The 57,671-nt window shown below is 67.6% G+C and carries 49 protein-coding genes and 4 tRNA genes (2 of these 53 only partly in view); 30 read left to right on the top strand and 23 right to left on the bottom strand.

The genetic code is table 11. The annotated features are described in order from the left end of the window. Positions 1-374: the 5' portion of a phosphoglyceromutase gene (locus ACFVVK_RS10380; RefSeq protein ID WP_390266333.1), read on the bottom strand. 373 nt of this gene lie to the left of the window's left edge; only the first 374 of its 747 coding nucleotides appear in the window; the start codon lies at positions 372-374; its stop codon lies off the left edge, out of view. A gap of 91 nt (positions 375-465) precedes the next feature. Here ACFVVK_RS10380 and ACFVVK_RS10375 point away from each other — a divergent pair, with 91 nt between their 5' ends. Beyond that, the gene (locus tag ACFVVK_RS10375; protein WP_390266332.1) at positions 466-1,302 is read left to right on the top strand and encodes a class I SAM-dependent methyltransferase; all 837 of its coding nucleotides are present in this window, start codon (positions 466-468) and stop codon (positions 1,300-1,302) included. 35 nt (positions 1,303-1,337) lie between these two features. Here the strand turns inward: ACFVVK_RS10375 and ACFVVK_RS10370 are convergent, their stop codons facing one another. After that, complete coding sequence (locus ACFVVK_RS10370) at positions 1,338-1,691, bottom strand: DUF2516 family protein (RefSeq protein WP_390266331.1); 354 nt, start codon at positions 1,689-1,691, stop codon at positions 1,338-1,340. 9 nt (positions 1,692-1,700) lie between these two features. Beyond that, positions 1,701-2,897, bottom strand: a complete 1,197-nt coding sequence (locus ACFVVK_RS10365; RefSeq protein WP_390266330.1) for a trans-sulfuration enzyme family protein — start codon at positions 2,895-2,897, stop codon at positions 1,701-1,703. A 98-nt stretch (positions 2,898-2,995) separates the two neighbouring features. On the opposite strand from ACFVVK_RS10365, the gene tmk reads away from it, so the two are divergent. The 5 genes from tmk (at position 2,996) to ACFVVK_RS10340 (ending at position 8,045) form a co-directional block, all read left to right on the top strand. Further along, the gene (tmk, locus tag ACFVVK_RS10360) at positions 2,996-3,706 is read left to right on the top strand and encodes a dTMP kinase (protein ID WP_390266329.1); all 711 of its coding nucleotides are present in this window, start codon (positions 2,996-2,998) and stop codon (positions 3,704-3,706) included. Further along, entirely contained in the window at positions 3,703-4,845 is a 1,143-nt protein-coding gene (locus tag ACFVVK_RS10355; RefSeq protein ID WP_390266328.1) for a DNA polymerase III subunit delta', read from the top strand. Before tmk ends, ACFVVK_RS10355 begins: the two co-directional genes overlap by 4 nt. Positions 4,846-4,903: 58 nt before the next feature. Next, positions 4,904-6,475 carry an alpha/beta hydrolase gene (locus ACFVVK_RS10350; protein ID WP_390266327.1) on the top strand — a complete coding sequence of 524 codons (1,572 nt, stop codon included), beginning with the start codon at positions 4,904-4,906 and terminating at the stop codon, positions 6,473-6,475. Between the two features lie 114 nt (positions 6,476-6,589). After that, positions 6,590-6,662 (top strand) — tRNA-Thr (locus ACFVVK_RS10345). 186 nt (positions 6,663-6,848) lie between these two features. Then, positions 6,849-8,045: a serine hydrolase domain-containing protein gene (locus tag ACFVVK_RS10340; RefSeq protein ID WP_390266354.1), complete on the top strand. Its 1,197-nt coding sequence runs from the start codon at positions 6,849-6,851 to the stop codon at positions 8,043-8,045. 54 nt (positions 8,046-8,099) lie between these two features. Here ACFVVK_RS10340 and ACFVVK_RS10335 read toward each other — a convergent pair whose 3' ends face one another. Next, positions 8,100-9,572 carry a hypothetical protein gene (locus ACFVVK_RS10335; RefSeq protein WP_390266326.1) on the bottom strand — a complete coding sequence of 491 codons (1,473 nt, stop codon included), beginning with the start codon at positions 9,570-9,572 and terminating at the stop codon, positions 8,100-8,102. Positions 9,573-10,036: 464 nt separating this feature from the next. Between ACFVVK_RS10335 and ACFVVK_RS10330 the strand changes: the two genes are divergently transcribed. Then, positions 10,037-10,462 carry a hypothetical protein gene (locus ACFVVK_RS10330; RefSeq protein WP_390266325.1) on the top strand — a complete coding sequence of 142 codons (426 nt, stop codon included), beginning with the start codon at positions 10,037-10,039 and terminating at the stop codon, positions 10,460-10,462. A gap of 25 nt (positions 10,463-10,487) precedes the next feature. On the opposite strand, the gene ACFVVK_RS10325 is transcribed toward ACFVVK_RS10330, so the two are convergent. Then, positions 10,488-10,790: a DUF4193 domain-containing protein gene (locus tag ACFVVK_RS10325; RefSeq protein WP_390266324.1), complete on the bottom strand. Its 303-nt coding sequence runs from the start codon at positions 10,788-10,790 to the stop codon at positions 10,488-10,490. 579 nt (positions 10,791-11,369) lie between these two features. Here ACFVVK_RS10325 and ACFVVK_RS10320 point away from each other — a divergent pair. Continuing rightward, entirely contained in the window at positions 11,370-12,125 is a 756-nt protein-coding gene (locus ACFVVK_RS10320) for a biosynthetic peptidoglycan transglycosylase (protein WP_390266323.1), read from the top strand. A gap of 76 nt (positions 12,126-12,201) precedes the next feature. On the opposite strand, the gene ACFVVK_RS10315 is transcribed toward ACFVVK_RS10320, so the two are convergent. Beyond that, positions 12,202-12,675, bottom strand: a complete 474-nt coding sequence (locus ACFVVK_RS10315) for a DUF2231 domain-containing protein (protein ID WP_390266322.1) — start codon at positions 12,673-12,675, stop codon at positions 12,202-12,204. A gap of 49 nt (positions 12,676-12,724) precedes the next feature. On the opposite strand from ACFVVK_RS10315, the gene ACFVVK_RS10310 reads away from it, so the two are divergent. Continuing rightward, the gene (locus tag ACFVVK_RS10310; RefSeq protein ID WP_390266321.1) at positions 12,725-13,747 is read left to right on the top strand and encodes a hypothetical protein; all 1,023 of its coding nucleotides are present in this window, start codon (positions 12,725-12,727) and stop codon (positions 13,745-13,747) included. A 36-nt stretch (positions 13,748-13,783) separates the two neighbouring features. Next, positions 13,784-14,008, top strand: a complete 225-nt coding sequence (locus ACFVVK_RS10305) for a hypothetical protein (RefSeq protein WP_390266320.1) — start codon at positions 13,784-13,786, stop codon at positions 14,006-14,008. A 137-nt stretch (positions 14,009-14,145) separates the two neighbouring features. Here the strand turns inward: ACFVVK_RS10305 and ACFVVK_RS10300 are convergent, their stop codons facing one another. From ACFVVK_RS10300 to ACFVVK_RS10270, 7 genes are all read right to left on the bottom strand, one after another. Continuing rightward, positions 14,146-14,991, bottom strand: a complete 846-nt coding sequence (locus ACFVVK_RS10300) for an aldo/keto reductase (protein ID WP_390266319.1) — start codon at positions 14,989-14,991, stop codon at positions 14,146-14,148. A gap of 138 nt (positions 14,992-15,129) precedes the next feature. Continuing rightward, positions 15,130-15,597, bottom strand: coding sequence for a hypothetical protein (locus tag ACFVVK_RS10295; protein ID WP_390266318.1), 468 nt, complete (start codon positions 15,595-15,597; stop codon positions 15,130-15,132). Positions 15,598-15,604: 7 nt separating this feature from the next. Beyond that, a complete protein-coding gene (locus ACFVVK_RS10290; protein ID WP_390266317.1) occupies positions 15,605-16,276 on the bottom strand; it encodes a bacterial proteasome activator family protein in 672 nt (223 codons plus the stop codon). Between the two features lie 128 nt (positions 16,277-16,404). After that, a complete protein-coding gene (locus ACFVVK_RS10285; RefSeq protein WP_390266316.1) occupies positions 16,405-16,596 on the bottom strand; it encodes a YbdD/YjiX family protein in 192 nt (63 codons plus the stop codon). Between the two features lie 13 nt (positions 16,597-16,609). Continuing rightward, positions 16,610-18,949, bottom strand: coding sequence for a carbon starvation CstA family protein (locus ACFVVK_RS10280; RefSeq protein ID WP_390266315.1), 2,340 nt, complete (start codon positions 18,947-18,949; stop codon positions 16,610-16,612). Between the two features lie 99 nt (positions 18,950-19,048). After that, positions 19,049-19,585, bottom strand: a complete 537-nt coding sequence (locus ACFVVK_RS10275; RefSeq protein WP_390266314.1) for a PadR family transcriptional regulator — start codon at positions 19,583-19,585, stop codon at positions 19,049-19,051. Between the two features lie 174 nt (positions 19,586-19,759). Next, positions 19,760-20,743, bottom strand: a complete 984-nt coding sequence (locus ACFVVK_RS10270; protein ID WP_390266313.1) for an NAD(P)H-quinone oxidoreductase — start codon at positions 20,741-20,743, stop codon at positions 19,760-19,762. Positions 20,744-20,900: 157 nt separating this feature from the next. Between ACFVVK_RS10270 and ACFVVK_RS10265 the strand changes: the two genes are divergently transcribed. Continuing rightward, positions 20,901-20,988: transfer RNA gene (locus ACFVVK_RS10265), tRNA-Ser, on the top strand. Between the two features lie 109 nt (positions 20,989-21,097). On the opposite strand, the gene ACFVVK_RS10260 is transcribed toward ACFVVK_RS10265, so the two are convergent. After that, complete coding sequence (locus ACFVVK_RS10260) at positions 21,098-22,561, bottom strand: YdiU family protein (protein ID WP_390266312.1); 1,464 nt, start codon at positions 22,559-22,561, stop codon at positions 21,098-21,100. A gap of 84 nt (positions 22,562-22,645) precedes the next feature. Between ACFVVK_RS10260 and ACFVVK_RS10255 the strand changes: the two genes are divergently transcribed. From ACFVVK_RS10255 to ACFVVK_RS10235, 5 genes are all read left to right on the top strand, one after another. Next, complete coding sequence (locus ACFVVK_RS10255; protein WP_390266311.1) at positions 22,646-22,960, top strand: ArsR/SmtB family transcription factor; 315 nt, start codon at positions 22,646-22,648, stop codon at positions 22,958-22,960. Further along, positions 22,957-23,373, top strand: a complete 417-nt coding sequence (locus ACFVVK_RS10250; protein ID WP_390266310.1) for an SRPBCC domain-containing protein — start codon at positions 22,957-22,959, stop codon at positions 23,371-23,373. The genes ACFVVK_RS10255 and ACFVVK_RS10250 overlap by 4 nt, the downstream gene beginning before the upstream one ends. Before the next feature lie 136 nt (positions 23,374-23,509). Next, positions 23,510-24,310 carry a hypothetical protein gene (locus tag ACFVVK_RS10245; RefSeq protein WP_390266309.1) on the top strand — a complete coding sequence of 267 codons (801 nt, stop codon included), beginning with the start codon at positions 23,510-23,512 and terminating at the stop codon, positions 24,308-24,310. Between the two features lie 166 nt (positions 24,311-24,476). After that, entirely contained in the window at positions 24,477-25,277 is an 801-nt protein-coding gene (locus ACFVVK_RS10240; protein ID WP_390266308.1) for a VOC family protein, read from the top strand. 399 nt (positions 25,278-25,676) lie between these two features. After that, entirely contained in the window at positions 25,677-30,236 is a 4,560-nt protein-coding gene (locus ACFVVK_RS10235) for an ExeM/NucH family extracellular endonuclease (protein WP_390266307.1), read from the top strand. 547 nt (positions 30,237-30,783) lie between these two features. Here the strand turns inward: ACFVVK_RS10235 and ACFVVK_RS10230 are convergent. Next, positions 30,784-32,823 (bottom strand): FAD/NAD(P)-binding protein, encoded by a 2,040-nt coding sequence (locus tag ACFVVK_RS10230; RefSeq protein WP_390266306.1) that lies wholly within the window; start codon positions 32,821-32,823, stop codon positions 30,784-30,786. Between the two features lie 83 nt (positions 32,824-32,906). On the opposite strand from ACFVVK_RS10230, the gene ACFVVK_RS10225 reads away from it, so the two are divergent. From ACFVVK_RS10225 to ACFVVK_RS10210, 4 genes are all read left to right on the top strand, one after another. Then, a complete protein-coding gene (locus tag ACFVVK_RS10225) occupies positions 32,907-35,216 on the top strand; it encodes a prolyl oligopeptidase family protein (RefSeq protein WP_390266305.1) in 2,310 nt (769 codons plus the stop codon). 62 nt (positions 35,217-35,278) lie between these two features. Then, a tRNA-Ser gene (locus ACFVVK_RS10220) sits at positions 35,279-35,366 on the top strand. Positions 35,367-35,513: 147 nt separating this feature from the next. Beyond that, positions 35,514-37,124 (top strand): phytoene desaturase family protein, encoded by a 1,611-nt coding sequence (locus tag ACFVVK_RS10215; RefSeq protein ID WP_390266304.1) that lies wholly within the window; start codon positions 35,514-35,516, stop codon positions 37,122-37,124. Positions 37,125-37,146: 22 nt separating this feature from the next. Continuing rightward, positions 37,147-38,610, top strand: coding sequence for an MFS transporter (locus ACFVVK_RS10210; RefSeq protein ID WP_390266353.1), 1,464 nt, complete (start codon positions 37,147-37,149; stop codon positions 38,608-38,610). On the opposite strand, the gene ACFVVK_RS10205 is transcribed toward ACFVVK_RS10210, so the two are convergent. Beyond that, a complete protein-coding gene (locus ACFVVK_RS10205; protein WP_390266303.1) occupies positions 38,555-40,750 on the bottom strand; it encodes a RecQ family ATP-dependent DNA helicase in 2,196 nt (731 codons plus the stop codon). The genes ACFVVK_RS10210 and ACFVVK_RS10205 overlap by 56 nt on opposite strands. Positions 40,751-40,942: 192 nt before the next feature. Here ACFVVK_RS10205 and ACFVVK_RS10200 point away from each other — a divergent pair, with 192 nt between their 5' ends. From ACFVVK_RS10200 to ACFVVK_RS10185, 4 genes are all read left to right on the top strand, one after another. Then, on the top strand, positions 40,943-42,361 hold the full coding sequence (locus ACFVVK_RS10200) for a phosphomannomutase/phosphoglucomutase (RefSeq protein WP_390266302.1): 1,419 nt from the start codon (positions 40,943-40,945) through the stop codon (positions 42,359-42,361). A 2-nt stretch (positions 42,362-42,363) separates the two neighbouring features. Then, positions 42,364-42,849, top strand: a complete 486-nt coding sequence (locus ACFVVK_RS10195) for a hypothetical protein (protein ID WP_390266301.1) — start codon at positions 42,364-42,366, stop codon at positions 42,847-42,849. A gap of 20 nt (positions 42,850-42,869) precedes the next feature. Further along, the gene (locus ACFVVK_RS10190; protein WP_390266300.1) at positions 42,870-43,400 is read left to right on the top strand and encodes an RrF2 family transcriptional regulator; all 531 of its coding nucleotides are present in this window, start codon (positions 42,870-42,872) and stop codon (positions 43,398-43,400) included. Between the two features lie 88 nt (positions 43,401-43,488). Then, positions 43,489-44,649: a globin domain-containing protein gene (locus tag ACFVVK_RS10185; RefSeq protein ID WP_390266299.1), complete on the top strand. Its 1,161-nt coding sequence runs from the start codon at positions 43,489-43,491 to the stop codon at positions 44,647-44,649. An 81-nt stretch (positions 44,650-44,730) separates the two neighbouring features. On the opposite strand, the gene ACFVVK_RS10180 is transcribed toward ACFVVK_RS10185, so the two are convergent. The 4 genes from ACFVVK_RS10180 to ACFVVK_RS10165 form a co-directional block, all read right to left on the bottom strand. Beyond that, a complete protein-coding gene (locus ACFVVK_RS10180; protein ID WP_390266298.1) occupies positions 44,731-45,579 on the bottom strand; it encodes an alpha/beta fold hydrolase in 849 nt (282 codons plus the stop codon). Then, positions 45,576-46,100 (bottom strand): PadR family transcriptional regulator, encoded by a 525-nt coding sequence (locus tag ACFVVK_RS10175; protein WP_390266297.1) that lies wholly within the window; start codon positions 46,098-46,100, stop codon positions 45,576-45,578. The genes ACFVVK_RS10180 and ACFVVK_RS10175 overlap by 4 nt, the downstream gene beginning before the upstream one ends. A 65-nt stretch (positions 46,101-46,165) precedes the next feature. Continuing rightward, positions 46,166-47,551 carry an FAD-binding oxidoreductase gene (locus ACFVVK_RS10170; protein WP_390266296.1) on the bottom strand — a complete coding sequence of 462 codons (1,386 nt, stop codon included), beginning with the start codon at positions 47,549-47,551 and terminating at the stop codon, positions 46,166-46,168. A 248-nt stretch (positions 47,552-47,799) separates the two neighbouring features. After that, complete coding sequence (locus tag ACFVVK_RS10165; RefSeq protein WP_390266295.1) at positions 47,800-49,626, bottom strand: phosphoenolpyruvate carboxykinase (GTP); 1,827 nt, start codon at positions 49,624-49,626, stop codon at positions 47,800-47,802. Between the two features lie 276 nt (positions 49,627-49,902). Here ACFVVK_RS10165 and ACFVVK_RS10160 point away from each other — a divergent pair. Beyond that, positions 49,903-49,976 (top strand) — tRNA-Arg (locus ACFVVK_RS10160). 70 nt (positions 49,977-50,046) lie between these two features. Here ACFVVK_RS10160 and ACFVVK_RS10155 read toward each other — a convergent pair. Further along, positions 50,047-50,775, bottom strand: a complete 729-nt coding sequence (locus ACFVVK_RS10155; RefSeq protein ID WP_390266352.1) for a FadR/GntR family transcriptional regulator — start codon at positions 50,773-50,775, stop codon at positions 50,047-50,049. Positions 50,776-50,945: 170 nt separating this feature from the next. On the opposite strand from ACFVVK_RS10155, the gene ACFVVK_RS10150 reads away from it, so the two are divergent. From ACFVVK_RS10150 to ACFVVK_RS10130, 5 genes are all read left to right on the top strand, one after another. After that, positions 50,946-52,454: a dihydrolipoyl dehydrogenase family protein gene (locus ACFVVK_RS10150; protein WP_390266294.1), complete on the top strand. Its 1,509-nt coding sequence runs from the start codon at positions 50,946-50,948 to the stop codon at positions 52,452-52,454. A 129-nt stretch (positions 52,455-52,583) separates the two neighbouring features. Then, the gene (locus ACFVVK_RS10145; protein ID WP_390266293.1) at positions 52,584-53,282 is read left to right on the top strand and encodes an ABC transporter ATP-binding protein; all 699 of its coding nucleotides are present in this window, start codon (positions 52,584-52,586) and stop codon (positions 53,280-53,282) included. After that, complete coding sequence (locus ACFVVK_RS10140) at positions 53,279-55,345, top strand: YhgE/Pip family protein (RefSeq protein ID WP_390266292.1); 2,067 nt, start codon at positions 53,279-53,281, stop codon at positions 55,343-55,345. Before ACFVVK_RS10145 ends, ACFVVK_RS10140 begins: the two co-directional genes overlap by 4 nt. Continuing rightward, on the top strand, positions 55,342-56,007 hold the full coding sequence (locus ACFVVK_RS10135; RefSeq protein ID WP_390266291.1) for a TetR/AcrR family transcriptional regulator: 666 nt from the start codon (positions 55,342-55,344) through the stop codon (positions 56,005-56,007). Before ACFVVK_RS10140 ends, ACFVVK_RS10135 begins: the two co-directional genes overlap by 4 nt. 8 nt (positions 56,008-56,015) lie before the next feature. Beyond that, entirely contained in the window at positions 56,016-56,729 is a 714-nt protein-coding gene (locus ACFVVK_RS10130; protein WP_390266290.1) for a hypothetical protein, read from the top strand. Between the two features lie 56 nt (positions 56,730-56,785). On the opposite strand, the gene ACFVVK_RS10125 is transcribed toward ACFVVK_RS10130, so the two are convergent. Next, a complete protein-coding gene (locus ACFVVK_RS10125; protein ID WP_390266289.1) occupies positions 56,786-57,343 on the bottom strand; it encodes a hypothetical protein in 558 nt (185 codons plus the stop codon). A gap of 133 nt (positions 57,344-57,476) precedes the next feature. Then, positions 57,477-57,671: the 3' end of a SixA phosphatase family protein gene (locus tag ACFVVK_RS10120; RefSeq protein WP_390266288.1), read on the bottom strand. 333 nt of this gene lie beyond the right edge of the window; the window shows 195 of its 528 coding nt (coding positions 334-528); its start codon lies beyond the right edge, outside the window — the gene reads right to left on this strand; it ends in the stop codon at positions 57,477-57,479.

Here is a 57,671-nt window from a genome sequence, read left to right as displayed (position 1 = left end):
AGCGTCGGCGGCGGGGTGTCGTAGGACCGGCGCCACAGCATGAACTGTTCCTCGCCGAACTCGGCGAGGGTCTGGGCCTTGTCCTTGCCCTGCAGCGCACCGTAGTGGCGCTCGTTGAGGCGCCAGTCACGCTTGACGTCGATCCAGCCACGGTCGGCCGTTTCGAGGGCCAGGTTTGCCGTGTTGATGGCCCGCTTCAGCCGCGATGTGTAAAGGATGTCGGGGAGGATATCGTGCTCCACGAGCAGCTCACCGCCGCGAACCGCCTCCTTGCGGCCCTGATCGTTCAGGTCAACGTCCACCCAGCCGGTGAACAGGTTCTTGGCGTTCCATTCGCTGTGGCCGTGGCGCAGCAGAATCAGCTTGTAGGTCATGGTTTTTATCCTAGCCGAGCCCCCCTGCGCGGCGCTGAGCGTTACATCACATGCCCGCGCCGCACGCCGCAGCCGCAGGTAGGCTTGTCCGGTGGTGCAGAAGGCTGAACGGGTACTGGCCCCCCGGAAACAGGGGGGAGCCAGAGGCGGCCGACCCGTCGGCAACGTGACCCGCGGAACCACCAACCCCAACCGGATGCGCCGCGTGGACCGCTGGCTGACCGGAGCGCAGGTTCGGCGGTGGCGCGCCGCGGCCCATCCGCTCGCCGTCGACCTTGGCTACGGCGCCTCGCCGGCCACCGCCGTCGAACTCTTCGAACGCCTCGCCACCGTCCGCGCGGACACGCGAGTGGTGGGGATCGAAATCGAACCGGAGCGGGTCCGGCAGGCGAAGCCGCTGGAACAGCCCGGCCTGAGTTTCCAACTGGGCGGCTTCGAACTGCCGGTGGCCGGGGATCCCATGCTGGTCCGCGCCTTCAACGTGCTGCGGCAGTATGAGGAAGCCGATGTGCCGGGTATCTGGCGGCTCGTGCAGGACCGCCTCGCCCCGGGCGGCCTGTTCGTTGACGGCACCTGCGATGAAATCGGGCGTCGCGCCGCCTGGGTGGCGCTGGACGCCAAGCGGCCGCTGAGCTTGAGCATCTCCATGCGGTTCGGTTCTTTCACCCTGCCCTCGGACGTCGCCGAACGGCTGCCGAAGGCCTTGATCCACCGCAACGTCCCCGGGGAGAAGGTCCACGCCTTCCTCCAGGCGATGGACCAGGCCTGGCTGGAGGCGGCGCCGCTGGCGTCGTTCGGAAACCGGCAGCGCTGGTCAGCGATGTGCCGGACCCTGCTCGACGCCGGCTGGCCGGTCCAGGACGGCCCGTCGCGCTGGCGGCTGGGCGAAGTGACGGTCGGCTGGGAAGCCGTGGCGCCGGGAAGTTAGGACTCTGCCGGGCCGGGACCCGGTTCGGGGGCCGGTTACCAGGGGCCGTACGGCCCCATGTTGCGGCCACGGCCGGCGTCCTTGATCGCGGGGCGCACGTCGGCGAGGTACACAGACGCCGCCGTCACTGCCGCCAGCCCGAAAATGCCGAGCGAGCTCGCGCCGCCGCCGCTGCCCAGCTGCGAGAGCAGCGAGAACAGGCCCACCGCAAAAGCACCGCCGGTCAGGGCAAGCCAGAAGGTCTTGGTCCGCTTCGACACGGCCTCGAACGCGTTGGCCTTGTGCCGGAGGCAGTCGAAAAACGCCCATGCCTCCAGGGCAAAGGCCACGACCGCCAGGACCAGGTAGATCCCCGATTCGACAAAGAAAATAAGCATGCGTCCGTCCACTCCCCCAGCCTAGCCGTCCAGAGTGTCCAATGCCTGCTCCAAATCGGACCAAAGGTCTTCCACGTTCTCAATGCCGACACTCAGCCGGACCAGATTCTCCGGCACGCTCTCCGGTTCAGCCGCATGCCGGCGTCGGCGTTCGATCAGGGATTCCACCCCGCCCAGGGACGTGGCGGGAAGCCAGAGGTGAAGGGCGCGGACCAAACGGTCCGCCGCCTCTGCTCCGCTGAGGCGGCCCGTGCCGCCCTCGACGGGCGCCACCTCAATGCACAAGACGGAGCCGAAACCCTTCATCTGGGCCTTGGCGCGCTCATGGCCGGGATCCGACGCCAGCCCGGGGAAGCGGATGCCGGCAATCCGCGGGTGGCCGCTCAGCCGCTCGGCAAGGGTCTGCGCCGACGCCTGCGAACGCTCGATACGCAGCGCCAGGGTGCGGAGCCCGCGCAGCGCCAGCCACGCCTCGAACGGCCCGGCGATTCCGCCGTGGATGGTGCGGTGGTGCAGCAGCGCGGCGCGAAGATCAGCGTCCGAGGTCACCAGGGCCCCGAGGACGACGTCGGAGTGCCCGGACAGGTATTTGGTCACCGAATGCAGGACGACGTCGGAACCGAGGCTGAGGGGCTGCTGCACCAGCGGCGTGGAGAAGGTGTTGTCCGTGACGACGACCGCGCCCGCCGCATGCGCGGCGTCGGCCAATGCCCGCATGTCCGCAATGCCCAGCATGGGGTTGGTGGGGCTCTCCAACCACAACATGCTGGCCGCCCGGCCACCGACCGGGGCAATGGCGGCCAGGACGGCGTCGGTATCCGCGATGTCCACGGTCCTCAATTCGAGGAACCCCTTGGCCGCCAGTTCGGTGGCCATGGTGACCGAACCCGCGTAGCTGTGCGACGGCATCACCAGAACTCCGTTGGCCGGCACGAGTGACAGCGCGGAACTCACGGCGGCGAGTCCTGAGGCGTACAGCAGGCCCGGCAGGTCTGCGCCTTCCAGCTGACCCAGCGCCTCCTCGAAGGGGTCCCACGTAGGGTTGGAGTACCGGCCGTAGCCGCGGTCGCCGTCGCCCAGCGGTCCTGTGCCGAAGTAGGTGGAGGACAGCACCAGCGGCGGGTTGACCGGTTCGTCGCGGACGCGCGGCGGGCGCCCTGCCGCCACAACCAGGGATTCCGGTGACAGTGTTGCGGCGTGTTCTGCAGAAAGACTCATGGGGACAGGGTACGTGGGCACCCCGCACGGCACCCAAGCCGTTACGCCGCAGACTATAAGCAGACCGCGCTGTCGGTGATTGTCGGTAGTCTAGAACAGTGACTACCCAGAGCCCCGGAGCGTCCCCCGGACAGTTGCCCAGACTGTTGCCCGGACTTTTTATTGCCTTCGAGGGCGGAGACGGTGCCGGCAAGTCCACCCAGGCGGCCGAACTCGCGAAAGCCCTGAAATCACGCGGCCTCACGGTGCTGCGGACCCGGGAACCGGGCGGCACTCCGATTGGCGAGAAGCTGCGTTCGCTCGTGCTGGACCACGGCCACGGCCACATCGACGCTCACACGGAAGCCCTGATTTTCGCGGCGTCCCGGGCCGCACACGCCGCCCAGGTGATCCGGCCCGCGCTGGAGCGCGGCGAGATCGTCCTGACTGACCGGTACATTGACTCCTCCGTCGCGTACCAAGGCGCCGGCCGCGGCCTCGGAACGGCGGCAGTCCGGGACATCAACGCCTGGGCGACGTCGGGCCTGCAGCCGGACCTCACGGTGCTGCTCGACGTCGAGCCCGCAGTAGGCCGCAAACGCCGCACCGCAGGCGAGGCCGCCGAAGACCGCCTCGAATCCGAGGCGGACGAATTCCACGCCACCATCCGGGCAGCCTTCCTGGATATGGCAGAGGGCCGGCCCGACGCCTATCTGGTGCTGCCCGCCCGCCTGCCGGTCGCCGAACTCGCCGCACGGATCTTCGAACGCGTCGAATCCCTGCTGGCCGTCACCCAAAGCAGCACCGCCACCCAAAGCAGCACCGCATGAGCGTCTGGGACGACCTCCAGGGCCAGGACGCCGTCGTGGCCCAGTTGCGCCAGGCCGCCCAGGGCGAAGGTCTCACGCATGCGTGGCTTTTCACCGGCCCGCCCGGTTCCGGCCGCTCCAACGCCGCGAAAGCCTTCGCCGCCGCCCTGAACTGCGACCAGGAAGACGTCAGCCTGCGCGGCTGCGGGGAATGCCCGGCCTGCCTGACGATCCTCGGCGAAACCCATTCCGACGTCGCGTTTGTTCGCACGGAAAAGGTCACCATCACCATCGACGAGGCGCGCGAGCTCGTGTCCACCGCCGGCAACCGGCCGTCATCGGGCCGCTGGCGGATCATCGTGGTGGAGGATGCGGACCGGATGGCCGAGCGGACCACGAACGTCCTGCTCAAGGCCATCGAGGAGCCCACGCCCCGCACCGTCTGGATGCTCTGTGCGCCCTCCCCCGCCGACGTCCTCGTGACAATCCGCTCCCGCTGCCGACCCGTTGCGCTGCGGCTACCGCCGGCGGCCGACGTCGCGGCCCTGCTGGTCAAGCGCGACGGCGTTGACCCGGCGGTGGCCGAGCGCGCCGCCCGCGCGGCACAGAGCCATGTGGGGATCGCCCGCCGGCTGGCACGCGACCCCGAGGCCCGGGAGCGCCGCTTGGAGACAGTCCGTGTTCCGCTGTCCCTCCGCGGCATTACGGCGGCGGTCATGATGGCCGAGAAGCTGGTCAAGATCGCCACCGAGGAGGCCACCAGTTCCAATGACGAGCGCGACGCCGCCGAGAAGGCCGCGCTGCTGGCCACCCTCGGCGCGCCAGAAAGCGGCACGCTGCCGCCCGCCATGCGGGCCCAGGTCAAGCAACTCGAAGACGACCAGAAACGCCGCGCCAAGCGCTCCGTCACCGACTCCCTTGACCGCACACTGACGGACCTGTTGTCCTTTTACCGGGATGTCCTGATCATCCAGATGGGTAACGCGGTGGAACTGGTCAATCTCGAACTCAGAAGCGAACTCGAAGACTTCGCTTCCCGGTCCGCCGCCGAAGTGACGCTTGCCCGCATGGACGCCATCAACAAGGCCCGTCAGCGGATCACAACGACCAACGTGGCTCCGCTGCTGGCGATCGAGTCCATGGCCTCCAGCCTGATTTGACCGGCCCCGCAATGCCAGCGACATCTTCCCTCCGTTCCTATCCTCCAAGGAGAACCGCATGAAGTCTGCTCGACCCCAGCCCCGACCATTCCGATCGCTGACGATCGGCATGCGTGCTGTCGGCGCTGTGGCCATGGCCCTGACACTTGCCTCCTGCAGTCTTTTCGGGGGCGGTGGGGCGACATCGAGCGCAGCAAACGGGCAGGCTGATCCCGCGATCGTGTCTGCCGCGCCTGCGGAACTGCGCAGCTACTACTCCCAGCAAGTTGACTGGAAACCGTGCGAAGAGGGCGCCTTCCAGTGCGCCAAGGTCAAGGTCCCGCTCGACTACAGCAAGCCCGACGGCGACCGCATTGAACTTGCCGCCATCAAACTCGCCACCAAAGGCGATAAGAAGGGCTCCCTGCTGGTGAACCCCGGCGGTCCGGGCGGCTCAGGCTACGACTTCGTTCGGGATGCCGCCAACACCAACATCTCGGACAAGGTCCGGTCCGCCTATGACATTGTGGGCTTCGACCCTCGCGGCGTGAAGCGCTCGGCCCCGGTCACGTGCCTCACGGACAAGGAACGGGACGCCTCCCGTGCCAAGTCCTATGCCCTGGACACCGACGCCGGCCTGAACGAGGCCCTGGCCGACAACAAGGCCATCGCCGCCAAATGCGTTGAGAAGACAGGTCCGGTCCTGGCGCACATCGACACCGCCAGTGCCGCCAAGGACCTGGACATTTTGCGCGGGGTAGTTAATGACCCGAAGCTGAACTACCTCGGCTACTCCTACGGGACCCTCCTAGGCTCCACCTACGCCTCGCTCTTTCCGGACAACGTCGGCCGGCTGGTCCTCGACGGCGCCATTGACCCCTCTCTGAGCAACGAGGAACTGACCAGCGGGCAGGCCAAGGCCTTCGACAAGGCCCTGCACTCTTACGTCGCCAAATGCCAGCAGACCAGCGGTTGCCCGCTGACGGGAAGCACCGAGCACGGCGTCCAGCAGATCCGCAACGCCATCAGCGCCGCGGAGACAAACCCGCTGCCGGCGAAGGACGGCCGGACGGTTTCGGGGTCCACGTTCGTCAGCGGCCTCATCATCCCGCTCTACAACAATGACAACTGGCCGATCCTCACCCGCGCGCTCGGTCAGGCGCTGTCCGGCGACGGCACCGGAATGCTGCAACTCGCCGATTTCGGTGCAGACCGGGACCCCAGCGGCACCTACACGTCGAACAGCACCTTCGCCTTCAACGCCATCAACTGCCTGGATTATCCGATGGTGTCCGACACCGCCTCCATGCGCGCCGAGGACCAGAAGCTGCGCCGGGAGTCGCCCACCCTGGGCTACTTCTTCGCCTATGGCGGGACCAACTGCGAAGACTGGCCGTACAAGCACGTCCGGACCCCTGCCCCGGCAGCGTACAAGGGCTCCGCCCCGATTGTTGTCATCGGGACCACGGGCGACCCGGCTACGCCCGTGGAGTGGTCCGGCTCGCTGCGCAAGCAGCTCGGCAATGCCTCGCTGCTGACGTGGAAGGGCGAGGGCCACACAGCCTACGGCCGCTCGAACAGCTGCATCGGCAACGCCGTCGATGACTATCTGGTGGACGGCAAGGCCCCGGCCGACAACACCGTCTGCTAGATCGGCGCCCGCACCGCAAGGCGGCTCCTGCCACTCATTTTGACCCGGACGGCGGGACTCTATTACAGTAGTCTCTTGCGTGATGCGCCCGGTCCGCCGGGGCCTCGTGCGGTTGCTTCCTTAGCTCAGTTGGTAGAGCGTCTCACTCGTAATGAGAAGGTCGCCAGTTCGATTCTGGCAGGAAGCTCGGGAAGAACCCCCGGAAATCAACGATTTCCGGGGGTTCTGTCGTTGGCCTTGAAAGTAGGCGTGGCCTACCTGTTTCTGCGTTTTTTCGGGTCTTTCCCAGCCGCTGCGTCACTTTTTCATCACCTCGCAGGGCCCCGGGGTATTCACTGGACAGGTTTGAGCGTACAACGATGTCATGGGTGCCGTGGCTGCTTGGTGGCGGACACGTTCTGGTCCGCTTGGTGCTGCAGCTTTCTCTGCGGCTTTGGTTGCCGCTGTGAGCGGTTGTGCGGGGGCCCCTCCTGGCCCGGCGCCGTCGAGCGTCGGCGCGACCCAGGCAACGACCCAGGCGGCGACGGACTCTCTGGAACGCAGGGTCCAGCATTTCATGGATGGGGGTGCGACGGCCTTTGTTGGGCAGGTGAGATGGCCGGGCGGCGAATGGTCCAAGGCCTACGGGGTGCGAAACCTGGACAGCAAGGACCCGGCTCAGCCCCAGGACCGGGTAACTATTGCCAGCATTACGAAGTCGATGGTCGCCGTCTCCGTCCTGAAACTCGTCGACCAGGGGCTTATCGGGCTCGATGAGCCCGTGAACGGTGTCCTTGAGAGCTTCCGGACCACGCTCCGGCCGCCCGGACCGATCACCGTCCGCCAGTTGTTGAGCCATAACTCCGGCATGCCCGATTTCTTTGACTCGGAATATGCGGCGGGACCACTGAAGCAGGTTGCGAACACGCCGCTCAGCATGCAGCGAGGACTCGAGCTGGCCGCCACGCTGCCCTGGGAGTCCAAGAATCTGGACCGCTTTTCTTACTCGAACTCCAATTACCTGGCGCTCGGCCAGCTCATCGAAAAGCTGCGCGGACGGTCCGTCGCCGATGTGCTCAATGCAGACATCTTCAGACCTCTGGGCCTTCAGCACACGTCACTGGCCGAACCGGACCGCGAGGCTCCGGATAACATCCATGCCTACATCATTGATGGCGGCGAACGGGTCGATGTCACCCAGCCCGAAGTGCTCGTCGGCTCCCCCGCAGCTGGCGTCATCTCCACCACGCAGGACGTAAACAACTTCTACCGGGCCCTCCTCCGCGGCCAACTGCTTTCCCCCGCCATGCTTGAGGAAATGAAGAAGAAGGCCGGGTTCGCGGACTACGGACTCGGTCTCAGGCGGTTTCGTGACGCATGTTCCGGAGGCTTCCGCTACGGCCATCCAGGGAGTGCATTCGGCTACATCAGTATTTCCATCACGAGCGCCGACGGCGGCAGCCAGATCACGATGGCCATGACAATTCCGCCGCGGCCTTGGCAGGACCCGGCGACTGCACGCCGCGTCGACTTGCTCAGGACGCAGATGGAATCGGCAGCACAGGAAACCCTTGATCGCCTCTGCCAGTGAACAGACCTGGAAGCCGGGCCTGGGTGGAGCTCCACCCGTTGCCAAGGACGGCTCCTAGCCGCGTTTCGAATAGGGGGCATCGTTCTTGGCTCCCCATCCATTAGTCACGTTGACCATGTAGAACTTGCCTGTCCCCAAGGTGGTGGGGCCAACCTTGACGGTGATCATCTCCAGCCTGGGATTCAGGCCTGCCTGCCGGCCGTACGCTGTGTTGGTGACTGCCACCGAAACGGACTTCTTCAAGACCCGATTAGCAGCGGTGGTCCATGTCACCTGGACGCTGCCGCCGGTGAGGTTGAATCCTGTGATTTGCACTTTTCCCGAGGCCGGACGGAACGTGGTGTCCGTGATGACGGGGGTGGTTTTGCCAGCGGCAACCTGGGTCTTCAGTGGCGTGCCCGTGCCCCTGCAGGTGTAGTAGGAGTCCCACATGAACGAGATGATCTTGCTGGGGGCGTTGGCCAGTTGCTGAAGCTGCCGGTCTATGCGCGCCTTGGTGGTCTGCCCGCGGAGATTGCCTGCGCACGGATTCGTGCCCGCGGCCGGCGCCATACCTTCAAGGTTCGCCCAGAGCACCGCACCGGTTCCGGAGACGCCTGCAGCGGCAGCGAGGAAGTAGTCGCGGTTTGAGGCTGCGTACTTGCGACCCCAGGAACCGCTGCCCACAACGACCGCTGCAAAGCGGTCCACTGCAGCGCCGGCCTCGTGACCGAAATAGGCGCCCCCCTTGCCTGTGCCCATACCGTCTTGCACTGCGATGTTGAGGACAATGCCGCCGGCGGTCTGAGCGATTTTCCTGACCCCATTACGGGTCATTTCGAGGCTGATGTTGCCGCCCTGTACCCGCGAATCGAGGTATGGGCTCACCACTGCCGCGCGAGTGGGCATGATCCGGCGGATGGCATCGTTTTGAACGCGGTATGTGGTCAGGACGGAATCAAACGTGGCTCCGTCGCTGGTCGGCATCTCGGTGGTGTGGTAAAACCCGGCCAGGCCAGGCACGTTGTTTACTGCCGCCTGGTACTGCAAGTACCGTTCCGTGAATTGCGTGAATGTCCGCAGGTACGACAGATCAGGAAGGTATGGCAGATCCGTTCGATGGACGGGAAGTGGCAAGCCGGCAAAATACTTAACTCCGAGACTTGTTGCTGCCGCGGCCAGCGACACCGAGGGATCACCCGCCGTTGCGCTGCCCCCACCCACGACCACGACATCGTATGCGCCGTCCGAGGAAGTGCAGCCAGCGCCCCGGGCAGGGAACACCAGTACGGTGTAGGCCTTGCCGTTACTCGTGAGGCTCCGGTCGAGCGGACACTTCACTGCTGGCGCGCCCCATCGGCCTCTGTCTCTGTACGTGAAGTATCGGTTGACTTTGACCGTGCCGGCGGCCGCCTGGGCGCAGTTGACTCCGTTCACGAGGCAGTCGGGAGGCAGGGACGCCAAGGTGGCTGGCTTGAGCTGCGAGCCGAAGGTAATGACGGTGTCCCCGCCGATCGCCTTGATGTCGGCCAGCTTCTGTTTATTCACTGCATCCGACGGGCTCCCAGTAATGAAGAAGCCGCTAATGGGATAAACAGGCGAAGCGGCCGCGTGCGCCGGGGGACTATGCAAGACACCGATGAAAACGATCAGCGCCGTTAGTAGGACTGCCGCAGAATGCCGGTCATCCCGCGTGTTGGAGGACGTTTTCTCAGGTGCTCCCTTTGCCACGGCACATCCTTGTCGCTAAGGGCGAGACCAGGGACCTAACGAATTGAAACGTCCCCCCACGACGACCGTATGGAAAAGAATGCTCCGCCGGTCGGAGAAAGGCAATGATTTCACAAGGCTTATCACGTATTTTTGGCGGGCCTTCTGCAGGGGCCCTACTAGCGACGTGGCCGCAGGCCGGCCTCGTCGTGCTGCCGGGCACTCTGAAAGGCGTAGCCTGTTGCGGCGGAGCGGCCATCGATAGACTTTAAGTGCGCCTTGGCTGGCGCAGCGATTCGTCAGTGAAAGGCAAGATCATGACGGACAGCAGCGAATTTGAAGATCCCGAAGACGAGACAGCTCGTGAGCAACAACCCGAAGAGCCCGAACTCCGTGGCAGGTACGTCAAGGGCGACTACGGTGCCGCCGGCGCGGAACGCGGCCGTCACGCGGATGATGAGGAAGGCCAGTACACCCAGGGGGACTTTGGTGAGGCCGGCAAAGAGGGAGGCCTGCCCGAACCGCTCGGCAGCAAAGCGCAGGAAGCCGGAAGGTTTGTGAAGGGCGACTACGACAGGGCAGGAACCGCCGGCGGGCGGACGGCGGAATCGGAAGTAGGCCGCTATACCGAGGGCGACTACGGGCGTGACGGAAAAGTCGCCCCAACACGTCAGGCCGCTGCTGGGCCGAAACAAACTCCCGGCCCAGACGACCAGCCCACCACGTAGCCACGGAACGGCTATAGGGTGCTGCCTAGCCCTCGCACTCGATGCAGTAAGCGTGGCCGTTCTTCTCCACGGCGAGCTGTGAGCGGTGCCGTACCAGGAAGCAGGAATAGCAGGTGAACTCGTCCGCTCCCTGCGGGATCACCTGGATGATCAGCTCCTCACCGGAGAGGTCTGCGCCGGGCAGTTCCACCCCGTCCACGGTGTCGGCTTCGTCGAGCTCGAGTACGACGCTGCGCGCGTCGGGACTGTTCGCGGACTTCACGGCTTCGAGGGAGGCGTTGCGGGATTCCGCGACGTCGGGCCGTACTTCGTCATAATCGGTTGCCACGGTGTTGCTGCTCTTTCTCTGGGGGTCGCATTCAGGGGTATCGCATCAGGCCCACAGTACAACGCACGGCGGCCGTGTTTTGTGCCCGCTCGCGACTTCCAGTAGACGGCCCGCAACCGGGGCCCGCCAGACCGGCCGGCGGAAAGGCCCATTAATGCTTGCCGGCGCAGCTGGCTCACGGGGCACTTTCAGCCAGACCCGGTAAAATCGCGTGCATCCTCCACCCCTTTCCGGAGCCGCCAGGCGAGAAGCGAAGGCAGACCGATGGATGTTCCAGCACCACCGCCCCCGCCCCGATCGTCGCCGCCGCCGCGCAGGTTTCCAACAGAGGACCCGGTGGCAGCGCCGCCCAAAGTTACCAGATACCCGATCCCGGACCCCGTAACACCCTGGGAGCCTAGGCTCTCGGAGGAGCCTAGGCCCTCGGAGGAGCCTAGGCCCTCGGAGGAGTCTGGGACCGCCTCAGATCAGGCCCAAGGGCCGGTCCCTCCGGACGGCCAGCCAGGCAGGCGTCCCAGGCGCAAGTGGCGCCGCAAGCTCCTGCTGGCTCTGCTCGCCCCGCTGATTCTGGCCCAGCTCATGGCCTTCATGTTTAGCATGGGCATCACCGTGCCGCGCACCGCCTACATGCTTGAGGCCGGCGAGCCCGTCATCTACCAGTTCGTCTCGATCAACCACATCAACCGGCGCCTGCTGGCCGCGACAATCGCCCACGAAGACGAGCAGCTCGGTACCCGCTCTGGGGCCTTTGATCTCGGAGAATTCCAAGCCAGGGCGCAGGCGTATTTCCGCGGACAGCCGGACCCGAGCGGCTCCACCATTCCCCAGCAGCTGGTCAAGAACATCTTCCTCTGGGACGACCAGAGCGCCGTTCGAAAAGGGATCGAGGCTGTCCTCGCGACTCAGTTCAGCTACACAGTGAGCCCCCAGCGGACCTTGGAGCTTTACCTGAACTACGCCCAGTTCGGACCCCGGCTATACGGTGTTTGCGCCGCCAGCTGGTACTACTTCGGAACGCCGCCGTGGAACATGTCGGACTACCAGTCCGCCCAGCTGATGGGCGTCCTACCGCTGCCGGACCTGGTCAGGCGAGACCCCCACGGCGGCATCTACCTGGGCGAGGGCGTTCACCCGGCCGTGTGGGATCTGGTGAACGGGGCCGCCAACGTCTGGGTTCCCCGGCAGATCGCCGGCTTGGGCGGATGGCAGGCGGCAGTCGCGACAGTAGGCATCACTGACACGGCCGAATCCCACGCTGACGGGCGCGGCGACAGCGACGCGTGCTCGACCATGCCTCAAAGCGTGAAGGACCGCATCCAGAGCAGAGCCGGCTAGGCCGGTCCGCGCGCGTCGGTGGCCCGCCCGCTCTCAGGCCCGGGCAGGGGGTTCTCATGGGGCGGGCTGCCTTGTCCTAACGCGCCCAGACCGACGCCGCGCCGGAATGCCCGGTGATAATGCTCTGGTAGATAAAGAAGACGCCCGCCAAGGCGCCCGCGATCAGGAGAGCTACGCGGATGAACCGTTTGTCCCGAAGTCCGCCGAGAAAGGCCAGCCGCCGGCTGAAGGGCTCGTACGTGACTGCCAGCATGGCCGCCACGAGGACGAAAAAGACCACCGAAACCACCTTGAGCACGTCCCCCTGCTCGGCATGCTCGTGAACTAGGGCCGACGCCGGACGTACCTGCTCCAACTGCTCGCCCGCCTGCGCCGTCACGAGTGTCACTGGCACTAGCACCAGCGACAACACGCCCAGGGGCCACGCCAGGTAACTGCGCCACCGGGGTGCCACCGCATAGGCAATGGCGCCGAGGCCCGCGATCGGAGCCAGCACCACGACGGCGTGGACGAGCAGCACGTGGGCCGGGAGCCCGCCAATTTCGATCAAAAGAACGCTCCTCCGCAGGCCGCGTCGTCGGGACTCCTATGATTCTTGCATGGGTAAGCAAGAGCTCGCGGGAATTGCCGGGCCGCTCTATGCCCTGCCGTACGCCGAGTTCGTGGGGGCCAGAACGGCGGCCGCCAAAGACGTAGGTGCCGGTGGATCAGCCGGCGGAGACGCCCGGGCCCTCGCCGCGGAAGTTCGCTCCCTGCCGAAGCCCTCAGTGGCGGCGTGGGCGGTGAACATGCTCGCGGTTCACAGTCCCGGGACACTCCAGGAGATCGCCGAGCTGGGAACCACCATGCGCGCCGCGCAGTCGGCATTGGACGCGGCGACTCTCCGCAGCCTGGCCCAGGACCGGCGTCAGCTGTTGTCCGGTGCGGTGAAAACGGCAAAGGCGCTGGCTGCCCAGCAGGGCCGCGCGATCAGCGAGGCGGTGGCAACGGAAGTCGAGCAGACCCTTCGCGCCGCCACTGCCGACCCCGGGGCGGCGGCCGCCGTGCAAAGCGGTTGCCTGCTCCGGACGCTTTCCGCGGACGGTGTCGACGTCGTCGACCTCGCCGGCGCCGTGGCCGTCCCCGGCACTCTTCCGGCCAGTGGAACACACGCTGGAACGATAAGAGGAACTGCCGACGGCGGCCCGGCGGACGTCCGCCGGGCGGAACCGGCGGACCGGGCCGCACCTCATAAGGGCGCGGGCCGAAAACCGCCAGCGGAACAGCCCCGGCTGCGAGCTGTTGGGCACGCACGGACGACGCCGACCCGGCCCGCGGTGGAACGGGCACGGGCGGTCCTTAAGGAGGCAGACGAATCCGCCGCGGCCGCCGACGAGGAGGCAAGCCGGGCTGCGTCGGACCTGGAGGAGGCTAAGACGGATACCACCCGGCTCGCCGACGAGACGCGCGAACTGCGGCGGCGTCTGGAGCAGGCAGAAGCCGAGCTCAAGGGAGCGCGGAAGCGGCATGAGCTGGCCGCGGCCCTGGCGCAACAGATGGCACGAGCCGCGGACCGGCAGCGCCGCAAGGCAGTCCTGGCCCGGGAACGCGTGCTGCGGCTCGGCAACACGCCGGAGGAGTGAAGTCTTACTGTCGGAGGTCAGTTGCACACTGGAAGCATGAACAAGAACCAGGAGTTCCAGCAGAAGTTCAGTGAAGCACTGGATGCCGATGACCTGTACTTCGAAGTCACCTATCTGGACAGCGACTGCGGCCGGATTCGCACCGAGAGCTTCGACGACGCTGCCGCGGCGGACCGTTTCGCCAGCCGGTGCGTCGCAGGCGAAGATGGCTGGGCCGTTGTCGATGCAATCCCGGCCAAGATACGCCGCGCCGCCGCCTGACTCCCTCCGGAATGCTTCCCCGGCGGTCCGGAATGGCGTGCTCGGAACACGGTGGCAGCAGAAAAGGTGGGCAGCAGAAAGGGCCTCCACCCACGCGGGTGAAGGCCCCCTGCTAACGCCCTGCTAAAGCCAGCTGTTTAGGCGAAGTCGGAAACCGCGGGGTCCGGGCCGATCCGGCCGGCGCCTTCGGCGGAACGGTCCAGTCCGTTGATGGCCTGGATATCGGTCTCGTCAAGGGTGACGTCCAGTGCCGCGTAGTTCTCGCGGATCCGGGACTCGGTCACCGACTTCGGGATGACCACGTTGCCGATGGCCAGGTGCCAGGCGATGACAACCTGGGCCGGGGTGGCGCCGTGCTTTGCGGCAATCTGGGAAATGACCGGGCTCTCCAGGAGCTCACCGCCCTGCCCCAGCGGCGACCAGGCCTGGGTGAGGATGCCCTTGGACGCGTTGAATTCGCGCAGGTCGGCCTGGTTGAAGAACGGGTGGAGTTCGACCTGGTTGATCGCCGGAACCACGCCGGTCTCGTCGATCAGGCGCTGCAGACCCTCCTTGGTGAAGTTGGAGACGCCAATGGTCTGAACCCGGCCCCGCTTCTGGAGCTCGATAAGGGCCTTCCACGTGTCAACGTACTTGTCCTGCTTCGGCTGCATCCAGTGGATCAGATACAGGTCGAGGGTCTCGAGGCCAAGCCGCTCCATCGATTCCTCGAAAGCCTTCAGGGTTGACTCGTAGCCCTGGTCCGCATTCCACAGCTTGGTGGTGATGAAGATTTCCTCCGGCTTCAGGCCCGAACGCTCGATGGCCCGCCCCACCCCTGCCTCGTTACCGTAGATCTTTGCGGTGTCGATGTGGCGGAACCCGGCCTCGAACGCCTGGACCACTACCTTTTCGGCCACGTCGTCTTCAACCTGCCACACCCCGTAGCCGAGCTGGGGGATGGTGTTGCCGTCATTGAAAGTCAGTTCAGGAGAAAAAGTCATTCTTTTATCCTGCCAACGTCGGCCCGCTCCGGCCAGCGGTTCCGCGGGGCTAAGCTAGGCGCTTAAACCGGAATATTGCGGAATAAACCGGAAGCCGGCCGAAGTCCAGCCCCGGCCCGCTGCCGCCCCGAACGGCGCTCAGCCCGGCGCCGCAGCGCCGCCGGTTTCCTCCGCAAGCCGCCGTTCGGCGTCGGAGACCTGATCCAGCACGGATTCGGCACGCCGCCGCACGGAGGCGGCGCCCACCGGCACGGGGCCCACCGCGAGGCGAAGCATTGCGGCCGCCTCAGCCGTCATAGCCAGTGAATTGCCTGCCGTGGACAGGGCCCGATGGACCCCGGCCAGTGGCCCGGGGATATTCAGTCCGTTGCTGGGAAACCGCCGCTGGGCCTCCATGCAGATCTCACGGACCCGGGGACCGAGCGCCGAGAGCTGATCCGCGATGTCGACGAGCTCGGCATACAGTGCCTCGTCCTCGACGCCTTCGAGGACCTGGTGGTAGCGGTCAAGTCCGCGGTTGAAGCGGTCATGGGCGCGCCGCCAGAGGCCATTGCCGAGTTCGGCGTCGTCCCTGCGCCCCTGCCGTGCCGTGCTGAAGAAGCCCAAGGACGCGCTAAAGGTACTGGCCGGGACCGTGGTCCGGGTCGGCCGGCTCAAGGGGCTGGGACGGGTCGGCGCCGGGACGGGGCGCGGCGGCACGGACCGGTTCTCCGTTTTCCCCGATGATGACCCCGGGAGCGATCACGGTTCCCGGCGGCAGCTGGCGCAACTGCATTTGCGCGTGCTCTCTGGCGGCGTGCTGGGCGGCGATGGCCGTCTGGATGCCGTGGAAGAGTCCCTCAAGCCAGCCGACCAGCTGGGCCTGGGCAATCCGGAGTTCCGCGTCGGACGGGGTGGCGTTCTCGGGGAAGGGAAGGCTGATTCGTTCAAGCTCCTCCACGAGCTCCGGCGCCAGCCCGTCCTCGAGCTCCTTGATGGATCGGTCGTGGATTTCTGCCAGCCGGACGCGGGCGGCATCGTCCAGGGGCGCAGACTTCACCTCGTCCAGCAGTTGCTTGACCATCGTGCCGATCCGCATCACCTTCGCGGGCTGGTCCACCAGGTCATGAACTTCGCTTCCCCGGGGGAGCTTGGGCCCGGAGCCGGGTCCACCGGCCCGGCCGGCCGGCACTGAAGTCGGCGCCGCCAAGGGGGTACCGGGCAGGTCGTCGTCTACAGGGGTGCCTTCGACCGGTATGTCATCCGCGGTTTGGGCGCCGGACTGAGAGTCGTGCTGATCGCTCATGGGTTCATACTCTCACGGCCCCGGAGTCGGGAGCCGGGGGTCCGCCGAAAGCGGACGGGCGCCGTCGGGAACCCTTGTTCCCAACGGCGCCCGTCCCTCCCGGTGGTGCGGCGGCCCGTTCTCAGCGGTCAGCAGCACCGGCCCTGGGGGTTGGTGTCCTGCCGGTCGGTCCGGTCGCGCCAGAACTCCCGCTCGGTCAGCAGCGGCCCGGGGTGGCCCGCTGCCGAATGATGCTCGAGGTACTTCTTGTAGGCATCGGCGCCCAGAACCCCGCCGAGATACCCGGCAATCCCCCGGATCCCGGCGACGACGCGGTTCATGTCCGGCTCCGCATCAGTGGTGCCCGGACTTTTCGAGCCGTTCCCCGGCCGGGAGCTGGTTCCACGTGGTCACGAGCTCGCGCTCGGCCGCGGTGGGGATGAACCCGGCCGGGGCGAAGACCCGGGACGCCTGGGCAGGGTCCTCGTGCTCGACGTTGGGGCGTCCCGCTGCCGTGTTCCGCAGGGCCTTGATGGTGGCGATCACGGCCGTGATGATGACGATGATGCTCAGCACCACGAAGATGACCGACAGCCAGCCCTGGATCATCGTGTTGCGGACCACGGCCTCCATGGCGGCCTGGGTCTTGGCCGTGCCGAAGGAGGTCTTGCCGTCCGCCAGCGCCTTGGCGAAGGCTGCGTTGTTGGCGAAGTAGCCCACGGCCGGTACGGGCGAGAAAATCTTGAGGAAGCTCGCCGTGATGGTCACGACGGCGGCGAAGGCCAGCGGCACGGCCACAATCCACAGGTACTTCAGCGCGGTGCGCTTGGCGGCGATGGCCAGGCAGACCGAGAGGGCGATGGCCGCCAGCAGCTGGTTGGCGATCCCGAACAGCGGGAACAACGTGTTGATGCCGCCCAGCGGATCGGTGACACCCATCAGCAGGACGGCGCCCCAGGCCGCCACCATGACGGCGGTGCACAGCCAGGCGCCGGGCCGCCAGGAGTTGTCCTTGAACCTGGGGAGGAAGTTGCCGATCGAGTCCTGGAGCATGAAGCGCGCAACCCGGGTACCGGCGTCCACTGCCGTGAGGATGAACAGGGCTTCAAACATGATGGCGAAGTGGTACCAGAACGCCATCATCGCGGTGCCGCCGATGAACTGCTGCATGATGTGGGCCAGGCCGACGGCGAGGGTGGGCGCGCCGCCCGAGCGGGACACAATGCTCTGCTCCCCCACGTCCGAGGCCGTCTGCGCCAGATCGGCGGCGGAGATGTTGACACCGGAGAGGCCCAGGCTGTTGACCCATTGCGCCGCGGTCTCAACCGTGCCGCCGGTCAGCGCCACGGGGGCGTTCATGGCGAAGTAGATGCCGCGGTCAATGGAGATCGCGGCGACGAGCGCCATGATAGCCACGAAGGATTCCATGAGCATGCCGCCGTAGCCGATGAGGCGCGTCTGGCGTTCCTTCTCGATCAGCTTCGGCGTCGTGCCGGAGGCGATCAGGGCGTGGAAGCCGGAGAGGGCACCGCAGGCGATCGTGACGAACAGGAACGGGAACACGGCGCCGGAGAAGACCGGACCGTTGTCGCGGCCGGCGAACTCGCTGAAGGCCGGGACCGTGATCTCGGGCCGGACCACGATGATGGCCAGCGCCAGCATCACGATCACGCCGATCTTCATGAAGGTGGAGAGGTAGTCGCGGGGGGCCAGGAGCAGCCAGACGGGGAGGATCGCGGCGATGAAGCCGTAGACAATGAGGCCCCAGGCGATGGTGACCTTGTCCAGGTGGAAGAACGCGGCCCCCCATTCGGTGCCGGCCACGGCTCCGCCGCCGATGATGGCGGCCATGAGCAGCACGAAGCCGATGATGGAGACCTCCATGACCTTGCCCGGCCGGATGTAGCGAAGGTACACGCCCATGAAGAGGGCAATCGGGATGGTCATGCCCACCGAGAAGACACCCCAGGGGCTTTCGCCCAGGGCATTGACGACGACGAGGGCCAGGATGGCGACGATGATCACCATGATGAGCAGCGTCGCGATCAGGGCCGCGGTGCCGCCGATCAGGCCGAGTTCCTCCCGGGCCATCTGTCCGAGGGAGCGGCCGCCGCGGCGCATGGAGAAGAACAGGACCAGGTAGTCCTGGACGGCTCCCGCAAGGACGACGCCGATGATGATCCAAATGGTGCCCGGCAGGTACCCCATCTGTGCCGCAATGACCGGGCCAACCAGGGGGCCAGCGCCGGCGATGGCGGCGAAGTGGTGACCGAACAGGACGTTGCGGTCCGTGCGGACGTAGTCCTTGCCGTCGGCCTTGTACTCGGCCGGGGTGGCACGGCGGTCGTTGGGCTTGAGCAGGTAGCGCTCAATGACCTTGGAGTAGAAGCGGTAGCCGATCAGGTACGTACAAACTGACGCGAACACAAACCAAATGGCGTTGACCGTCTCGCCGCGGATGAGGGCGAGCATGAACCAGGCGACGCCGCCCAGCAATGCGATGCCCGCCCACAGCGCGATCTTGGCGGGGGTCCAGGTGCGGTCCGCCGCGGCGCGGACGGACTCATCCACCGACGTTGGCGGAAGGGACCGGTCCGGAGTGATCCCGTCGTCGAGCTGTGCGGTGCCTTGTGAGCTCCTGTGCAGGCTGCTGTTTCTGCTGTCGCCGCGGGTGCCGTCTGGCATTGTGCCCATTGTCTCCTCCTCGAGAATCCCAGCTGGGCAGTTCACGGATTCAGAACTGCCCTCCGGCACCCTACCAGTGAGGCGGGACACCCTGGCGGCAGGGGCCGGTTACGCGGGGAGGTTGCTGAGCTGCATCAGGCGGGCCTCACATAGATCCAGCCAGCGCACTTCGGCTTCGGTCTGGAAAATGAGGGAGTCCAGCACCAGGAGTCTGGCCGTGTCGGCCGGGCGCTGGAGACTAGCGGTCTCACGGCGGGTCTTGGTGTACTCCTGCAGGGCGCGGATGGACACGGCGCGCTGCGCCTGGATGATGGCCCCGACGTCGGTCCCGGGCATCGTGAGGCCGAGCGCGAGCTTGATGGCGAGTTCGTTCCGGGGCGGACTGGCGCGTGAGACCGGAGCGGTGAACCAGTCCCGGACATCGGAGCGGCCGGCCGGTGTGATGCTGTACATGACGTGCCCGTCGCCGTCACCGCCGTCTTTTTGGACCAGCCCGTCACGTTCCAGCCGGTCAAGGGTGGTGTACACCTGCCCGATGTTCAGCGGCCAGGACGAACCGGTGCGGTCCTCGAATTCGGTCCTGAGCTGGTAGCCGTAACGCGGACGGTCCTGCAGGAGGGCTAGGAGACTCTGGCGGATAGACATGGCGCTCCCGGGGTCAAGAAACCACACAGCATACACGCGCCCCAAGACGCGTGTATACCGCGTATGGAACTACGTTATCGTTCCGGGCGCCGCTCCCGCAACTTGAGCATTCCTCCGCCGGAATAAATCGCGACTGACCTGCGGTTTAGCGCGTCTGCCGCACCGCCGGCGACGCTACATAAGCAGCAGGACTTTGCCGACGTGGTCCCCTGAATCGAAGTAGGTGTGAGCGGCAGCGGCCTGGTCCAGCGGGAAGGTCTTGGCCACGAGGGGCCGGATTCTGCCGTCAGTCAGCATCGGCCAGACGGCATCCCGGACGGCGTTCATGATCACAGTCTTTTCCTCGACCGGACGGGGCCGGAGCGCGGTGGCGATGATGGCGCCACGTTTCCGCAGTAGCTGCCCGAGATCCAGTTCAGCCTTGACTCCGCCCTGCAGCCCGATCACCACGAGCCGTCCGTAGTCGGCGAGGGCATCGATGTTCCGCCCGAGGTATTTTGCTCCGACGACGTCGAGGATCACGTCCGCGCCCTTGCCGCCGTTCTGCGAGCGCAGGCTCGCGGGGAAATCCTCTTCCGTGTAGTTGATCGCAATGTCCGCGCCCAGGAATGCTTTGGCGGTGCCCACCTTCTCCGCGTTCCCGGCCGTCGTCGCCACGCGTGCGCCGAAGGCTTTCGCCAGTTGGATGGCCATGGTGCCGATGCCGCCCGTGGCCCCGTGGATGAGAACAGTTTCGCCCGGCTGCAGCTGCGCCGTCATGATCAGGTTGGAATATACCGTCGCTGCGACCTCCGGCAACGACGCCGCGGTGACCAGGTCAACGCCGTCGGGGATCCTCAGAACCTGCCCGGCCGGCACCGCCACACGCTGGGCGTAGCCGCCGCCGGAAAGCAGCGCCACCACCTTATCCCCCACGGAGAATGCTTTGGTGACGCCCGGGCCGAAGCCCGCGATCCGGCCGGAGACCTCGAGCCCGGGGATCTCGGAGGCGCCAGGGGGCGGCGGATAGAAGCCCTTGCGCTGCTGGACGTCCGCACGGTTCAGGCCCGCGGCGACGACGTCGATCAGCACCTCGCCGTTGCCGGCCACCGGGGCCTGAACCTCACGGACTTCCAGGACCTCGGGTCCGCCTGGCTCTGAGATATAGACAGCCTTCATGGAGCACTCCCGATTCCTAACTGGCCTCGCGCGCTCACGCCGCGATGGCCAGGTCCGTTCAACATCTCTCCCCAGAATATGGCGGGGAGCCGCACGCATCCGCAAGCGCAGCGTGTTTTTTGTGGCAGCCGACCGCCTATGAAAGACTACTCGTTGAGGAAGGTTGTCCGAGCGGCCGATGGAGCTGGTCTTGAAAACCAGTGTGCGGTAACCCCGTACCAAGAGTTCGAATCTCTTACCTTCCGCGACAGCGCAGAATTTGCGCGGTACAGAGGCCGGCTGGGCCAATCGAAAGGTTGCCCAGCCGGCCTCTTTCGCGTCCGCAGCACGGGACCGGAGGCCCCTGGACCGCGCTCAGGTCCCGCAGAACGTCCGGTAGGCGGCGAAGTCTTCCGGGCCGGCCGCGGCGTAGCGCTCAAGGCCGGGCCGCTCCTCGAAGGGTTTGGACACCGCTTCCAGAAGCCTGCCCAGCGGAGCCACGTCGCCGGCGGTAGCGGCGGCGAGGGCTTCCTCCACCAGATGGTTGCGGGGAATGTAGACGGGGTTCAGCCGGTCCATGGCGTTCGCGTCCGGGTCCAACGCGCGCCACCGCTCCGCCCAGGCATCAAAAGCCGCCAGATCGGGCACCATGCCGCGAGCAGGTCCCTGCTGGCCACGGGCGGCCTTGGCCAGGTTCCGGAGGAACGACGTATAGTCGACGCGCCCTGCCTGGAGGAGTGCCAGAAGCTCGTCGACGAGAGGCGAGGCGACGTCGTCGTCGGTGTCTTCGCGAAGCCCCAGCTTGGCCTTCATGCCCGCGAACCAGGCGGCGCTGTACCGCGGACGGAACCCACCAAGCGCGTCCACCGCCAGTTCCACCGCCTTGTCCTGGTCATCGTGAAGGAGCGGCAGGAGAGTTTCGGCAAGCCGGGCAAGATTCCACTCCGCCACCAGCGGCTGGTTGCGGTAAGCGTAGCGCCCGCCCTCGTCGATCGAGCTGTACGAGGCGGCGGGGTCGAACGCATCCATGAATGCACATGGGCCGTAGTCAATGGTCTCGCCGGAGATGGTCATGTTGTCGGTGTTCATGACCCCGTGGACGAAGCCCACCAGCATCCACTGCGCCACCAGCGAGGCCTGGGCAGCTATCACGGCCTCGAGCAGGGCCAGATAGGGGTTCCCGGCCTCCGCCGCGGCGGGGTGGTGCCGGCTGATCGCGTAATCGCCGAGCCTGCGCAACAAGCCGACGTCGCCGGTGGCGCGGGCGTACTGGAAGCTGCCCACGCGCACATGGCTGCTGGCGACCCTGGTAAGGACGGCTCCGGGCAGGACGGTCTCGCGCTGCACCGAACGCCCCGTCGCCACGACAGCGAGGGACCGCGTGCTGGGGATGCCCAGGGCGTGCATACCCTCGCTCACGATGTACTCGCGCAGCATCGGACCGACCACTGCCAGGCCGTCGCCGTTGCGGGCGAACGGTGTGCGCCCTGAACCCTTGAGGTGCACATCGCGCAGCTGCCCGTCCGCGTGCGCAATCTCCCCGAGCAAGAGGGCGCGCCCGTCGCCAAGCCGGGGCGCGTACCAGCCGAACTGGTGCCCGGCGTACGCCTGCGCCACCGGAGTCGCGTCGGCGGGAACGGCGTTGCCGGTGAGCAACAGCAACCCCGCCGGACTGCGGAGGAAGCCGGGATCGAGGCCGAGGTCGACGGCGAGGGGTTCGTTGAGCACCAGCAGCTGCGGGTCGGGGGCCTCCTCCGCCCGCCAGGGAATGGCCATCTCCGCAAACTCACGGGCGAAGCGACCCTCGAATGTGACGGTGGAAGGGGCGGTGTCACTCATCTTTCAAGGATAGATGGGACCGTTTCGATGAGGGCGTCTCGCGCCCGCTTGATATGTCGGAAAAATCCGGCATATCATCATCGCGTGCTTCCCGATCTGTTTGCCGCCCTCGCAAACCCTGCACGCCGCACCATTCTCGACGAACTCCGTCACAGGCCCAGAACAGCCGGGGATCTCACCCGGCTGCTCCAGCAAAGCCGCACCGCTGCCTCAGAGCATCTCGCGGTGCTCCGCGAGGCCGGGCTTGTCCGCGAGGAACGGCAGGGGCGGTACCGCATCTATCATCTCCAAGCCGCAGGCCTCGCCGAGGTCAGCGGCTGGCTGAAGCACTACGAGCACTACTGGACCCAGCGCCTGGACGCGCTGGCTGACCTTCTGGACGAGGAGAACCTGCCATGACCGACACCACCATCCGCCTGGAGCGCCACTTCCCCCACCGGGCCGACGCCGTTTGGGCTGCCCTCACCACTCCAGGGCTGCTCGCCCGCTGGTGGGCCCCGGGCGACATCGCCCCCACCCCGGGGCACCGCTTCACGATGGACATGGGCTCCTGGGGCCAGCAGCAATGCGAGGTTCTCACCGTCGAGCCCGGAACCTCGATCAGTTTTCTCTTCGCCGCGCGGTCCCTCGACACCACCGTCACGTGGACGCTCGAGGCCGTTGAGGACGGAACAGTCCTGCACCTCGAGCACGCCGGCTTCCGCCTCGACACCCCCATGGGTGAACAGGCGTTCCGCGGTATGGGCGGTGGCTGGCCGGGTGTCCTGTCCCGGATTGACGGGGTCCTCGCCGACGTCGGCCCGCGCACCTGACCCGAAAATCCGCCTCCGCCAAGGCCCGGAGCTATCAGCAACATAGCCTGCGTCCCCGTTCCGGACTCTTGACCGTTCCCCGATTCGGGGCAGATGCTGGTCCTTGTTCTGTCGCCATGCCCGAGGGAGACCAGCCATGTCCGTCAAGCCGCACTTTCCGCGCAGGTTCCGTTGGCTCCCGGCGCTGGCCGCCGCCGTCGTGCTGATGCTCCAGGCCGTCCCGGCCGAAGCAGCCGCGACGGACGTTGGCAATGACGTTTCCTGGCCCCAGTGCGGCAAAACCCTGCCCAAGGGGCAGGCTTTTGGAATCGTTGGAGTCAACAAGGGCACGGCGAATACAACGAATCCGTGCCTCGCCACGCAGCTGTCATGGGCGGGGTCCTCGACGGGTACCGCGGGCCAGCCCAAGGTTGCCCTCTACGTCAACACCGCAAACCCCGGAATGGCCGGCAGCTGGTGGCCGAGCAGCAACACGTACGCCGGGACCGCCGTCTTCAACCCCTACGGCCAATGCACAGCGAACTCGGCCGGCGCCGCCTGCTCCTACATGTACGGGTGGGCCAAGGCCTACGACGACGCCAACATCCGGGGCATCAGCAATCCGTCCGCCTACGACTGGTGGCTCGACGTGGAAACCGGTAACACCTGGTCCGGCGACAAGGAAGCCAACCGGGCAGACCTGGAGGGGATGGCTGCCTACTTCGCCAGCATCAACGCGACGACGGGCCTCTACTCCACCGCCACCCAGTGGTCGCAGATCGCCGGCACGGTTCCGGCGACCAGCCCGCTGTTCACGCTGCCCAGCTGGCTGGCCGGGGCAAGGACCCTGAGCGCGGCCAAGCGGAACTGCTCCAGCGCCGCACTCACGGGCGGCGGCGAGGTCACCGTGACCCAGTACGTCTCCGGCGGTTTCGACTACGACCATTCCTGCGTCTGACGCCGAAGCAGACCGGCCCAGACCGGCGGCCAGGGCCCACCGACCCATTGAAACTGTCGGTCCCCCGCCATAGTCTCGCTGTGTCCGCATCCTCGAGTTCCACCATCCACCGAATGCCGCCGCCGCAGGGGCTTGTCCCGGGCGCGGCGAAGAGAGCAGGAGCCTCATGCCTACCCCCGAATACTCCAACGGCGCACCGTGCTGGATCGACCTCATGACCTCGGACACCGAAAAAGCCAAATCGTTCTACGGCACCGTCTTCGGCTGGACCTTCCAGACCGGCGATGAAGAAAAATACGGCGGCTACATCACTGCGTGGAAGAACGGGAAGTCCGTCGCCGGCATCATGCAGAAGCAGGCCGACATGGCGGCGATGCCGGATGTGTGGAGCACCTACCTGCGCTCGGAGGACGCCGCCGCGACGGCCCAGGCTGCGACCGAGCACGGCGGGCAGGTGTACATGGGGCCCATGGTGGTGCCGGAGCAGGGCAGCATGGCCATGATCGCCGATGCCAGCGGCGCTGCCGTGGGCGTATGGCAGCCCGCCGAGATGAAGGGCTTTGAGCTCGCGGCCGAGGAGGGCGCCCCGGCCTGGCACGAGCTCCACACAAAGGACTACGCCGCCGCAGTCAAGTTTTATCAGGACGTGTTCGGCTGGGACACCGATGTCATGAGCGACACCCCGGAGTTCCGGTACACCACGCTCGGCGCCGGACGCGCCGCCAAGGCGGGGATCATGGACGCGTCCGGCTACCTGCCGGCCGGGGTGCCATCCCACTGGCAGGTCTATTTCGCCGTCAAGGACACGGATGCGACCATCTCCAACGCTGTACCCCTCGGCGCGCAGGTGATTGACGGGCCGGACGACACCCCCTTCGGCCGGATCGCCACCCTGACCGACCCGACGGGCGCGACGTTCAAAATCGTTGCGGACACCGGACAGGGACAGGCCACCGCGGACGCGTAGCCCGGCGCAGCCCATAATGCGGATCCCGGGAGCCCCGACTCCTGTTCCGCCACAATTACAAAATTTGTTGTAAGAAGTACCGGCCAGACCCTTCCCCAAGGGCTACTGGCCGGTATTCTGCTGTGGAGCGTCAGGGGGAGGCACCCCGGCACCGCTCACCTGCATCACCAGTCACCATTGCCCGGGGCTTTCGAGCCGCTCCGGGAAGGCTGCGGCACGTCTCGCTGGGGGACGTCCCGCCGAATGCACGTTTAGTCCATACGTTGTTCATTCACCCCTGTTTGGATGGGCCCGGCACGACTTGACCAGGAGTTCAGGCCGGCCACCGTCCGCTGCATCCGGCGGACACTCACTGCACCCTGCCCTTTACCCGGGGCACCCTAATGAGAGTTAGCGCGAATGAAACTAACACCCTGGAAAACAGCGCTGGGCACAGCACTGTCGGCGGCGCTCCTAGCGGCTCCGCTGGCGGCCGTGCCCGCCAACGCCGTGGAGGTCTCCCCGGCAGCAAACGGCGCCTCGCCGGTGGTCATCAACGAGGCGTACCTCAGCGGCGGCAGCTCCGGCGCGGCCTTCAAGAACAAGTTCGTCGAGCTCTACAACAGCTCCGAGGCGCCGGTCTCACTGGAAGGCTGGTCCCTCCAGTACCGCTCCGCCAGCGGCATGGGAGCGCCGAGTGCGGTCGCGGCCCTGAGTGGCAGCATCCCCGCCAAGGGCTTTTATCTGCTCCAGGGCGGCAGCAACGGCACCGCCGGCGCAGACCTGCCGGCCGCCGATGCCACCGCCACCGGATTCAACCCGGCTGGAGGCGGCGGCACGATCGTGCTGGCCAGGCAGGCCGCCGCGATCAACCCGCTGCCCATCGGCTCGGTCATCGAACCGGCCAACGTCGCCGACCTGCTCGGCTACGGCACGTCCAACACCTTTGAGACCCAGGCGGCCGCGGCGCCGTCGGGCAACACCGATGTCAAGAGCCTGAACCGCAGCAGCGGCGCGGACACGAACAACAATTCCGCGGACACCACGCTCAACGCCACCATCACACCGAAGACCGCCAACGGTGCGGCTCCCGGTCCGGTCCACCCGCCCGTCGACCCCGGTCCCGGCACGCCCCCGGCCACCAAGACCATCGCCGAGATCCAGGGCGACGGCGCCGCGAGTCCTCTCACGGGCACCACGGTGGTCACCCGAGGCAAGGTCACGGCGACGTTCCCCACGGGCGGTTTCGCGGGCTACTACATCCAGACCGCCGGCACAGGCGGCGATCTCACGCCGGCCAACCACACGGCGTCCGACGCTTTGTTCGTTTACTCGCCGTCCACGGTCGGCGACGTGCAGATCGGCGACTACGTCGAGACGACAGGCGCCGTCAGCGAATTCTTCGGCATGACCCAGCTGACAGTGGCCGCACCGGCGGATCTGAAGAAGCTCACCGAGGCCGCCCCGGAGGTCAAGGCCACCGGCTTCGCGCTCCCCGCGGACGAGGCCTTCCGTGAATCCCTCGAAGGCATGCTGCTCACCCCCCAGGGCCCGGTCAACGTGGCGGACAACTTCTCGCTGAACCAGTACGGCGAGATCGGCCTCGCCGGCGGCACCACCCCGCTGGCCCAGCCCACCGCCGTCGCGCCCTTCGGCTCCGCGGAATACACCGCGGCGGCCGCCGCCAACGCCGCCCGCGGCATCAAGCTCGACGACGGCGCCACCACCAACTTCCTCAAGGACGCCGCCGCCAAGGCGCAGCCGCTCCCGTACCTCACGGCGTCGGACCCGGTCCGCGTCGGTTCCCCGGTCACGTTCAAGACCAACGTGGTGCTCAGCTACGCCAACAGTGCCTGGAAGTTCCAGCCGCTAACCCAGCTCACCGCCGCGAACGCGGCTACCGTCCAGCCGGCAAGCTTCGGCGCCACCCGCGCGAATGCCCCGGCGGCCGTGGGCGGGAACCTGAAACTCGCCTCGTTCAACGTGCTCAACTATTTCCCCACCACCGGTGACCAGGTCGCCGGCTGCACGTTCTACCCGGACCGAGACGGCAACCCCATCACCGTCAAGGGCGGCTGCGACGTCCGCGGCGCGGCAAACGCGGAGAACTTCAAGCGGCAGCAGGAGAAGATCGTTGCCGCCATCTCCAAGTCCGGCGCCGACGTCGTCACCTTGATGGAGGTCGAGAACTCGGCCCAGTTCGGCAAGAACCGGGACGATGCCCTCGCCAAGCTGGTGGAGGCCCTCAACATCGCGACGCCCGGGATCTGGGATTACGTCCGCACCCCTGCGAACGCGCCCCCGCTGGCCGATGAGGACATGATCCGCACGGCCTTCATTTTCAAGAAGGCCGCGGCCGAGCCGCTCGGCGAGTCGATCATCCACAACGACACCGTTGCGTTCGCCAGCGCCCGCAAGCCAATGGCCCAGGTCTTCAAGCCGGTGGGTGCCTCCGATGACAAGAAGTTCATCGCGATCGCCAACCACTTCAAGTCCAAGGGCTCCGCTGCCACGCCGGAGGACACCGACAAGGGCCAGGGCGCCTCGAATCTCGCCCGCACCGCCCAGGCGCGGTCCCTGCTGGCGTTCTCCGACGAGCTGCAGAAGTCCAAGGGCACCGACAAGGTCTTCCTGATCGGTGACTTCAACTCCTACGCCAAGGAGGACCCCATCAACGTCCTCACCGGCGCCGGGTACGTCAACCAGGACGAAAAGGCGAAGAACGCGGACGGTTCCGCCAAGCACTCCTACCTCTTCGGCGGCCTGGTGGGTTCGCTGGACCACATCCTGGCCTCACCCGCAGCGAACGCCGCGGTCACCGGCGCCGACATCTGGAACATCAACTCGGTGGAATCCGTGGCGCTGGAGTACAGCCGCTACAACAACAACGTCACCGACTACTACGTTCCGGACCAGTTCCGGGCGAGCGACCACGATCCGGTGGTTGTGGGGCTGAACCTGCCCCTCACACCGGCCAGTGTGGAGCTGAATTTCCTGGGCATCAACGACTTCCACGGCCGCATCGACTCCAACACCGTGTTCTTCGCGGGGACCATCGAGAAGCTGCGTGACGCTGCCGCGCCGGGTGCCACGGCGTTCATTTCGGCGGGCGACAACATCGGCGCCTCGCTATTCGCCTCCGCGGTCGCCAAGGACCAGCCGACCATCGATGTCTTGAACGCACTTGAGCTACGCACCTCCGCAGTGGGCAACCACGAGTTCGACGGCGGCTGGGCGGACCTGCGCGACCGGGTCACCGCCGGCGGGACCAACGCCAAATTCCCGTACCTGGGTGCGAACGTCTACAAGAAGGGCACCACGGAACCGGTCCTGCCGGAGTACACGGTGCTCGACATGAACGGCGTCAAGGTCGCCGTGATCGGCACCGTCACGCAGGAAGTGCCCTCGCTGGTTACCCCTGCCGGCATCGCGGACCTTGAGTTCGGCGACCCCGTCGACGCCATCAACCGGGCCGCCGCGAAGATCAAGGCGGACAAGCTCGCCGACGTCATCATTGTGGAGAACCACGACGGCGCCGGTTCCGGTGCGCCCGAAGGCGCCACCCTGGAGCAGGAAGTCGCCGCCGGCGGCCCCTTCGCCAGAATGGTCCAGAAGGTCACTCCGGATGTCGCCGCGATCTTCAACGGCCACACCCACAAGCAGTACTCCTGGGACGCTCCCGTCCTGGATCCGGCCGGTCAGCCCACCGGCAAAACCCGCCCCGTGGTCCAGACCGGAAACTACGGCGAGTTCATCGGCCAGATCCAGCTGACCGTCGACACCAAGACCATGGCCGTGACCAGCTACAAGGCCGGCAACGTCCAGCGCACCACGAGTGCGGCCCAGCCCGAAGCCGATCTTGTGGCGAAGTACCCGCGGGTCGCCGCCGTCAAGACCATCGTGGACAAGGCCCTGGCCGACGCCGCAGTGGTCGGCAACCAGCCGGTCGGAAAAGTCACCGCCGACATCACGACGGCGTTCGCCGGATCCCCTGCTGTGCGCGATGACCGGGCCAGCGAGTCCACCCTCGGCAACCTTGTGGCGGACTCCCTCGTCGATTCGCTGAAGGCACCCGAACTCGGCGCCGCCGAGATCGGCGTCGTCAACCCGGGCGGCCTCCGCAACGAGCTCTACTACGCGCCGGACGGCACCATTACCTATGCCGAGGCCAACGCGGTGCTGCCGTTCGTGAACAACCTGTGGACCACGTCCCTGACCGGGGCGCAGTTCAAGACGCTGCTGGAGCAGCAGTGGCAGACCAACGCGGACGGCACGGTTCCCAGCCGCGCCTACCTGCAGCTGGGGTTGTCCAAGAACGTCAACTACACCTACGACGCCGCACGCGCCGCCGGTGACCGGGTCACCTCGATCCGGGTCAACGGTGCACTCATTGACCCGGCCAAGTCCTACCGGATCGGAACGTTCAGCTTCCTGGCCACCGGCGGAGACAACTTCCGCATCTTCACGCAGGGTGCCAACACCAAGGACACCGGGCTCGTGGACCGCGACGCGTGGATCACGTACCTGCGGACCCACAACCCCGTCTCACCCGACTTCGCACGCCGCTCCGTGGCGGTGGTGAACTCGACGGCCGCCGAGGTCAAGGGCGGGGATTCCATCACCCTGGCGGTTTCGAAGCTGGACCTCACCTCGCTGGGCAGCCCGGTGAACGCCTCGCTGCGCGCCGAGTTCACGGACGCCAACGGCACCGTCACAGCTCTCGGCACGGTCCCGGTTTCCGCCGGCACCGCCACCGTGGACGTGAAGGTTCCCGCAGGCGCCGCCGCCGGCACGGGCACCCTGGTGCTCACCGCCGTCGAATCCGGGACTGTGGTGAAAGCGGCTGTGTTGGTTGCGGCCAGCACGCCGGTTCCGCCGAAGTGCACCCCACCAGTCAAGCCGCACCGGCCCGCGGACGTCGTGGGCCAGGCGAACTACGGACAGGCCATGGCCGCCTACCGTAAGTGCCTGAAGGGCTGATTCCGCAGCCCGGGGTTTCCCGGGCCGGGTTCCCTGGGCCCGGGCTTCGTGGGCCCGGGTTCCGGGGTTTGGGTTCCCTGACCCAGGTTTCCTAGCCTGCACCAGTGGACATGCCCTCCCCCGGGCCGCAGCAATGGACATATGCACCAAGTGTCTATCGCTCGGCCCACGGGGAGGGCATGCCCATTTTTCACAGGCTCCACCCGCAGGGACCGGGCAGGACATGCCCGGTCCTCGGCTCACGAGTCGCTGGACATGTCCATTGCTGGCGTCACGCGTCAGGGACACGCACTCCCCAAGTCCGCGGCAATGGACATATGCGCCATATGTCCATTGCTCAGGCCGAGGGGAGGACATGCCGAATTTTCGTTCCACGAACCACAGGACATGTCCGTCCTTCGCGCGGCACGGAGGGCATGTCCATCCTGCGCGCGGGCAGGGAGGGCATGTCCGTCACTCGCGCGACAGGGAGCACATGTCCATCCTTGGCGCGCGGGCAGGGAGAGCATGTCCATCCTTCGCGGGCGCGGGCGGGCAGGTGCGCTCGTCAGTCGGCCAGGATGGCGCGGGCGATCTCGTCGGCGTCGCGGAGGGTGCGCTGGCCGCTGCGGTAGACGGGTCCTGACGTGGGCCGGGCCTCGGCGGCGATAGCGGTGCCCCATTGCGCGGCGGAGAGCTGGAGCCCGAGCACGTAGAGTCCCTCCGTCACGGACCCGTTGGCCCCGAGCGGCCGGTAGGGGTGCGGGACGACGTCCAGCCCGGAGGTCTGGACCGGGGTTCCCTCGACGCTCATCATGTGGCGCGGCCGCACGAGCCCCTCGGCCAGCAGTTGCTCCAGCAGGGGCGAGGAGTTGACGCCTACCCGGTTAGCCGGCGCGAGGGCCTCGATCATCGCCGTCGCGCACACGCCGCCCGTCAGGGCATTGGCCAGGGGGTCCGGCCCGCCGTCGGCGTCGTCCACGATGTCGACGCTGTCCTCAGGGCCGCCGTCCACCCAGGGCGACGTCGCCGTGAACGTCCCGGCCCGGCGGTCCACGCCAAACTTGGGGTCCGGGCCCACGAAGCGGACCACCCCGGCCCTGGCCAGCGCCGCGAGCTGGGCTGAGCGCAGGGCCGGCGGGCCGCTTGCAAGGCCTTCCACGAACGCTTCGAACCAGCCGCGAAGGCCCGCGACCCAGGATTCGTCCGTGATGCCGCTGTCCGCCACCGCGGTCTTCAGCACGGCCCGGCCGTGGTGCAGGGCACCGATCGCCATCTTCACGGGGTCGTCCTCGCCGAGGGCCGAGCGCCGAGCGTCGTCGAGCAGATAGTCGACGACGGCGGCGTCCAGTTCGGCCCGGGAGCCGAACGAGCGTCCGGCCAGGGGCGCGGCGAGGCCGAGCAGATCCAGACGCTGGGCGGCCCGGACGTGGACCGCCACCACGGATTCCGCGGCATTTTCCCAGTTTCCGGTGGAATGCGCGTGCGGCCGCAGGGACTCCTCAAGGGCTCGCAGGAACTCGGCCGGGCCGGTCAGGATGGCACCGGGCTGCGAGCGCGCGAGGGTCGAGTAGTAGGCCCAGAGCGCGTCCCGGTGCAGCAGTGGCCAGAGGTCGTGGTCGAAGGACGGCCGGATGCCGGCTTCGGCGAACTTGGCGGCCACGTCCTCGGTGCAGTACCGCAGCTTGACCCCGCCGGGGTAGTAGCCGCTTAGCGTCGCCTTGGCCCGGTAGGGGGTTCCGCGGCGGGACGCGGCGATGATCAGCGGTTCGCGGCCGGAGGGCAGGTAGGTCAGTTCCCCGCTATCCTCCGTGCCCACGAACCGGCCGCCGCGTCCTTCCGTCAGCTGTCCCATGACGTCAAAAAAGTTCAGGCCCATGCCGCGCACCAGGACCGGCCGGCCGGCCGGCACCTGGGTCCAGTCGACGTCCGCGGGCGCCGCCGGCGGCACATACAGGAGACCCAATTCCTCCGCAGCGGAAAGCAGCTCCCGCTGCTCGGCGTTCAACCGCGCGTCGAGATGGCCCAGGGCCAGGACCACGGAGTCGGCGGTGAGCGCCGTGCCGTCCTCGAGCACGACGTCAAACCGCGCCGGGGACGCGTCCGCCGGGTCACCGGACGCCGCGGGAGCGTGGCGGACGGACGTCGCCGTCGCCGCGTGGAAGTTCACGGTGACACCGGCCGGCAGCCGGGTCAGCAGCTCCTCCAGGGTGCACCGCAGATACCGTCCATACAGGGCCCGGCTGGGAAAGTCCGTCTGCCCAAGGCCGGAGATTTCGGTGCGTTCCTCGTCGGTCAGGGAAGGATGCGGCTGGCGTTGCTGGAGTTCACGCCACCGGTCAAATGTGTCCCCGGCCAGCGGCGCTTCGAGCTCCGGATCCTCAGGAACGATCGTCGGGTAAAAGGACTGTGTATTCATCAGGTACAGCCGCGACTGTCCAGGCTGCCAGACATGCCCGGGACCCGCGGGGTACGGGTCAATCACGTCAATGTGCAGGGTTCCGGCGGAACCGGCGGCGGCCCGGTTGGCCAGGAGCCGCTCCAGCACGCTCGTGCCCCGGGGACCGGCGCCTATCACTGCCGTCCGGATGCTTCGCGATGTAACCACGGCATCCAGCGTATCGGCAACCCGGCCGCGGATTGACCGCCGCTTGACTTGCCACTGCCGCACCGATGTCCTTGGATGGAAAAATGACCACCACAGAAGCTGTTCCCCCGTCCGCGCCCGGCCAAGCCGCCGGTACCGTCCCGGTTGCGGAGTCCACACCGGAACCCGTCGACGAGAACATCTGGCTGGAGGACATCTACGGCCACGAGCAGTTGGCCTGGGTCCGCGAGCAGAACGCCCGCACCGAAGAACTCCTCGAGGACGGCGAGTACACGGACCTGGAGGGCAGGATCCTGGAGGTCCTCGACTCCACCGACCGGATCCCCATGGTGGGCAAGCACGGCGAGTGGTACTACAACTTCTGGAAGGACCGTGAGAACCCGCGGGGCCTGTGGCGGCGGACCAGCTGGGACAGCTACCGCGCCGGGAGCCCCGCGTGGGACGTCCTCTTGGACGTCGACGCCCTCGCCGCCGCCGAGGGTCAGGACTGGGTCTTCCACGGCGCCAACTTCCTGCGCCCCGCCCCGGGAGAACCGCACCGGCGGGCCCTGCTGGCGTTCTCCCCCGACGGCGGGGACGCGAACCGCTACCGCGAGTTCGACGTCGAGGCCCGCGGCTTCGTGGACCCGGCCGACGGCGGCTTCGACCTTCCGACCGGCAAAGGCAACGCCTCCTGGCTGGACGGGGGTACGCTGCTGGTCGCCACCACCGCCGACGGCCTGCCTAAGACCACGTCGTCCTACGCCAGGACCGGGGTGAAGCTGCGCCGGGGCGAATCGCTGGCGCAGGCCGAGAAACTGTTCGACATCCCCGAGGACCACATGATGGCGATCGTGGCGCACGACTCCACCCCTGGCTTCGAACGCACGTTCGCGCTGGACTGGATCAGCTTCTTCGAGAAGACCACCTCCGTGCTGCGGGACGGCGAGTGGGTGCAGATCGATGTGCCCGCAGACGTGAACCTGAGCTCGCACCGCGACTGGCTGCTGTTCCGCCCGCAGCGCGACTGGACCGTCAACGGCACCACGCACCCGGCGGGTTCGCTGCTTGCCGCCGGGTTCGAGGACTTCCTGGCCGGCGGCCGCGATCTGGCCGTGCTTTTCACGCCCGACCCGCACACCTCCCTGCAGTCCTGGAGCTGGACGCGGGACTTCCTGCTGCTGAACCTGCTCCGCGACGTGTCCTCCGAAATCCACGTCCTGGATCCGCGCAGCCCGGGCACGGACTCGGCCTGGGCCGTCACCGTGCTGGACGCCTGCCCGCCCCTGCACGACGTCAACGCCTTCGCAGTGGACGATGAAGATGACGCCGAAGGTTCGGACGACGACGGCACCGGCGGCACGGCCGCCGTCTCCGAAGGCGAGGCGCCCGGCGCAGGGAACGACTTCTGGCTCGTCGCCACGGGGTTCACGACGCCCACGACCCTGACCCGGGGAACGCTCACCCGCGAGAGCGCCCCCGGGACAGCCGCCCCCGGGACTGCCGCCAGCGTCGCCAGCACGCACGAGGTGATCCGGACGTCGCCGTCGTTCTTCAACGAGGCGGACTACGAGGTGCAGCAGCACTTCGCCGTGTCCAAGGACGGCACCAGGGTTCCCTACTTCCAGGTCGGCGCTAAGGACCTGGTCCTGGACGGGCAGAACCCGACCCAGCTCTCCGGCTACGGCGGTTTCGAGATCTCCCGGACCCCGGCTTACAGCGGCGCGATCGGCCGGGCGTGGCTGGAGCGGCGCACCGAAGAGTCGGCCAGCGCCGCAGGAGAGGCCCCGCACCGCCGCGGCGGCGTCTACGTGGTGGCAAACATCCGCGGCGGCGGTGAATACGGGCCGTCCTGGCACCGCGCCGCGCTGCAGGGCAATCGGCACCGCGCCTATGAGGACTTCGCCGCCGTCGCCAAAGACCTGATCTCCCGCGGCGTCACCTCCCGAGAGCGGCTCGGCTGCGTGGGCGGCTCCAACGGCGGGCTGCTGGTGGGCAACATGCTCACGCAGTACCCGGAACTGTTTGGCGCCGTCTCCTGCGGGGTTCCTCTGCTGGACATGCGCCGGTACACCAAACTGTCCGCCGGCTACTCGTGGATCGGCGAATACGGCGACCCGGACGACCCCAAGCAGTGGGAGTTCATCAAGACGTTCTCCCCGTATCACCTGCTCAAGGACGGCGTGGACTACCCGGAGACATTCATCTGGACCGCGACGTCCGATGACCGCGTCGGCCCGGTGCAGGCCCGGAAGATGGCGGCCCGCATGCAGGCCATGGGCATTCCCAACGTCTGGTTCCACGAGGCGCTCGAGGGCGGACACGCGGGCGCCTCAGACAACCGGCAGGCTGCCGCCCTGCAAGGCCGCAGCCAGCATTTTCTCTGGCGCGCCCTGGCCGGCCGGGAAGCGTAGTCGGCCGTTTTGCACTGCGTGGCACCTTCTGCGTATCCTTGGTTGGCTAGTTAATAGCAATTGGAGACGTGCCAGAGCGGCCGAATGGGCTTCACTGCTAATGAAGTGTGGGGCACAACTCCACCGGGGGTTCAAATCCCCCCGTCTCCGCGTTTGGCCCCGGTCCTCGGACCGGGGCCTTTTGCGTTCCCGGCCGGACTGCGTCTTCCCCTTCGGGCGGCTTCCCCGTCAGGGGCGATAAGGTCCGGTGACCGGACGTCCCGCGCCGCCGGCGGCCGCGGATGGCAGGATAAGCCCATGGCAAGCAATACGGATTTTGACGCGATCATCGTCGGCGGCGGCCACAACGGCCTCGCTGCGGCAGCGTACCTGGCCAAGGCCGGGCGCGACGTTCTGGTCCTCGAAAAGCTGGAGCACCCCGGCGGGGCAGCGGTCTCCGCGCACGCGTTCGACGGCGTCGACGCCCGCCTCTCGCGCTATTCGTACCTCGTCAGCCTCCTGCCGCAGCAGGTCATCGACGACCTCGGCCTGCGCATCACGCTGGCCCGGCGGCGCTATTCCTCCTACACCCCCGACCCCACGGACGGCAGCCGCGCCCTGCTCGTGGACAACGGGAACGAGGCCGCCACCGCCGCGTCCTTCACCGCCGTCGGCACTCCCGACGGCGACTTCGACGCCTTCACCATGTTCTACGCCGCCTGCCGGCAGCTCACGGAGGCCCTCTGGCCCACGCTGACCGAGCCGCTGCTGCCGCGGTCCGATGCGCGGTCCCTCGCCGCCCGGGCCGGCGCCGCCGAGGCGTGGGCGGCCATGATCGAGCATCCCATCGGGCACACCATCAGCAAGGAGCTGCAAAGCGACCTGGTCCGCGGCGTGGTCCTGACGGACGCGCTGATCGGGACCTTCGCCCGGGCCGATGATGAGGACCTGCAGCAGAACATCTGCTTCCTCTACCACCTGATCGGCGGCGGGACCGGCGACTGGGACGTGCCGGTCGGCGGCATGGGCGCGGTGTCCGGCGAACTGGAGCGGGCCGCCCGCGACGCCGGCGCAACCATTTTGACCTCGGCGGACGTCACGGCGGTCCTGCCGGGCGGAGCGGTGGGCTACCGCCATGACGGCCGGGACCACACGGCAACCGCGCGGTGGGTCCTGTCCAACGTGGCGCCGGCTGTGCTGGACGGGCTGCGGGGCCGGACCGCTCCAGACAAGGACAACCCGAACCACCGGCGGGAGGGCGCGCAGGTCAAGGTCAACCTCCTGCTCGAACGGCTCCCCCGGCTGCTGGACAGATCCGTTGACCCGGAGGCGGCCTTCGGCGGGACGTTCCACATCAACGAAACCTGGTCCCAGCTCGACGCCGCGTACCTCAGTGCCGCCGCAGGATCGGTACCGTCGCCGCTGCCGTGCGAAATCTACTGCCACTCGCTGACCGACCCCAGCATCCTGTCCCCGGAGCTGCAGGCAGCCGGCGCGCAGACGCTGACGGTCTTTGGGCTGCACGTCCCGGACCGGCTGGTCACGGCGGAGAACAACGCGGACCGCCGGGCCGAACTGCAGGCCGCTGTCCTGGCATCCCTGAATTCCGTCCTGGCCGAACCCATCGAGGACCTGCTCCTGACCGGCCCGGACGGGCGCCCCTGCATCGAAACCAAGACCACCTTGGACATCGAACGCGCCCTCGGCATGCCCCGCGGCAACATCTTCCACGGCGGCCTCGACTGGCCCTTCGTGGAAGACGGCGACCCGCTGGACACCCCGGCGCGCCGCTGGGGCGTGGCAACGGACGATCCACAGATCCTGCTGTGCGGCTCCGGCGCCCGCCGCGGCGGCGCCGTCAGCGCGATCGGCGGACACAACGCCGCCATGGCCGTGCTGGAATCCGAACTGACGCCTGGACATGGTTGAACCGGAACGCGGGGACACCCAGATGAGAGTGTCCGCCGGCGGCGCCGTCCCGGACGCGGACGGCTGGAGCCCGCGCCTGGCCCTGCTGGTGGCCGCTACGTTCTTCATGGAATTCCTCGACGGAACCGTCCTGACCACTGCCATTCCCAGTATCGCCGCCGATTTCTCCGTGCCGGCCGCCGACGTCAACATCACCATGACCGCCTACCTCATGACGGTGGCGATGGGCATCCCGCTCAGCAGCTGGCTGGCCGAACGGCTCGGTGCCCGACGGGTGTTCTGCCTGGCCATCGCCGTCTTCACCGCGGCATCACTGCTTTGCGCGGTCAGCCACGACCTCACCATGCTGACCCTGAGCCGGGTCCTGCAGGGCGCCGGCGGGGCCATGATGGTACCGGTGGGCACCCTGGTGGTGCTCCGCGGCACGCCGAAGAAGGACCTGCTTCGGGCCACGGCCTTCCTGGTGTGGCCCGGGCTGCTGGCCCCGGTCCTGGCGCCGCTGGTGGGCGGCGCACTGACCACCTACCTGTCCTGGCACTGGATCTTCCTGGTCAACCTCCCGCTAGGCCTGGCCGCATTCCTCGCCGCCCTGCGCCTCGTCCCGGCGGTCGCCGGCGATGGCAAACGGCGCCTTGACTGGCTGGGGCTGGCCCTGACAACGCTCGGGGTGGGCTCGCTGCTGGTCGGCCTGGAGCTCATGGGCGGGCGCGACGCCGGCATCGCGGCCGCCGTGGGGATCGTGGCTGGCCTGCTGTTCCTGACCGCCGCCGTGGCTTGGATGCGGCGCTCCGGCACGCCGCTGTTCAAGCTGTCCGTGTTCGGCGCACGGACCTTCCGCGCGACAGCCACTGGCGGCTTTGTGTACCGCCTGACCATCAGCGCCGTGCCGTTCCTGCTGCCGCTGATGTTCCAGACCGGCTTCGGATGGGACCCGCTGCGCGCCGGGGCGATGGTGTCCGCGGTGTTCGTGGGGAATATCGGCATTAAGCCCGCGACGACGCCGCTCATCAGGCGTTTCGGGTTCAAGCCCGTCCTGGTGTTTGCATCGCTGGCTTCCGCAGCCACGTTTGCTTTGTGTGCGCTCCTGAACGCCGGCACCCCGGAGGCCCTGATCATCACCGTGCTGGTGGCCAGCGGGGCGTTCCGGTCCATCGGCTTCTCGGCGTACGCGTCCGTCCAGTACGCCGACGTCGTCCCGGCCCAGCTGCCGTCGGCGAACGCCGTCTCCGCCACGCTCGTGCAGCTCGCCACCGCGGCAGGGATCGCCGTGGGTGCCCTCCTGCTGCGGGTCTTCGGGGGCAGCGGCAACTGGGCCGCCGCGGCGGCCGACCCGGCAGCGCCCTACCGGGCCGCTTTCGTGGCCATCGCCGTCCTGATGCTCCTGAGCACCGTGGACAGCCTGGCCCTCCCCCGGCACGCGGGTGCCGAGGTCAGCCGGCCTGGCCCAGCACCAGCGGCAGAACGGCGCCGGCGCCGGCGAGCCTGAGAGCACGCCCGGAGACGGTCAGGGTCCAGCGGCTGTCCACGAGGTCGTCGATGAGCATCACGCTCTGACCGCGGATTCCGGCCAGCGCCTGCTCCAACTCGGGCCCTACCACCAGGCGGTCCCAGACTCCGGCGAGCCGGTAGGCACTGTTGCCGCCCCGACCTCCGGTGGGGCCGCCGTGGTGGAGCTGGAGCTGGCCCAGGTACGGGATGCGGCCGATCTCGGAGATCCCGCGGGCCAGGGACTCCACCAAGGCGGGCTTCCCGCGGGACGGCAGGCTGATGATCGCGGCGGGTCGTCCGGCGCCGCTCCAGCCTGGAGTCCGCGCGTCTCCCGTGCCCCATTCCCGGAGCACCTGGACGCAGGCCTGCAGCATGCCGGGGTCCACTCTCCGGTCCGGCGCGCCGGCGGCGAAGGCCTCGCGCAGGGCACCGCCCCAGCCAAGATCCGTGAGGCGGGCCAGGACCCGGCCGTCCGCGAGGGCTTCATCCGGCTTGATCTTGCCCTTCACGGGCACTCCGAGGCGGTCCATGCCGGTGGGCCACTGCAGCCGCGGTTCCAGGACGACGCCGGCCCGGCGCAGAGTTTGCCCCGCGGCTTCGGTGGCGGCGTCGGCGATGTCGGCAGGGAACCAGCGGCCCGCGCAGTTGTCGCAGCGGCCGCAGGCGCGCGCCGTTTCGTCGTCCAGCACCGAGGTGATGTATTCGATCCGGCAGCCGGCGGTGTCCTGGTAGATGACCATGGAATCCTGTTCATCCACCCGGGCCTCGGCGATCCTGCTATACCGTTCGGCGTCGTAGCTCCAGGGCTGCCCGGTGGACCGCCAGCCGCCGCCGACGCGTTCGACGGCGCCGTCCACGGCCAGCACTTTCAGCAGCAGCTCCAGCGGGGTCCGGCGCAGGTCCACCCGGGCCTCGAGGGCCACCGTGGACACCGCCGTACCGGCCTCGGCCAGGGCGGTCAGGACGCCGGCGGCTTTTTCCTCGGACGGCATGGACGCGGTGGCAAAGTACTGCCAGATGTCCCGGTCCTCCGAGCCGGGCAACAGCAGGACGTCAGCGTTCGCCGCGCCGCGGCCGGCGCGGCCCACCTGCTGGTAATACGCCACAGGCGAGGACGGCGCGCCAAGGTGCACCACGAAGCCGAGGTCCGGCTTATCGAAACCCATCCCGAGGGCGGACGTGGCCACGAGGGCCTTGACCTGGTTGTCCTTGAGGAGCTGTTCGGCGCGTTCCCGGTCCGCGGGGTCAGTGCGGCCGGTGTAGGCCAGCACCTCGTGGCCGGCTTCGGCCAGCAGCCGGGCGGTGTCCTCCGCCGCGGACACCGTCAGCGTGTAGATGATGCCGCTGCCCTGCAGGTCCTGCAGGTGGGTGAGCAGCCAGCCCAGCCGTTCGCGGGAGTCCGGCAGGGTCAGCACACCCAGCCGGAGCGATTCCCGTCCCAGTGCGCCGCGGATGGTCAGCACGTCCTTGCCGAGCTGTTCCTCGATGTCATGCACCACCCGGGAGTTGGCCGTGGCCGTGGTGGCGAGCACCGGGACCGTGTCCGGCAGCTGGGTGATGAGGTCCGCGATGCGCCGGTAGTCGGGGCGGAAGTCGTGGCCCCAGTCCGAGATGCAGTGGGCCTCGTCAATCACCAGAAGCCCGGTCCGGCGGACGAGCTCGGGGAGCTGGTTTTCCCGGAAGGACGGGTTGGTGAGGCGTTCGGGCGAGACCAGCAGCACGTCCACTTCATCTGCGGCGAGCTGCCCGCGGACGGTGTCCCATTCCAGCTGGTTCGCCGAGTTGATCGCAACCGCGCGCACGCCGGCCCGGGCCGCGGCGGCCACCTGGTCGCGCATCAGCGCCAGCAGCGGGGACACGATCAGTGTGGGGCCGGCGCCGCGGCGGCGCAGCAGCAGGGAGGCAACGAAGTACACGGCCGACTTCCCCCAGCCGGTGCGCTGCACCACCAGGGCCCGCCGGCCTCCGTCGACCAGTGCCTCAATGGCCTCGAACTGGCCGTCGTGGAACTGGGCATCCGGGTGTCCCACCAGCTCCCGCAGTACATCCTGGGCCTGATCCCGGGTCGAGGAGGCAGCGGTGGAGACGGCGCTGCCGGAAACGGTGGTGCTGGAAAGGGCGTTCTGGTTACTGGCCATTGCTTCAGTATCCCAGCCACCTCCGACGCCCGCGCAGCCGGGGCCCCGCTATGTGCACAATCCCACGGTGCGGGCAACACCCGGCCGCACCAACAGAACCAACGCAACAGAACCAATGCAAGGGAGCCAATGCAAGGGAGGCCGGTGCAACAGAACCTGAGCGCCACAGTGCCGCAACGTAAGATAAGACCCGTGACTACGGACAAAACAAAGACTTTTGACCTCTCGGCCGCGTTCAAGGCCTATGACGTGCGGGGGATCGTGGGCGAATCCATTACCCCGGAGATCGTCGAAGCCGTCGGTGCTGCCTTCGTTGACGTCCTGGACCTGGCGGGGCAGACCGTCCTGGTGGGCGGCGACATGCGCCCCTCCTCCCCCGAGTTCGCCAAAGCCTTTGCCAACGGCGCCGCGGCGCGCGGCGCCGCCGTCCAGCTGCTGGACCTGATCTCCACCGACGAGCTGTACTACGCGTGTGGCGCCCTCAACGCGGCCGGCGCCACGTTTACGGCCAGCCACAACCCGGCCGAATACAACGGCATCAAGATGGCCAAGGCCGGGGCCGTGCCGATCTCATCCGAAACCGGGCTGAAGGAAATCCAGGCCCGCGCCGAGGAGTACCTCAACGCCGGCACCATCCCCGCTGCCGGCACCCGCGGCCTGGTGGGCGTGCACGACGTCCTTAAGGGTTACGCCGAGTACCTGCGCAGCCTGGTGGACCTGCGCGGTTCACGGCCGCTGAAGGTGGTGGTGGATGCCGGCAACGGAATGGCCGGCCTTACCACTCCGGCCGTGCTGGGCGATGCACTGCTGCCCAAGCTGCCCCTGGAGATCGTGCCGCTGTACTTCGAGCTGGACGGCTCGTTCCCGAACCACCCGGCCAACCCGCTGGAGCCGGAGAACCTGCGCGACCTGCAGGCGGCCGTCGTCGAGCACGGCGCGGACATCGGACTGGCCTTCGACGGCGACGCTGACCGCTGCTTCGTGATCGACGAAAAGGGCGAGCCCGTCTCGCCGTCGGCCATCACCGGCATGGTGGCCCGCCGCGAAATCGCCCGCGCCCGGGGCCTCGGCGAAGACACACCCACCATCATCCACAACCTGCTCACCTCCCGCGCCGTTCCGGAGCTCGTGGAACGCCACGGAGGCCGGGCCGTCCGCACACGGGTGGGGCACTCCTTCATCAAGGCGGACATGGCTGCGGAAGGAGCCGTCTTCGGCGGGGAGCACTCGGCGCACTTCTACTTCCGCGACTTCTGGAACGCCGACACCGGCATGCTGGCAGCCATGCACGTCCTGGCCGCGCTGGGCGAGCAGGACGGCCCGCTGTCCGAACTCGGCCGCGAATACGAGCCCTACCGGTCCTCTGGAGAGATCAACTCCGAAATCGAGGACAAAGCCGGCGCAGTCGAGCGCGTCCGCCGGGACTTCGAGGACGACGACGTCGAGATCGACCGCCTCGACGGCAGCACCTTCATTGCCCTCGACGGCAGCTACTGGTTCAATCTGCGCCCGTCCAACACCGAGCCGTTCCTGCGCCTCAACGTCGAAGCAACTGACGCCGCAACCATGGAACGCGTCCGCGACCGTGTGCTGGCCCTGGTCCGGGGCTAGCCGTGGCCGCCAGTCCTGACGAGACCTCAAACACTGTTTCCTGGCGCGATTCCGTGCCGGAGGCCAGTGCAGCGGACCTGGAGAACCTGCTGGGCACCGGCGTCGGTGCCGCGCAGGAGCAACTGGAGCGCAACGGCGGTTTCCTGCCCTTCGCCCTGGTGGTGCAGAACGACGACGAAGTCCGGCTGGTCGCCGTGACCCCGGCGGACCCGGCGGACGGATCGGACGGCCACTTCGACGCGGACACCATGATCCGGGACCTCCACGAACTGCTCCGGCAGCACCGGGACGAGTTCCGGGCCGCCGCCGTCGTCTGCGACATCACGCTGCTTGAGGAGAACTCGGACGCCATTCACGTGGCGGCCGAGCACCAGGACGGGTCCCTGTTCGCCGCGGTCCTGCCCTACGCCCCGAACGCCGCGACGCGCGAACTCGATTTCGGCCAGCTCGCGGCCGATACCAACGAACCCGCCGTATGGGTGGACTAGACCGTCCGTAAGCTGGGGATATGAAGATCAATGCCTTCGCTGATGTGAGCCTGCGCGCCATGATGGTGCTCGCAGCCGCTCCCGACGGCGGGCTCCTGACCACGCAGAGTGTTGCCGACGCCGTCGGCACGCCGTACAACCACGTCAGCAAGGCGATGGCGAAGCTGCGCGAACTGGGCATGATCGACGTCGGCCGCGGCCGCAACGGCGGTTCCCGGCTCAGCAGCGCCGGGCGGAACGCCACAGTCGGCCAACTGCTGCGCCAGCTCGACACCCGCCAGGACCCGGCCGACTGCGTCGCTGCGGCCGGGACCTGCCCGCTGATAGCCGAATGCCGTCTCCGGGCCGCGCTGGGCCGGGCTCGCGAGGCTTTCTATGCCGAACTCGACGGGATCGTGATCGCCTCACTGCCTACGGCCCGGCAGATGGCCCCCGTTTTCCAGGCCATCGGGCTGCGCCCCGGGTCTTTAGGCCCTCCGGCCGAGGGGGCCGAAAGCCGCGTGACACGCCCGGGAAACGCCGAATTTGCATCCCATTTCTACGGCATGTAGAACTGAGCTATAAATAGTGGCATTTCAAATGACAGTATTTAGATCGCGGTCCGGCTGAAGACCCCGGGCCACTACCTCAGGAGTCAACATGCTCTCGGACAAGTCCTTCCCCGTCATCGAGGCCACCCTGCCGCTGGTCGGTTCCCGGATCGGGGAGATCACCTCCAAGTTCTACGCCCGACTCTTCGCGGCGCACCCGGAACTGCTGGACGGCCTCTTCAGCCGCTCGAACCAGCGCAACGGCAACCAGCAGCAGGCCCTGGCCGGAAGCATCGCCGCTTTCGCCACCCACCTCGTGACCAACCCGGGCACGCTGCCCGAGACCGTGCTCGCCCGGATCGCGCACCGCCACGCTTCCCTCGGCATCACCGAACCGCAGTACCAGGTGGTCTACGAGCACCTCTTCGCCGCCATCGCCGACGATCTTGCCCTGGTCATCACCCCGGAAATCGCCGAAGCCTGGACCGAGGTCTACTGGCTCATGGCGGACGCGCTGATCAAGCTCGAGAAGGGCCTCTACGCCGCCCAGGCCAACGGCAAGATGTGGACACCCTGGAAGGTGGCCGCCAAGACTCCGGCCGGCACCGGCTCTATGACCTTCACCCTGGAACCGGCCGACGACACTCCCATCACCGCGGCGCTGCCCGGCCAGTACGTCAGCGTCAAGGTCGCCCTGCCAGACGGCCTGCGCCAGGTCCGCCAGTACTCCCTCTCCGGCGACGCCGGCACCAGCCGCAGCTTCACCACCAAGCTCGACGACGGCGGCGAGGTCTCCCCCGTGCTGCACAACGACGTGGCTGTGGGCGACATCATCGACATCTCCAACCCCTACGGCGAAATCACGCTCAAAGAGGGCGACGGCCCCGTGGTCCTGGCCTCAGCCGGCATCGGCTGCACCCCCACGGCATCCATCCTGCGCTCCCTCGCCGAATCCGGTTCCGACCGCCAGGTCCTGGTCCTGCACGCGGAAAGCACCCTGGACAGCTGGGCCCTGCGCTCCCAGATGACGGACGACGTCGAACGCCTCGACGGCGCCGACCTCCAGCTCTGGCTCGAGCAGCCGGAAGCCGGGTCCAAGTCCGGCTTCATGTCCCTGCGCGAGGTGGACCTTCCCGCCAACGCATCGCTGTACCTGTGCGGTCCGCTGCCGTTCATGAAGAACATCCGCAACGAGGCCATCAACGCCGGCATCCCGGCCACGAAGATCCACTACGAGGTCTTTGGCCCGGACATCTGGCTGGCCAGCTAAGGCGCCACCGCCTCCACAACAGCCGGGGCCGCACCTTTTCGAAAAGGGTGCGGCCCCGCCGTCGTTGTGCCAGGCCGGCCTTCAGGCCGGAATCACCAGATCCGGGTGCACCGAGCCGGAAAGCCACTGGCGCACCATTGCATTGAAGAGGCTCTCGTCCTCGACGTTCCAGACGTGGTGCATCCCCGGCGCCAGCCGGAAGTGCGCATTCGACAGTTTCCCGCGCAGCAGTCCGAAGGACTTCGCCACCACACCCGGCTCCTTCTGGCCGGCAACGGCCAGGACGCGGCCGCCGTACCGCCCGAGGCCCTCCGGCAGGGACCCGGCATACACCTGGGCCAGCATCCGCTGGGCGTTGGCGCGCCGGACCGACAGTCCGTGCCGCACATACAGCTCGACCGAATCCGGCGGCAGCCGGAATGCCCGGGCCTGCGCCCGCCAGAACCATTCCCGCTCCCAAAACGCGATTTGGAGCGCGGACAGCGCCCGGGGCAGCCCGCCAACCCTGGACACGACGGCGCCGCTGACCAGCAGCGAGGAGGCAAGTTCCGGATGCCGGGCCGCGACCTGCAGCGCCACCACGGCGCCCAGCGAAAGGCCCACCAGGTGCACCGGCCCAGCCTCGGCGTTCTTGGCAACAAAGGCTGCGACGTCGTCCGCTGTCGCCTCCAGTGTTGCCCACTGCTCCTCCGCGCGCGCTCCGAAGCCGGGGAGGTTGGGAGTGAGGACGTGAAAGTCGGGCAAGGCGCGGACCTGTGATTCCCACATCCAGTTGGCCACGTTCCCGCCGTGCAGGAACACCACCGTGCCGGTGCCGCTTTCCGCCGTTTCGAATTCCTCCCGCGTCTCCGGCCGGTCGGCCCGCGGGTGGATCTCCGGATAGCTGTCCGGCGCCTGGGCGTCGGCAGCGGCTTCGGGGCGCTGGTTCATGCGAGTTCTCCTTCGATTTCCTGCAGCCACTCGAGTTCGGCCTGGGCATGGCGGATGCCGTTGCGCAGGGTGGCCACCCGGAAGTACCGCGGGTCCCCGACCGGCGCCGCTCGCTGGCCCGCCAGCTGCTCCTGCAGCCCCGCCAGGTATTGCGTCGCCGCGTCCCGGCGCGCGGCCAGGAGCTTCCTGGCGTCGGCGTCCTTGAGCTGGGAAGCAAAGAACACCCGGCCCAGGAAGGCGTTGCGTTCGGCATCCGGTTGTGGGGCCGACGTCAGCCACTCGGCGAGTGCCTCGTGCCCGGCGTCGGTGATGCGGTGCACCTGCCGGGCCGGGTACCCGGCCTGCTCCACCGTCTCGACGGCGGCGAAACCGTCCCGGACCAGCGACTCAAGGGTGCGGTAGATCTGGGCCTTGTCCGCATTCCAGAAGTGGCTGATGGTGGCGTCGAAGTGCTTTTTGAGGTCGTAGCCGGTCATGGGGGCCAGACTGAGCAGGCCCAGGATGAGACGTGCGAGGATCATGAACAGAGTATGACACATCAACTAGTCGATATGTCTACTATCCCTGGTGGTGCTCCGCTACCTCATCAGCCCGCGGACGGCACTCCGGTAATTGCATGGCCGAAGCGCAGGAGGTTGCCCGGGTCGTAACTGGCCTTCGCGGCCCGCATCCGTTCGTAGACGGCGGGTGACCACGCCCTGGCCCGGTCAGCCTCGTCCCCCGGCATGCCATGGAAATTGACCAGCGTAAATCCGGTGGAATGCGGGGCCATCGCCGTCAGGATGGAACGGATGGAGGCCATCGACGCCTCGGCTACGGGCGGCATGTTGAGCCCAACAAGGAACAACAGGAAAGCGGCATCCCGTCCTGACACGGCGTCTGCCAGCGCACCGCCCCGGGCCAGCGCCCCGCCGAGCGGGCGGATTTCGACCAGAAGCAGCGGACAGTCCGAGCCCTCGCCGGCAAGCTCGAGCAGATCTGCCACGGTCTCTTCGCCGAAATCCTTCAGGAGCGCCCCGCCGTCCGCGAAGGGGAGCGGGTCCGCCGGATCCATGTGGATCTGGTCCACTTCCAGGTAGTTCATCGGGCCGGCTGTGTCCATCAATGGTGTGGAGACCGCACGCATCGGGGCAAGCAGCGCGTCGCCGTCCTCGCGGCTCCCCATATAGGCAAAGCGCAGATGCACCACGAACTGGGCCCGGAGCGGCGGGGGAACGAAGTCCATATCCGGAAGGCGCAGCAAGGCGATCGACGGGGAGGCGTCGTCAGGGAGTGTGGGAAGCCACTCCCGGAACGCCGCCAGGATGAGGTCCGCGTCCGCCCCCGGATAGATGATTCCGCCGCCGTAGAAATCACCCAGCGGGAAGAGACTGAACTCAAGTGCGGTGACGATGCCGAAATTGCCCTTGCCCCCGCACATCAGCGTGAACAGTTCGGCCTCGCTCTCGGCGTCGATCCGGCGCAGCGCACCGTCGGCGGTTACGAGCTCCATGCTGCGGACGTGCTCCGCCGCGAACCCGTGGGCGCGGCCCAGCACGGGAAGCCCTCCGCCCACCGTGTACCCGACCACGCCGACGTCGGTGCTCGAGCCATGCAGGGCGATCAGCCCCTGGGGCACTGTCGCTTCGAGGACGCTGCGCCACTTGACGCCGGCCCCCACCCTGGCCGTCCGTTCGATGGGATCGATCTGCAGCTCCTGCAGCCGCCGCGTGGTGATGAGCAGGCCGCCGTCGACCGCGGATTCCGCGCCGTGGCCGGTGGACTGGACGGACACCGGAAGCTGGCGCTCGGCAGCCCACTTCACCCCCGCGGCGACGTCCTGCGCGTCTGCGGCGCCCAGGACGACGTCGGGGCGGTGGACCGTGGCGACGTTGAACGCGAACGTTTCTTCGGCGAATCCGGGGCTATCCGGCACTGCCACGATGCCGCTGACGGCCGCGGACAGGGCATGGACGTCGTCGTTGACCAGCATGGTGAACTCCTGAGCTCCCGCTTTGAACGGGCACGTCGGGGGCACGGCTGCAGACGCTTGGAATGCCCCCAGCACCCTCTCCAGTCGGCGGACGGGCCCGGCTGATGAATGCGGACAAGCCTAGGGACAGGCGGCTATGCGGCCTAGGGACCAAAGTCCCCCCCACTTACGGGGACGGCGGCTTAAAGAGAGACGGCGGCGCCGCACCTGGGAAGGGTGCGGCGCCGCCGTTTTGCTCTGCGGGTGAGTTAGCTGAGCCGGGCCTTCAGGCTGTCCAGCTCGGCCTGCAGCGCCTCGGGCAGTGAGCTGCCGAAGTTGGCGAACCATTCCTCGATGGAAGCCAGTTCGGTGGCCCACTCGGCCGGGTCAACCCGGACGGCCTCTTCAACCTGGGCGGGGGTCATGTCCAGGCCCTTGAGGTCGATCGCGTCAGCGGTGGGGACAAACCCGATGGGGGTCTCGACGGCGTCGGCCTTGCCCTCGAGGCGTTCGATGGCCCACTTCAGGACACGGGAGTTGTCGCCGAATCCGGGCCAGGCGAAGCCGCCCGCGGAATTGCGGCGGAACCAGTTGACCAGGAAGATCTTGGGCAAACGCTCAGGGTTGGCCTTGGCGGACAGGTTGACCCAGTGGTTCAGGTAATCGCCCGCGTCGTAGCCGATGAAGGGCAGCATGGCCATCGGATCACGGCGGACAACGCCGACTGCGCCGGCCGCCGCGGCCGTGGTCTCGGACGACAGAGTGGAGCCCATGAAGATGCCGTTGGCCCAGCTGCGTGCCTCGGTGACCAGCGGGATGGTCGTCTTGCGGCGGCCGCCGAACAGGATGGCGGACAGCTCCACGCCGTCCGGGTTGTAGTACTCCTCGGCCAGCATGTCGATCTGGTCGATCGGCGTGCAGAACCGGGAGTTCGGGTGGGCAGCGGGCTTGTCCGAGTCCGGAGTCCAGGAGTTGCCCTGCCAGTCGGTCAGGTGTGCGGGCACTTCCTCGGTCATGCCCTCCCACCACACGCCGCCGTCGTCGGTCAGCGCCACGTTGGTGAAGATGCTGTTGCCCTTGGCGATGGCACGCATTGCGTTGGGGTTGGTGCCCCAGCCCGTGCCCGGTGCCACGCCGAAGAGTCCAGCCTCGGGGTTGACGGCGCGGAGCTCGCCTTCCTTGCCGAACCGCATCCAGGTGATGTCGTCACCCAGGGTCTCGACCTTCCAGCCCTCGATGGTGGGATCGAGCAGCGCAAGGTTGGTCTTGCCGCAGGCGGACGGGAAGGCGGCCGAAACGTAGTACTTCTTCTGCTCCGGTGAGGTCAGCTTCAGAATGAGCATGTGCTCGGCAAGCCAGCCTTCGTCGTGGGCCATCACCGAGGCGATGCGCAGGGCGAAGCACTTCTTGCCCAGCAGGGCGTTGCCACCGTAGCCGGAGCCGAATGACCAGATGGAGCGTTCCTCCGGGAAGTGCACGATCCACTTGTCCGGGTTGCAGGGCCAGGCGACGTCGGCCTGGCCGGGCCGCAGCGGCGCGCCGACGGAGTGCAGGGCCGGGACGAAGAACGCGTTGGTGGCGGTGATCTTATCCAGAACCTTGGTGCCGATGGTGGCCATGATGCGCATGGAGGCGACAACGTAGGCGCTGTCCGTGATCTCCACGCCGAACTTGGGATCCTCGGCGTCGAGGTGGCCCATCACGAAGGGGATGACGTACATGGTGCGGCCGCGCATGGAGCCGGCGAACAGGCCGCGCAGCTTTTCCTTCATCTGCGCCGGGGCCATCCAGTTGTTGGTGAAGCCTGCATCATGTTCCTTCTCGGAGCAGATGAAGGTCTGCTCCTCGACGCGGGCCACGTCGGCGGGATCAGAGAACGCGGCAAAGGAGTGGGGGAAAAGCTCCTCGTTCAGCGGGGTGAGAGTCCCGGCGGCAACCAGCTCGTCAGTGAGCCGCTTGCGCTCCTCTTCCGAACCATCCACCCAGTAGATCCGGTCCGGCTGAGTCAGTTCAGCCACCTCTTCGACCCAGGCCAGCAGGCCGGCATGTGTGGTGGGTGCTTTTTCAAGCAACGGCAGTCGGGCCAGATCTCCCATTACGGTTCCCTTCCTCGGGTTCGTGGTGTGTCCTAAATGCTAGGGCTCGGCGCGGATCCGCTTTCGGGGCCGGAGGTGGGATGACTTGGGCGCGCGAAATGAAAAACCGCGGAAAATCAAGGAAGTAAGGCGTCCGCCGAACGTGTTTTTGTGACCAAGGTCACGTAGACCGGTCTAGTCAGGGAGATTACACCCTGCTCGATTTGTAACTGGGCCCGGGCTCGCGTAAAGTAATTCGAGGTTCGGGGAGCGAGAAGTTCTCCAAGGGCCGAGAATGCGCCCATAGCTCAGCTGGATAGAGCGTCTGTCTACGGAACAGAAGGTCAGGGGTTCGAATCCCTTTGGGCGCACAGATGAAGAAGATCCGCCCCGGTTCGCCGGGGCGGATCTTCTGTTTTAAGCTCCACTCCCCGGCCGGAATCAGGCGGTGGACTGGGCGATGACGTTGCGGATCTCTTCGAAGTGCCAGCCGAGCCGCTCGGCCGCGCGGGCCTTGTCCGCCGAGGCGACGGCCTCATAAATCTCCCGGTGCAGCGTCGCGAAGTCCTCGAGGTCGACGTCGTACGGGCCGCCGACCTCAAGGTGGATCCGGCGATAGACCTTCCAGAAGACGTCCATCAGGCTGACCAACAGCTCGTTGTTCAGGGGTTCAAAGAGCCTGCGGTGGAACTCCGCGTCGGCTTCGATGAAGGGCTCGCCGGCGGCGGCCGCCGCCTCTATCCGCAGCACAGTTTCCTCTACCGCGGCCAGCTGTTCCGGGGTGATCCGGTCCATGGCAGCGCCGATGAGGCCGGATTCGAGGGCCTGCCGCACATCCACGAGCTGCATGGCCTCCTCCCCGTGGTGCCGCAGGGACAGCCTCGCACGGAAGGTGAGCCCGTCGGTCAGCGCCTCGAAATTGCTCGCCGCCACGAACATGCCAAAGCCGTGCCGGATCTCGATGACACCCACCGCTTGGAGCGCCTTAAGAGACTCCCGCAGCGTGTTGCGGCCCACGCCCAGCGCTGCGGTGAGCTCACTCTCCGTCGGCAACGGATCCCCGGGCACCAGATCGCGGTCCAGGATCAGCTCCAGAATGTCCGCCTGTAACGCCCGCAACCGGGCCTGCGCGCTGAACCTCGCCACCGATGTCATCTTGCTTGCTGTCATATTGCCTGCGGCCATGGCCGGCTCCTCCCCCAACTATTGTCCCAACAGTAGCCATGGCCGCTGGTCCTGCAAAGAGCGGTCGGCAGATTTCGCCGGGGTCCCGCTCTGACGTGCCGATACTCCGGTGCCGACGGCCCGGATCCCGCGCGGCCCCGGCGTAGTCTGTTGGCATGACGGCACAGGTGGAACGGGAATTCGATGTCATTGTCATTGGCGCGGGGGCCGTGGGCGAGAACGTGGCGGACCGGGTGGTCCGCGGCGGCCTGACGGCAGTCCTGGTCGAGGCGGAACTGGTGGGCGGCGAGTGTTCCTACTGGGCCTGCATGCCCTCGAAGGCGCTCTTGCGGCCGGGCACCGCCCTGCACGGGGCACAGACCGTTCCCGGGGCCAAGGAAGCTGTCACGCGCACCCTGGATGCGGCCGCCGTACTCAAGCGCCGCGACCATTTCACCTCGAACTGGAAGGACGACAGTCAGGTCCAGTGGGTGGAGGACACCGGAATAGAGCTGATCCGGGGCCGCGGCCGGATCAGCGCCCCGCGGCGCGTGGAGGTGGCCGGGCGGGACGGCAATAGTTACGCCCTCACAGCCCGGCACGCCGTGGTGCTCGCAACCGGTTCCATCCCCACCCGGCCACCCGTCGAGGGGCTTGACGACATCCCGTACTGGACCACCCGGGAGGCGACGTCCGCCCGCGAAGTTCCGGCACGGCTCGGGGTACTCGGCGGCGGAGTGGCCGGCGTCGAACTGGCACAGGCCTACGCCCGCCTCGGCGCATCCGTGACGCTCGTGGCCCGCCACGGCCTCCTCGGCGTGTTCCCGGAACAGGCGGCGGAACTGGTGGCGGCGGGCCTGCGCGCCGACGGCGTCGAACTCCGCCTGAACACCGGCACGCGAAGCGTCAGCAAGAACGACGACGGTTCCCTCACGGTGGTGCTCGACGGCGGCGCCGGAGGCGGGCAGGACGGGGCCGCCCCGGAATCAGGCCGTGCCGCGGAAACGAGCCTGACTGTGGACAAACTGCTGGTCGCCACCGGCAGGCACCCGGCCCTCGACGGGCTGGGCCTGGACAGCGTCGGGCTCGCGGCCCCCGAGGGAAAGCACTTGCGGATCAGCACCGATTCCACTGGACTAGTCCACCACGCCGCAGAGAACGAGACCTCCCCGTGGCTTTACGCGGCAGGGGACGCCGCCGGACGGGCCCTGCTGACCCACCAGGGCAAGTACGGCGCCCGGGCCACCGGCGACGCCATTGCGGCCCGGGCCAAAGGCGAGCTCACCGGCGAGCCGGCACCGTGGACCTCCTTCGCCCAGACCGCCTATGACCACGCGGTTCCGAACGTGGTCTTCACCGACCCGGAACTGACGAACGTCGGCAGAACTCTGGCGCAGGCAGAGAAGGACGGATACCGGGCCTCCACCGTGGAGCTTCCGATCGAGGTGGCCGGCTCCTCCCTGCATGCGGAACACTACGACGGGTGGGCGCAACTGGTCATCGACGAAGACCGCAGAGTGCTCCTGGGCGCCACCTTTGCCGGCCCGGACGTCGCAGAACTCCTGCACTCTGCCACGATCGCCGTCGTGGGGGAAGTGCCGCTGGACCGCCTGTGGCACGCAGTCCCCTCCTATCCGACCATCAGCGAGGTCTGGCTCCGGCTGCTCGAGGAATACGGCCTCTAAACCGGCGGCAGCACCCTGCGGAAGCTGTGGCGGCGGCGCATCAGCTTCGCCTCGGCCTACGGCCTATTTGAACTGACCGGTCAGTTCAGTTAGCCTTTAGGGGACATCTGTTTCTCCGAAAGGCCTGCCTTGCTCTGCGTACAACAGCTCTCCGTGACCGGCCGGCGCGATGACCTGCTGCCCTCAACTTCGCTACAGGCCTCGCGCGGTGGACTCCTGCTCGTCGCAGGTTCCCGCCAGGACCAGCGGACCGCGCTGGCCCTTACGCTGAGCGGGCGCATGAAGCCCTCCTCGGGAAGCATCGGCTGGGACGGAAGCGCCCGGATCACGGCACTCCGGAAGGCGGCCAGCGTGGTCGACTCGCCAGGGGTCAACGAGCCGGAACAGCACTTGAGCGTCCGCGACCTCGTTACCGAGGATCTCGCCCTGGTCCCGCGCCGCCACCGCGGGGCCCTGCGCAGCACACCCTGGCTGCGGCTCAACGGTTTCGAGGACATCGCCGGGCTGTGGACCGAGCAGCTGCCCGCGCGCCGGCGGATCGAGCTCCTCACGGCGCTTGCCCTCGCCAATCCGGACACCGGCCTGCTCGTGGTGGACTCCCCTGACCGGCACAGCGGCGATGCCTCCGACTGGCTCCCGCGGCTGGAATATCTGGCGCATGACGCCGCGCGGCCGCTCGCCGTCGTCGCCACCGTCACCCGCATTCCGGACGGCTGGACCGGGGCCGCCGCCGTGATCGGCAATGCCGTCCCGCCGGCCGAGGAACCGCTCCCCGCCGAAACCCTGCTACCCGAAACCCTGCTACCCGAAACCGAGGACGCAAAGTGACTGTGCTGCGGCTGGCCCGCTCCGAGCTCAAACGAATGACCGGCGGGCTGCTGCCTAAGCTGACCATCCTGGCGCTGGCCCTCGTTCCGCTGCTCTACGGTGCCGTGTACCTTTACGCCAACTGGGATCCGTACGGCAAGCTGAACCAGATCGATGCGGCCCTGGTAGTCCAGGACTCCGGCGCCGCGTCTGCCGACGGAACCCGGCTGGAGGCCGGCCGGAAGGTGGCCCAAAGCCTGGTGGACGGCCACGTCTTCAACTGGAAGACGGTGGACAGCACTGAGGAAGCGGACCAGGGCGTCAGCAACGGCACGTACGCCTTCGCCCTGAAGATTCCGCAGGACTTTTCCGCGAACCTGGTCTCCCCCGGCAGCTTCGACGCCGCCAACCAGGCCATGCTCAATGTCACCACCAACGATGCCAACAACTATCTCCTGAGCACTATCGTCGACAAACTGACCACCGCGGTGCACACGACCGTCGCCAAGGAGGTGGGCGAGGAGACCGCCAACCAGCTCCTCACCGGGTTCGGGACCATCCACACACAGATGCTCAAGGCCTCCGACGGCGCAGGCCAGCTGGCCGACGGCGTCGCCCGGCTCCACGACGGTACGGTGACCCTGCACCAGGGCACCGGCGAGCTCGAGTCCGGCGCCACCGGGCTTTACAACGGCGAGGTCAAGCTCCGGGATGGTGCCAATTCACTGAGCGCCGGGGCGGGGCAGCTCAGCGGAGGTCTAGCCCAGCTCAAGGACAAGTCGGCGGCGCTGCCGGCCAGCGCCCGGCAACTGGCTGACGGCGCCGCCCAGGTCGCCGCCGGCAACGCCGCGCTCAACGCACAGGTGCAGGCCATCCCCGGGCAGCTCGCCGCTGCGGAGCAGGCCGCGCAGCAAGCCGCCGCGCAGGGCCAGCGGAGCCGGGTGGTGGCGTCCACCGGCCGGCTGGTTGCCGCCGGAGTCCTCACTCAGGAGCAGGCGGACGCTGTAGTGACCGACGTCGACGCCACCGCCGCGCCGCCCGCGTCAACCCCCTCCGCCTCCGCGTCCAAACTGCAGGCCGCTGCCGCCCAAGTGCAGAAGCTGGCCGACGGTTCCGCCGCCGTCAGCGCCGGCGCCGCACAACTGGCCGGCACCGCGCCCGCCCTCAGCGACGCAGTCGCCAAGGCCTCCACCGGGGCGGACCAACTGGCCGCCGGTTCGGCGGCCCTGGCTGCCGGCCAGCAGAATGCGGTCGACGGCGCCGGCAGGCTCGTGCAGGGAGCGCAGAAACTCGACGACGGCGCGGCGCAGCTGGAGAGCGGCGCGGCGACGGCCTCGGACGGCGCACGAACCCTGGCCACGGAACTCGCCCAGGGTGCCGGCAAGATCCCCAACCCTGACGGTGCCCAAAAGAACAGCCTTTCCAAGGTCATGGCCGACCCCGTCGCCGTCAGCAATGTCTCACAAGCCAAGGCCGGGTCCTACGGCGCCGGGCTGGCCCCGTTCTTCCTGACGCTGGCGTTGTGGATCGGCATCTTCATGCTGGTGCAGGCCATGCGCCCGGTCACCCTGCGCGCGCTGGCCTCCAACGCCCCGGCCTGGAAAATTGCCGCCGGCGGCTGGCTTCCGTTCCTTGCGGTCTCCGCCGTGCAGGCGAGCCTGCTGACCGTCGTGGTGGACGCGGGCCTCGGGCTGAATCCCGCCCACCCGGTGCTGATGTGGTTCCTCATGCTGGCGGCCGCCATGGCGTTCAGTGCCATCATCCAGGGCGCCGTGGCCCTGCTGGGTTCGCCCGGCAAGTTCGTGGTGCTCATCCTGCTGGTGCTGCAGCTGGTCTCGTCCGGGGGCACCTTCCCCTGGCAGACCACGCCCGAACCGCTGCACGTGGTCCACCAGATCCTGCCGATGGGCTACGTGGTCAGCGGCATGCGGCACCTGATTTACGGCGCCGACCTCGCCTCCATCCTGCCCACCATGCTGGGTCTGGTTGGCTACACTGTGCTGGGGCTGGCGATGTCGACCGCAGCCGTCCGCAAGAACAAATACTGGACCCTCAAGACGCTGAAACCGGAGATCGCCGTATGACCACCAGCCACAGCGGCGGCAGCACACCAGCCGGTTCCGGGGACGCGGGGCGGAAGCTCCGTCCGGGCCGCACCAACGCCACGAAGCAAAAACTGTTCGAGGCGTCCATGGAACTGATCGGAGAACGCGGCGCGGCGGGCGTGACCGTGGACGAGATCGCGACGGCCGCCGGGGTGTCCAAGGGCACGGTGTATTACAACTTCGGCAGCAAATCGGACCTGATTGCCCAGTTGCTGCGCCACGGCGTCGACATCCTCCTGGCACGGCTCCTGAGCGTCCGGGACGACTCCGCCGATCCGCTGGCCGCGATGGAGGAGATGATCGGCCAGGCCATGGACTTCATGGCGGAGTATCCCTCGTTCGCGCGGCTTTGGGTCAGTGAAAACTGGCGGACCCCCAGCGAATGGCAGGACACCTTTGCCGAACTCCGCGGCCGGCTGCTGGCGGTGATCGGTACAGCCATCGACGGTGTCGCGGAAGTCTACCCCGTCGACGCCGCCGTGTCCCGGGGCAGTCTTGAAACGGCGATCTTCGGGGCCTGTTTCGTGGTGGGGCTGGACCGGCAGACGTACAACCCGGAACGGACCAGGGAGCAGAGCGTGGCGGCAATTATGGCCTCCATGCGCGGCTACGTCGTGAAGCAGCCGCCAGCTCAGGCATGATTGTTCACATGCGTCACATGGGAATCAGCGGCAAAATCGCCATCTGGGCGTTCCTTGCCGCCCTGGGGCTTCTGGTCCTAACGGGAATCACCCTGCACGAGAGCGTTCTCCTGTGGTTCATCGGCGCCGCCGCCGCGGCCTACGTGGCCTGTGTGGCCGAAGTTGTGGTCCGGCGCCGGCACAAGACGCTGGCCGCTTGCGGGGTGGGCAGCATCCTCTTCATCGCCTTCGGAATCGCCTTCCTGCGCCAGTGGGGCCTGGCTTTCAATCCCGATCCCAACGCCCTGTCCACGCGCGTCGATTCCGCGCACCCGGATATGTACTTCTACTTGGCGGCGGCGGCCGGAACGTTCACCTTGCTGTTGCTGTTCGCAGGCACCGTCTTGCCCGGCAAGAGCCGCGGCCGCCGCTCCCCCGGCAATACTTCAGGACGCCGTTCCGCGCCCCCGCCGCGAGGCTCGGGGGCGAGGCCTGCAGGCCCGCGGCCAGCTGCGTCGCGCCCGGCCGTGCGGGGAACTGCGCGTCCGGCTGCGCGGGAGACGGCCGCACGCCCGGCGGCTCCCCGGGCGACCGCCCGGCCGGCGGTCAAATCATCCGTCCAGTCACCGGGGGCTTCCGCGAAGTCGCCAGCGGCAAAGGCACCGGTCCGCCCGCCCGCGCCGAAGTCACCGGTCAAGCCAGCCGCAGCCAAGGCACCGGCCCGGGCTGCGACCCGCCGCTGAGCTCGGCCGCAGACCGCGCCTTCCGGGCGGGCGGGAGTCCGGACCAGGTTCCGGCGTCAGAGGTTTCGCGGCTTTTCGTCCCGGTGGTTCGTCTCCGGGTTGCCTTGCGCGGTGTCTGTGCGAGGAACGTCCTCGTTGCTCTGGTTACCGGGAACGTTGCTCTGAGTACCGGGAACGTTGTCGTCGCGAACCCGATCGGCTGACCTCCGGTCCTCGGTGGCCTGCCCGGGCTGCACGTTCCCGCGGTTTTGCGTGTCCTCTGCCGCGTCTTTCCGTTTAGAGGTGACCACGTCCGGGTCCACCTCGTCGGCCTTGCGCATTTGCTCTTGCACGCCGGTACGGACCGTGTCCGCTTCCTCCTGGCGTCCGCGGGCTTCCTGCCGCAGACGCTCGGCGTCGAGCTCGGCCTGCTGCGCGTCGGCCTCCGCACGGGCTGCCTTGGCCTCCCGCTCCCTGGCGCCGAACTCGTCCGCCTTGGCTTTTTCGCGCATTTCGGCAGCCCGGTCCCGGTCCGCCGCGACCTTGCGCTTGCGGCTGATCATGATCGCCACCACTACGATCGCGAGCACCACGACGATGCCGACGATAATTCCTATGAGCTGCCCTGAATCCACGTTGTTCCACCTTTTTCTGCGGGTCGAATTCTCTGTCTCAATACGGCTCGAAAACCACATCAGTCACAGCAACAGTAAACCGCAGAACGCCGCGGCTGACTATGGATGCGGGGGCCGGGCCCCTCGCCGGGTCTCACTTGCCGCGCGGGACTTTGAAACGGGTCAGCCGAGCGTCCTGCCCGTCCAGTTCGGCCCAAGTCTTGTCCGTTTCCAGGACGGTCAGGCCGCTGGTCGGGTACCGGGTGGCGGCGTCCATATAAGCATCGTGGTCGGAATCGCGCGACGCCAGGTGCATGGCGAGGTCCTGCACGCCGGGCATATGCGAAAT

This window comes from Arthrobacter sp. NPDC058192 (assembly GCF_042883665.1).
Taxonomy (GTDB): Bacteria; Actinomycetota; Actinomycetes; order Actinomycetales; family Micrococcaceae; genus Arthrobacter.
Note: the sequence above shows the minus strand (reverse complement) of the source record. Positions and strands in the feature narration are given on the sequence as shown.

Bases quoted from the DNA above. Each gene is read 5' to 3' on its own strand.
- ACFVVK_RS10130 (WP_390266290.1), top strand. From the start codon at position 56,016: ATGCGTCACATGGGAATCAGCGGCAAAATCGCCATCTGGGCGTTCCTT.
- ACFVVK_RS10210 (WP_390266353.1), top strand. From the start codon at position 37,147: ATGAGAGTGTCCGCCGGCGGCGCCGTCCCGGACGCGGACGGCTGGAGC.
- ACFVVK_RS10350 (WP_390266327.1), top strand. From the start codon at position 4,904: ATGAAGTCTGCTCGACCCCAGCCCCGACCATTCCGATCGCTGACGATC.
- ACFVVK_RS10205 (WP_390266303.1), bottom strand. From the start codon at position 40,750: ATGGCCAGTAACCAGAACGCCCTTTCCAGCACCACCGTTTCCGGCAGC.
- ACFVVK_RS10235 (WP_390266307.1), top strand. From the start codon at position 25,677: ATGAAACTAACACCCTGGAAAACAGCGCTGGGCACAGCACTGTCGGCG.
- ACFVVK_RS10320 (WP_390266323.1), top strand. From the start codon at position 11,370: ATGGCCTTCATGTTTAGCATGGGCATCACCGTGCCGCGCACCGCCTAC.
- ACFVVK_RS10260 (WP_390266312.1), bottom strand. From the start codon at position 22,561: ATGAGTGACACCGCCCCTTCCACCGTCACATTCGAGGGTCGCTTCGCC.
- ACFVVK_RS10290 (WP_390266317.1), bottom strand. From the start codon at position 16,276: ATGAGCGATCAGCACGACTCTCAGTCCGGCGCCCAAACCGCGGATGAC.
- ACFVVK_RS10185 (WP_390266299.1), top strand. From the start codon at position 43,489: ATGCTCTCGGACAAGTCCTTCCCCGTCATCGAGGCCACCCTGCCGCTG.
- ACFVVK_RS10180 (WP_390266298.1), bottom strand. From the start codon at position 45,579: ATGAACCAGCGCCCCGAAGCCGCTGCCGACGCCCAGGCGCCGGACAGC.
- ACFVVK_RS10150 (WP_390266294.1), top strand. From the start codon at position 50,946: ATGACGGCACAGGTGGAACGGGAATTCGATGTCATTGTCATTGGCGCG.
- ACFVVK_RS10170 (WP_390266296.1), bottom strand. From the start codon at position 47,551: ATGCTGGTCAACGACGACGTCCATGCCCTGTCCGCGGCCGTCAGCGGC.
- ACFVVK_RS10300 (WP_390266319.1), bottom strand. From the start codon at position 14,991: ATGACTTTTTCTCCTGAACTGACTTTCAATGACGGCAACACCATCCCC.
- ACFVVK_RS10135 (WP_390266291.1), top strand. From the start codon at position 55,342: ATGACCACCAGCCACAGCGGCGGCAGCACACCAGCCGGTTCCGGGGAC.
- ACFVVK_RS10275 (WP_390266314.1), bottom strand. From the start codon at position 19,585: ATGTCTATCCGCCAGAGTCTCCTAGCCCTCCTGCAGGACCGTCCGCGT.
- ACFVVK_RS10285 (WP_390266316.1), bottom strand. From the start codon at position 16,596: ATGAACCGCGTCGTCGCCGGGATCCGGGGGATTGCCGGGTATCTCGGC.
- ACFVVK_RS10270 (WP_390266313.1), bottom strand. From the start codon at position 20,743: ATGAAGGCTGTCTATATCTCAGAGCCAGGCGGACCCGAGGTCCTGGAA.
- ACFVVK_RS10250 (WP_390266310.1), top strand. From the start codon at position 22,957: ATGACCGACACCACCATCCGCCTGGAGCGCCACTTCCCCCACCGGGCC.
- ACFVVK_RS10190 (WP_390266300.1), top strand. From the start codon at position 42,870: ATGAAGATCAATGCCTTCGCTGATGTGAGCCTGCGCGCCATGATGGTG.
- ACFVVK_RS10165 (WP_390266295.1), bottom strand. From the start codon at position 49,626: ATGGGAGATCTGGCCCGACTGCCGTTGCTTGAAAAAGCACCCACCACA.
- ACFVVK_RS10310 (WP_390266321.1), top strand. From the start codon at position 12,725: ATGGGTAAGCAAGAGCTCGCGGGAATTGCCGGGCCGCTCTATGCCCTG.
- ACFVVK_RS10365 (WP_390266330.1), bottom strand. From the start codon at position 2,897: ATGAGTCTTTCTGCAGAACACGCCGCAACACTGTCACCGGAATCCCTG.
- ACFVVK_RS10245 (WP_390266309.1), top strand. From the start codon at position 23,510: ATGTCCGTCAAGCCGCACTTTCCGCGCAGGTTCCGTTGGCTCCCGGCG.
- ACFVVK_RS10155 (WP_390266352.1), bottom strand. From the start codon at position 50,775: ATGACAGCAAGCAAGATGACATCGGTGGCGAGGTTCAGCGCGCAGGCC.
- ACFVVK_RS10225 (WP_390266305.1), top strand. From the start codon at position 32,907: ATGACCACCACAGAAGCTGTTCCCCCGTCCGCGCCCGGCCAAGCCGCC.
- ACFVVK_RS10305 (WP_390266320.1), top strand. From the start codon at position 13,784: ATGAACAAGAACCAGGAGTTCCAGCAGAAGTTCAGTGAAGCACTGGAT.
- ACFVVK_RS10215 (WP_390266304.1), top strand. From the start codon at position 35,514: ATGGCAAGCAATACGGATTTTGACGCGATCATCGTCGGCGGCGGCCAC.
- ACFVVK_RS10240 (WP_390266308.1), top strand. From the start codon at position 24,477: ATGCCTACCCCCGAATACTCCAACGGCGCACCGTGCTGGATCGACCTC.
- ACFVVK_RS10355 (WP_390266328.1), top strand. From the start codon at position 3,703: ATGAGCGTCTGGGACGACCTCCAGGGCCAGGACGCCGTCGTGGCCCAG.
- ACFVVK_RS10175 (WP_390266297.1), bottom strand. From the start codon at position 46,100: ATGATCCTCGCACGTCTCATCCTGGGCCTGCTCAGTCTGGCCCCCATG.
- ACFVVK_RS10280 (WP_390266315.1), bottom strand. From the start codon at position 18,949: ATGGGCACAATGCCAGACGGCACCCGCGGCGACAGCAGAAACAGCAGC.